The organism is Halorientalis sp. IM1011 (genome assembly GCF_001989615.1).
Lineage (GTDB): Archaea > Halobacteriota > Halobacteria > Halobacteriales > Haloarculaceae > Halorientalis.
Genome location: NZ_CP019067.1, coordinates 3,261,531 through 3,315,490, shown reverse-complemented (window position 1 = coordinate 3,315,490; position 53,960 = coordinate 3,261,531). Strand labels below are relative to the sequence as shown.

Annotated in this window: 65 protein-coding genes (2 of these 65 cut by a window edge); 33 read left to right on the top strand and 32 right to left on the bottom strand. The window is 64.6% G+C overall.

The window, feature by feature from the left end; all coding sequences use genetic code 11:
* The 3 genes in view from BV210_RS17260 to BV210_RS17250 are tightly spaced (at most 7 nt apart) and all read right to left on the bottom strand, a layout consistent with a single transcriptional unit that may run on beyond the window.
* Positions 1-384, bottom strand: the 5' portion of a protein-coding gene (locus BV210_RS17260; RefSeq protein ID WP_077207861.1) for a branched-chain amino acid ABC transporter permease. 603 nt of this gene lie to the left of the window's left edge; the window shows 384 of its 987 coding nt (coding positions 1-384); its start codon is at positions 382-384; its stop codon lies off the left edge, out of view.
* 2 nt (positions 385-386) lie between these two features.
* Positions 387-1,256, bottom strand: coding sequence for a branched-chain amino acid ABC transporter permease (locus BV210_RS17255; protein WP_077207860.1), 870 nt, complete (start codon positions 1,254-1,256; stop codon positions 387-389).
* Positions 1,257-1,263: 7 nt separating this feature from the next.
* A complete protein-coding gene (locus BV210_RS17250; RefSeq protein WP_077207859.1) occupies positions 1,264-2,493 on the bottom strand; it encodes an ABC transporter substrate-binding protein in 1,230 nt (409 codons plus the stop codon).
* Positions 2,494-2,768: 275 nt separating this feature from the next.
* Between BV210_RS17250 and BV210_RS17245 the strand changes: the two genes are divergently transcribed.
* Complete coding sequence (locus BV210_RS17245; RefSeq protein WP_077207857.1) at positions 2,769-3,515, top strand: ABC transporter ATP-binding protein; 747 nt, start codon at positions 2,769-2,771, stop codon at positions 3,513-3,515.
* Positions 3,508-4,254, top strand: a complete 747-nt coding sequence (locus BV210_RS17240) for an ABC transporter ATP-binding protein (protein WP_077207856.1) — start codon at positions 3,508-3,510, stop codon at positions 4,252-4,254. Before BV210_RS17245 ends, BV210_RS17240 begins: the two co-directional genes overlap by 8 nt.
* Positions 4,255-4,316: 62 nt before the next feature.
* Here BV210_RS17240 and BV210_RS17235 read toward each other — a convergent pair whose 3' ends face one another.
* The 4 genes from BV210_RS17235 to BV210_RS17220 form a co-directional block, all read right to left on the bottom strand.
* Positions 4,317-5,456, bottom strand: a complete 1,140-nt coding sequence (locus BV210_RS17235) for a thiolase family protein (RefSeq protein WP_077207855.1) — start codon at positions 5,454-5,456, stop codon at positions 4,317-4,319.
* A complete protein-coding gene (locus BV210_RS17230; protein ID WP_077207854.1) occupies positions 5,453-6,619 on the bottom strand; it encodes an acyl-CoA dehydrogenase family protein in 1,167 nt (388 codons plus the stop codon). Before BV210_RS17230 ends, BV210_RS17235 begins: the two co-directional genes overlap by 4 nt.
* A 108-nt stretch (positions 6,620-6,727) precedes the next feature.
* Positions 6,728-7,864, bottom strand: a complete 1,137-nt coding sequence (locus BV210_RS17225; protein ID WP_077207853.1) for an acyl-CoA dehydrogenase family protein — start codon at positions 7,862-7,864, stop codon at positions 6,728-6,730.
* 76 nt (positions 7,865-7,940) lie between these two features.
* Positions 7,941-8,834 (bottom strand): amidohydrolase family protein, encoded by an 894-nt coding sequence (locus tag BV210_RS17220; protein WP_077207852.1) that lies wholly within the window; start codon positions 8,832-8,834, stop codon positions 7,941-7,943.
* Positions 8,835-8,938: 104 nt separating this feature from the next.
* On the opposite strand from BV210_RS17220, the gene BV210_RS17215 reads away from it, so the two are divergent.
* From BV210_RS17215 to BV210_RS17205, 3 genes are all read left to right on the top strand, one after another.
* Entirely contained in the window at positions 8,939-9,715 is a 777-nt protein-coding gene (locus BV210_RS17215) for an SDR family NAD(P)-dependent oxidoreductase (protein ID WP_077207851.1), read from the top strand.
* Positions 9,716-9,849: 134 nt separating this feature from the next.
* On the top strand, positions 9,850-11,346 hold the full coding sequence (locus BV210_RS17210; protein WP_077207850.1) for a class I adenylate-forming enzyme family protein: 1,497 nt from the start codon (positions 9,850-9,852) through the stop codon (positions 11,344-11,346).
* 54 nt (positions 11,347-11,400) lie between these two features.
* Positions 11,401-12,168: an SDR family NAD(P)-dependent oxidoreductase gene (locus BV210_RS17205; protein WP_077207849.1), complete on the top strand. Its 768-nt coding sequence runs from the start codon at positions 11,401-11,403 to the stop codon at positions 12,166-12,168.
* Positions 12,169-12,177: 9 nt separating this feature from the next.
* Here BV210_RS17205 and BV210_RS17200 read toward each other — a convergent pair whose 3' ends face one another.
* Positions 12,178-12,945, bottom strand: coding sequence for an IclR family transcriptional regulator (locus BV210_RS17200; RefSeq protein WP_077207848.1), 768 nt, complete (start codon positions 12,943-12,945; stop codon positions 12,178-12,180).
* A 678-nt stretch (positions 12,946-13,623) separates the two neighbouring features.
* On the opposite strand from BV210_RS17200, the gene rdfA reads away from it, so the two are divergent.
* Positions 13,624-14,256: a rod-determining factor RdfA gene (gene rdfA, locus BV210_RS17195; protein WP_077207847.1), complete on the top strand. Its 633-nt coding sequence runs from the start codon at positions 13,624-13,626 to the stop codon at positions 14,254-14,256.
* Between the two features lie 36 nt (positions 14,257-14,292).
* On the opposite strand, the gene BV210_RS17190 is transcribed toward rdfA, so the two are convergent.
* The 4 genes from BV210_RS17190 to BV210_RS20360 all read right to left on the bottom strand — a co-directional run bounded on the left by BV210_RS17190 (position 14,293) and on the right by BV210_RS20360 (position 18,557).
* Positions 14,293-16,242: an archaea-specific SMC-related protein gene (locus BV210_RS17190; protein ID WP_077207846.1), complete on the bottom strand. Its 1,950-nt coding sequence runs from the start codon at positions 16,240-16,242 to the stop codon at positions 14,293-14,295.
* A 246-nt stretch (positions 16,243-16,488) separates the two neighbouring features.
* Positions 16,489-17,526, bottom strand: coding sequence for a tyrosine-type recombinase/integrase (locus BV210_RS17185; protein ID WP_077207845.1), 1,038 nt, complete (start codon positions 17,524-17,526; stop codon positions 16,489-16,491).
* Positions 17,523-17,912, bottom strand: coding sequence for a DUF5805 domain-containing protein (locus BV210_RS17180; protein ID WP_077207844.1), 390 nt, complete (start codon positions 17,910-17,912; stop codon positions 17,523-17,525). Before BV210_RS17180 ends, BV210_RS17185 begins: the two co-directional genes overlap by 4 nt.
* A gap of 492 nt (positions 17,913-18,404) precedes the next feature.
* A complete protein-coding gene (locus tag BV210_RS20360) occupies positions 18,405-18,557 on the bottom strand; it encodes a hypothetical protein (RefSeq protein ID WP_172824917.1) in 153 nt (50 codons plus the stop codon).
* Positions 18,558-18,704: 147 nt separating this feature from the next.
* On the opposite strand from BV210_RS20360, the gene BV210_RS20355 reads away from it, so the two are divergent.
* The 7 genes from BV210_RS20355 (at position 18,705) to BV210_RS17150 (ending at position 23,651) form a co-directional block, all read left to right on the top strand.
* Positions 18,705-18,872, top strand: coding sequence for a hypothetical protein (locus BV210_RS20355; protein ID WP_172824916.1), 168 nt, complete (start codon positions 18,705-18,707; stop codon positions 18,870-18,872).
* A 69-nt stretch (positions 18,873-18,941) separates the two neighbouring features.
* Positions 18,942-19,403, top strand: a complete 462-nt coding sequence (locus tag BV210_RS17175) for a pyridoxamine 5'-phosphate oxidase family protein (protein ID WP_077207843.1) — start codon at positions 18,942-18,944, stop codon at positions 19,401-19,403.
* Between the two features lie 106 nt (positions 19,404-19,509).
* Positions 19,510-19,731: a hypothetical protein gene (locus BV210_RS17170; RefSeq protein WP_077207842.1), complete on the top strand. Its 222-nt coding sequence runs from the start codon at positions 19,510-19,512 to the stop codon at positions 19,729-19,731.
* 132 nt (positions 19,732-19,863) lie between these two features.
* On the top strand, positions 19,864-21,429 hold the full coding sequence (locus BV210_RS17165; RefSeq protein WP_077207841.1) for an AarF/ABC1/UbiB kinase family protein: 1,566 nt from the start codon (positions 19,864-19,866) through the stop codon (positions 21,427-21,429).
* Between the two features lie 89 nt (positions 21,430-21,518).
* On the top strand, positions 21,519-22,154 hold the full coding sequence (locus tag BV210_RS17160) for a helix-turn-helix domain-containing protein (protein WP_077207840.1): 636 nt from the start codon (positions 21,519-21,521) through the stop codon (positions 22,152-22,154).
* A gap of 104 nt (positions 22,155-22,258) precedes the next feature.
* Entirely contained in the window at positions 22,259-22,651 is a 393-nt protein-coding gene (locus tag BV210_RS17155) for a helix-turn-helix domain-containing protein (protein WP_077207839.1), read from the top strand.
* Positions 22,652-22,802: 151 nt separating this feature from the next.
* Positions 22,803-23,651 carry a universal stress protein gene (locus BV210_RS17150; protein WP_077207838.1) on the top strand — a complete coding sequence of 283 codons (849 nt, stop codon included), beginning with the start codon at positions 22,803-22,805 and terminating at the stop codon, positions 23,649-23,651.
* A gap of 105 nt (positions 23,652-23,756) precedes the next feature.
* Here BV210_RS17150 and BV210_RS17145 read toward each other — a convergent pair whose 3' ends face one another.
* The 6 genes from BV210_RS17145 to BV210_RS17120 all read right to left on the bottom strand — a co-directional run bounded on the left by BV210_RS17145 (position 23,757) and on the right by BV210_RS17120 (position 28,403).
* Positions 23,757-24,533 (bottom strand): DUF2270 domain-containing protein, encoded by a 777-nt coding sequence (locus BV210_RS17145; protein WP_084802662.1) that lies wholly within the window; start codon positions 24,531-24,533, stop codon positions 23,757-23,759.
* Between the two features lie 87 nt (positions 24,534-24,620).
* Positions 24,621-25,814: an MBL fold metallo-hydrolase gene (locus tag BV210_RS17140; RefSeq protein WP_077207837.1), complete on the bottom strand. Its 1,194-nt coding sequence runs from the start codon at positions 25,812-25,814 to the stop codon at positions 24,621-24,623.
* A 176-nt stretch (positions 25,815-25,990) separates the two neighbouring features.
* Positions 25,991-27,034 (bottom strand): sulfite exporter TauE/SafE family protein, encoded by a 1,044-nt coding sequence (locus BV210_RS17135; protein ID WP_077207836.1) that lies wholly within the window; start codon positions 27,032-27,034, stop codon positions 25,991-25,993.
* Positions 27,031-27,243 carry a hypothetical protein gene (locus tag BV210_RS17130; protein WP_077207835.1) on the bottom strand — a complete coding sequence of 71 codons (213 nt, stop codon included), beginning with the start codon at positions 27,241-27,243 and terminating at the stop codon, positions 27,031-27,033. Before BV210_RS17130 ends, BV210_RS17135 begins: the two co-directional genes overlap by 4 nt.
* 231 nt (positions 27,244-27,474) lie before the next feature.
* On the bottom strand, positions 27,475-27,933 hold the full coding sequence (locus tag BV210_RS17125) for a DUF6691 family protein (protein ID WP_077207834.1): 459 nt from the start codon (positions 27,931-27,933) through the stop codon (positions 27,475-27,477).
* Positions 27,930-28,403: a YeeE/YedE family protein gene (locus BV210_RS17120; protein ID WP_077207832.1), complete on the bottom strand. Its 474-nt coding sequence runs from the start codon at positions 28,401-28,403 to the stop codon at positions 27,930-27,932. The genes BV210_RS17125 and BV210_RS17120 overlap by 4 nt, the downstream gene beginning before the upstream one ends.
* A gap of 247 nt (positions 28,404-28,650) precedes the next feature.
* Between BV210_RS17120 and BV210_RS17115 the strand changes: the two genes are divergently transcribed.
* The 7 genes from BV210_RS17115 (at position 28,651) to BV210_RS17085 (ending at position 32,704) form a co-directional block, all read left to right on the top strand.
* Positions 28,651-28,908: a sulfurtransferase TusA family protein gene (locus tag BV210_RS17115; protein ID WP_077207831.1), complete on the top strand. Its 258-nt coding sequence runs from the start codon at positions 28,651-28,653 to the stop codon at positions 28,906-28,908.
* The gene (locus BV210_RS17110) at positions 28,905-29,504 is read left to right on the top strand and encodes a DsrE/DsrF/DrsH-like family protein (protein ID WP_077207830.1); all 600 of its coding nucleotides are present in this window, start codon (positions 28,905-28,907) and stop codon (positions 29,502-29,504) included. Before BV210_RS17115 ends, BV210_RS17110 begins: the two co-directional genes overlap by 4 nt.
* A 102-nt stretch (positions 29,505-29,606) precedes the next feature.
* Positions 29,607-30,011 carry a helix-turn-helix domain-containing protein gene (locus BV210_RS17105; RefSeq protein WP_077207829.1) on the top strand — a complete coding sequence of 135 codons (405 nt, stop codon included), beginning with the start codon at positions 29,607-29,609 and terminating at the stop codon, positions 30,009-30,011.
* Positions 30,012-30,157: 146 nt separating this feature from the next.
* Positions 30,158-30,556, top strand: coding sequence for a DsrE/DsrF/DrsH-like family protein (locus BV210_RS17100; protein WP_077207828.1), 399 nt, complete (start codon positions 30,158-30,160; stop codon positions 30,554-30,556).
* Positions 30,557-30,594: 38 nt separating this feature from the next.
* Complete coding sequence (locus BV210_RS17095; RefSeq protein WP_077207827.1) at positions 30,595-30,837, top strand: sulfurtransferase TusA family protein; 243 nt, start codon at positions 30,595-30,597, stop codon at positions 30,835-30,837.
* 27 nt (positions 30,838-30,864) lie between these two features.
* Positions 30,865-32,007, top strand: a complete 1,143-nt coding sequence (locus BV210_RS17090; protein ID WP_077207826.1) for an NAD(P)/FAD-dependent oxidoreductase — start codon at positions 30,865-30,867, stop codon at positions 32,005-32,007.
* 10 nt (positions 32,008-32,017) lie between these two features.
* Complete coding sequence (locus BV210_RS17085) at positions 32,018-32,704, top strand: DUF1641 domain-containing protein (RefSeq protein ID WP_077208094.1); 687 nt, start codon at positions 32,018-32,020, stop codon at positions 32,702-32,704.
* Positions 32,705-32,724: 20 nt separating this feature from the next.
* On the opposite strand, the gene BV210_RS17080 is transcribed toward BV210_RS17085, so the two are convergent.
* Genes BV210_RS17080 through BV210_RS17070 form a run of 3 tightly spaced genes read right to left on the bottom strand, consistent with a single transcriptional unit; the run spans position 32,725 to position 34,986 of the window.
* On the bottom strand, positions 32,725-33,366 hold the full coding sequence (locus tag BV210_RS17080; protein WP_077207825.1) for a class I SAM-dependent methyltransferase: 642 nt from the start codon (positions 33,364-33,366) through the stop codon (positions 32,725-32,727).
* Between the two features lies 1 nt (position 33,367).
* On the bottom strand, positions 33,368-33,589 hold the full coding sequence (locus tag BV210_RS17075; RefSeq protein ID WP_077207824.1) for a hypothetical protein: 222 nt from the start codon (positions 33,587-33,589) through the stop codon (positions 33,368-33,370).
* Positions 33,586-34,986, bottom strand: a complete 1,401-nt coding sequence (locus BV210_RS17070) for an FAD-dependent oxidoreductase (protein ID WP_077207823.1) — start codon at positions 34,984-34,986, stop codon at positions 33,586-33,588. The genes BV210_RS17075 and BV210_RS17070 overlap by 4 nt, the downstream gene beginning before the upstream one ends.
* A 191-nt stretch (positions 34,987-35,177) precedes the next feature.
* On the opposite strand from BV210_RS17070, the gene BV210_RS17065 reads away from it, so the two are divergent.
* Positions 35,178-35,726: a DUF1684 domain-containing protein gene (locus tag BV210_RS17065; RefSeq protein WP_077207822.1), complete on the top strand. Its 549-nt coding sequence runs from the start codon at positions 35,178-35,180 to the stop codon at positions 35,724-35,726.
* A gap of 16 nt (positions 35,727-35,742) precedes the next feature.
* Here the strand turns inward: BV210_RS17065 and trxA are convergent, their stop codons facing one another.
* On the bottom strand, positions 35,743-36,147 hold the full coding sequence (gene trxA / locus BV210_RS17060) for a thioredoxin (protein WP_077207821.1): 405 nt from the start codon (positions 36,145-36,147) through the stop codon (positions 35,743-35,745).
* A 189-nt stretch (positions 36,148-36,336) separates the two neighbouring features.
* Between trxA and BV210_RS17055 the strand changes: the two genes are divergently transcribed.
* Positions 36,337-36,558, top strand: a complete 222-nt coding sequence (locus tag BV210_RS17055) for a DUF2892 domain-containing protein (RefSeq protein ID WP_077207820.1) — start codon at positions 36,337-36,339, stop codon at positions 36,556-36,558.
* 9 nt (positions 36,559-36,567) lie between these two features.
* The gene (locus BV210_RS17050) at positions 36,568-37,839 is read left to right on the top strand and encodes a M20 family metallopeptidase (RefSeq protein ID WP_077207819.1); all 1,272 of its coding nucleotides are present in this window, start codon (positions 36,568-36,570) and stop codon (positions 37,837-37,839) included.
* Here the strand turns inward: BV210_RS17050 and BV210_RS17045 are convergent, their stop codons facing one another.
* Positions 37,840-38,727: a universal stress protein gene (locus BV210_RS17045; protein WP_077207818.1), complete on the bottom strand. Its 888-nt coding sequence runs from the start codon at positions 38,725-38,727 to the stop codon at positions 37,840-37,842.
* A gap of 497 nt (positions 38,728-39,224) precedes the next feature.
* Entirely contained in the window at positions 39,225-39,863 is a 639-nt protein-coding gene (locus tag BV210_RS17040) for a DUF420 domain-containing protein (protein WP_077207817.1), read from the bottom strand.
* Between the two features lie 128 nt (positions 39,864-39,991).
* Between BV210_RS17040 and BV210_RS17035 the strand changes: the two genes are divergently transcribed.
* The 8 genes from BV210_RS17035 (at position 39,992) to BV210_RS17000 (ending at position 47,104) form a co-directional block, all read left to right on the top strand.
* Positions 39,992-40,411 (top strand): cobalamin B12-binding domain-containing protein, encoded by a 420-nt coding sequence (locus BV210_RS17035; protein WP_077207816.1) that lies wholly within the window; start codon positions 39,992-39,994, stop codon positions 40,409-40,411.
* Positions 40,408-41,481: a methylmalonyl Co-A mutase-associated GTPase MeaB gene (gene meaB / locus BV210_RS17030; protein ID WP_077207815.1), complete on the top strand. Its 1,074-nt coding sequence runs from the start codon at positions 40,408-40,410 to the stop codon at positions 41,479-41,481. The genes BV210_RS17035 and meaB overlap by 4 nt, the downstream gene beginning before the upstream one ends.
* A 133-nt stretch (positions 41,482-41,614) precedes the next feature.
* A complete protein-coding gene (locus tag BV210_RS17025) occupies positions 41,615-42,238 on the top strand; it encodes a nitrous oxide reductase accessory protein NosL (protein ID WP_077207814.1) in 624 nt (207 codons plus the stop codon).
* On the top strand, positions 42,235-44,127 hold the full coding sequence (locus tag BV210_RS17020; RefSeq protein ID WP_077207813.1) for a right-handed parallel beta-helix repeat-containing protein: 1,893 nt from the start codon (positions 42,235-42,237) through the stop codon (positions 44,125-44,127). The genes BV210_RS17025 and BV210_RS17020 overlap by 4 nt, the downstream gene beginning before the upstream one ends.
* A complete protein-coding gene (locus tag BV210_RS17015; protein ID WP_077207812.1) occupies positions 44,124-44,858 on the top strand; it encodes an ABC transporter ATP-binding protein in 735 nt (244 codons plus the stop codon). Before BV210_RS17020 ends, BV210_RS17015 begins: the two co-directional genes overlap by 4 nt.
* Entirely contained in the window at positions 44,855-45,664 is an 810-nt protein-coding gene (locus BV210_RS17010) for an ABC transporter permease subunit (protein WP_077207811.1), read from the top strand. Before BV210_RS17015 ends, BV210_RS17010 begins: the two co-directional genes overlap by 4 nt.
* 50 nt (positions 45,665-45,714) lie before the next feature.
* Positions 45,715-46,704, top strand: coding sequence for an alpha/beta fold hydrolase (locus BV210_RS17005; protein ID WP_077207810.1), 990 nt, complete (start codon positions 45,715-45,717; stop codon positions 46,702-46,704).
* 1 nt (position 46,705) lies between these two features.
* Positions 46,706-47,104: a hypothetical protein gene (locus BV210_RS17000; protein ID WP_077207809.1), complete on the top strand. Its 399-nt coding sequence runs from the start codon at positions 46,706-46,708 to the stop codon at positions 47,102-47,104.
* Here BV210_RS17000 and BV210_RS16995 read toward each other — a convergent pair.
* The 3 genes from BV210_RS16995 to BV210_RS16985 all read right to left on the bottom strand — a co-directional run bounded on the left by BV210_RS16995 (position 47,101) and on the right by BV210_RS16985 (position 50,089).
* Entirely contained in the window at positions 47,101-47,487 is a 387-nt protein-coding gene (locus BV210_RS16995; RefSeq protein WP_077207808.1) for a Zn-ribbon domain-containing OB-fold protein, read from the bottom strand. The genes BV210_RS17000 and BV210_RS16995 overlap by 4 nt on opposite strands.
* Positions 47,484-48,653, bottom strand: coding sequence for a beta-ketoacyl synthase N-terminal-like domain-containing protein (locus tag BV210_RS16990; RefSeq protein WP_077207807.1), 1,170 nt, complete (start codon positions 48,651-48,653; stop codon positions 47,484-47,486). Before BV210_RS16990 ends, BV210_RS16995 begins: the two co-directional genes overlap by 4 nt.
* Before the next feature lie 122 nt (positions 48,654-48,775).
* Positions 48,776-50,089, bottom strand: a complete 1,314-nt coding sequence (locus BV210_RS16985) for a YncE family protein (RefSeq protein ID WP_077207806.1) — start codon at positions 50,087-50,089, stop codon at positions 48,776-48,778.
* Positions 50,090-50,355: 266 nt separating this feature from the next.
* On the opposite strand from BV210_RS16985, the gene BV210_RS16980 reads away from it, so the two are divergent.
* The gene (locus tag BV210_RS16980) at positions 50,356-51,012 is read left to right on the top strand and encodes a helix-turn-helix domain-containing protein (protein WP_077207805.1); all 657 of its coding nucleotides are present in this window, start codon (positions 50,356-50,358) and stop codon (positions 51,010-51,012) included.
* 23 nt (positions 51,013-51,035) lie between these two features.
* Here BV210_RS16980 and BV210_RS16975 read toward each other — a convergent pair whose 3' ends face one another.
* On the bottom strand, positions 51,036-51,317 hold the full coding sequence (locus tag BV210_RS16975; protein WP_077207804.1) for a hypothetical protein: 282 nt from the start codon (positions 51,315-51,317) through the stop codon (positions 51,036-51,038).
* 106 nt (positions 51,318-51,423) lie between these two features.
* On the opposite strand from BV210_RS16975, the gene BV210_RS16970 reads away from it, so the two are divergent.
* Entirely contained in the window at positions 51,424-51,702 is a 279-nt protein-coding gene (locus tag BV210_RS16970; RefSeq protein ID WP_077207803.1) for a PadR family transcriptional regulator, read from the top strand.
* Between the two features lies 1 nt (position 51,703).
* Here BV210_RS16970 and BV210_RS16965 read toward each other — a convergent pair whose 3' ends face one another.
* The 4 genes from BV210_RS16965 to BV210_RS16950 form a co-directional block, all read right to left on the bottom strand.
* Positions 51,704-52,051, bottom strand: a complete 348-nt coding sequence (locus BV210_RS16965; protein ID WP_077207802.1) for a hypothetical protein — start codon at positions 52,049-52,051, stop codon at positions 51,704-51,706.
* A 94-nt stretch (positions 52,052-52,145) separates the two neighbouring features.
* Positions 52,146-52,811 (bottom strand): helix-turn-helix domain-containing protein, encoded by a 666-nt coding sequence (locus BV210_RS16960; RefSeq protein ID WP_077207801.1) that lies wholly within the window; start codon positions 52,809-52,811, stop codon positions 52,146-52,148.
* A gap of 78 nt (positions 52,812-52,889) precedes the next feature.
* Positions 52,890-53,219: a hypothetical protein gene (locus BV210_RS16955; protein ID WP_077207800.1), complete on the bottom strand. Its 330-nt coding sequence runs from the start codon at positions 53,217-53,219 to the stop codon at positions 52,890-52,892.
* 141 nt (positions 53,220-53,360) lie between these two features.
* Positions 53,361-53,960 carry the 3' portion of an acyl-CoA dehydrogenase gene (locus BV210_RS16950; RefSeq protein WP_077207799.1) on the bottom strand. It continues 543 nt past the right edge of the window, so 600 of the gene's 1,143 nt are visible here — the last part of the coding sequence; its start codon lies off the right edge, out of view; the stop codon is at positions 53,361-53,363.

Sequence of the window (53,960 nt, the reverse complement as noted above, 5' to 3'; positions counted from 1 at the left end):
GAGCGAGAGGTAGCCCATGACCAGCGCCAGAACGAGGGTGGCCAGTATCGCCACGGGGAGGATCAGCCACACCGAGGTGATCCCGTTCGTCATCATGAGCAAGGCGACGTACGCCGGCGTTCCGAAGAAGGCCGCGTGGCCGAACGAGAGGAGGCCGGTGTACCCGATGAGGAGGTTCAGCGACAGCGCGAAGATGCCGTAGATGGCCACCTCGATGAAGAGACGGATCAACGTGCTCGTAAAGATGAGGGGCGCGAGCGCGACCAACGCGATCGAACCGACGATAGCGAGCAATCGGAGACGGGTATCGTCCCAGACGGTCGCCGCAGTATCGTCCGTCCATCGCTTCACCCGGTCGTAGAATCGTAGTAGTTGCGTTGTCATCGTTACTCGAGTTCGATGTGTTGTCCGAACAGTCCACGCGGTGCGAGCAGCAACACCAGGATCAGTGCCAGATAGCTCAACAGGAGCTGATACCCCGGAACCACGAGCTGGCCGAATGTTTCGACGTAGCCGATCAACATCGAGCCCACGACCGCCCCGCGGAACGAGCCCAGCCCGCCGACGACGACGATGATGAAGACTGTGATGATGACGCTGCCGCCCATATCGGGCGAGGCGGAGTACAGCGGAAGTACGAGCGCCCCAGCGATGCCGGCGAGTATCGACCCGAACGCGAACGTCGCGGTGCGGAGGTGGTCGGTGTTCGTCCCGAGCGCCGAGACGGTTTCGCCGCTGAAGGCACTGGCCCGGAGTCTGACCCCGTAGTCGGTGTGTTCGAGCAGTATCCAGACGGCCGCCGTGAGACAGACCGCCGCGACCATCACGAAGATCCGGTAGGTCGGGTACGACATTCCGGCGAGATCGACCGTGCCGTCGACGATGGCCGGTGGCGACGCTCGCTTGGGAATCGACCCGTAGACGTTGTGTATCAGCCCTTCGATGATGAAGATGGCACCGAAGGTCATCAGCAACTGGTCGGTCGAATCACCGTAGAGGGGTCGAAGCAGGACGATCTCGAACGCGATTCCCAGGAGCCCGATGAGAGCGACCGCAGCGACGAACGCGACCACGAAACTCCCCGTGAGGTTGTAGGCCGAGAACGCGACGTACGCCCCCGCCATGTAGAGGGCTCCGTGGGCGAAGTTCACGACGTTTCCCACGCCGAAGATCAGCGACAGACCCAGCGCCAGGAGCAACAGCGTCAACCCGTACGCTGTCCCGTGAAGTGTGTACGTGAGTAGCGTGTCGATCATCGTGCCACTAGAGGTTGCAGCCGGTCTCCCCGCAGTCCCGGAACATCTCCTCGCCGTACTCGGCGACGACCTGTGGGTAGACTCCTGCCTCGGACTCCCCGGCGTACGGCCCGTCGTACTCGTCTTCGGTGACGATCTCCGTGATGTAGAACGGCACCATCGCCTGGTGGTCACACTCCCGCATCACGGTCCCGTCGTTGTCGATGGTGTCCCAGGTCAGTCCGGGCCACGTCTCGATGACTGACTCCGGATCGGGCGACTCCGCCGCTCTGACCGCCTCCGCGAACGCGTGGACGCCGATGTACGCTTCCGCGGCGAACACGTGCGGTAACTCCCCGTGTTCGTCGAGATAGGCCTGCGTGAACTCGGTACTGCGGGGCTTGTCGACCGAGTAACTCCAGCGCGATCCGCCGACGACGCCCTGTGCGGTGTCGCCGAGGGATCTGAGGTGGTCGACCTGGTTGATCGTCGGACCGCTGATCAACATCTCCTCGCCGAGACCGAAGTCACCGGCCTGGGAGAGGAACTGGACGGCGGGTGTGCCGGCCAGGATACTCCAGCACACGTCGGCCCCGCTGTCGGACGCGTTGGTGATCTGCGTCGAGTAGTCACTCGTGTCGAGCGGGACCAGTTCGGACCCGACGATTGCCTCGTTCGGATCGAGGCCGAGATCCGACAGCGCCCGTTCCGTGAAGTTCTGTACGGCCTGGCCCCAGGCGTAGTCCGAGCCGACGATGTAGATCGACTCGACGTCACGCTCCTCGACCAGATACTTCATGCAGGCGAAGGCCGCCTGCGGTGCCTGGCTGTTCGTCCGGAACGTGTACTCGTTGCAGTCCGCGCCCGTCAGAAGTTCCGTCCCGTTGATCGTCGACAGGTAGGGCACGCCGAGGCTCGCACACTCCGAGGAGACGGCCAGCGAGACCGAACTGGAGATGACGTTCGAGACTATGTCCACGTTCTCGCTCTCGACCAGTTCGCGCGTCCGCTGAATCGCCGTCGTCTGGTCGGTCTCGGTGTCTTTCGTCACTAGTTCCACGTCCCGACCGCCGATACCGTCGTTCCCGTTCAGTTCCTGGACCGCCAGCTCGGCACCCGTGGTGGCGAACTCCCCGAGCGTCGCGTACGGCCCGGACCGGCTGGTCAAGTTCCCGATACGAACGGTGTCGCCGCCACCGCCTCCACCGATACAGCCCGCCGTCCCGGTGATCGCCGCGCCCGCGACTGCGGCCTTCAAGAAGTTACGTCGTGCTGTCGCTCCGCCCGAAATAGGCTTATCTGCTGTCATCGCTAACACCCCCCACAGAGCCATGCTATAAAATTGTTCCGCCGATCGTACCCACACGTCCAACCCGATACACGCGGCCACCCGGATCACCCAGCCAGCGAATACTGTCCCGTCCGCCCTCAGAAACCCTGAAAACCGTGTCTGGGCTGGGTATTGTCGTTCTGGCAGACGAACTATCAGACAAAAAATTATATAGCTGGGTTCGTTTGAGGGCCAGTAGCAGTATGTTAGAAGTCGACACTCTGAGAAAGGAGTTCGGATCGCTCGTCGCGGTCAAAGACGTCTCGTTCGAGATCGAGACGGGCGAATTCCGCTCGCTGATCGGACCGAACGGGGCGGGGAAGACGACGCTGTTCAACATGATCACGGGAGACCTCGAACCGACAGCGGGACGAGTCACCCTGGACGGAGCCGACATCACCGGCGACTCGCCACACGAGATCGCCCGGAAAGGGTGTGCCCGCTCGTTTCAGGTCACGAGCGTATTCCCCAGTCTCAGCGTCCGGGAGAACATCCGGGTGATGGCCCAGGCCGCAATCTCCGGCCGACTCTCGCCGGTCCGATCGAAAGCGTCCCTGAAGGAGCCGCTCGAACGGGCCGAGGAAGTGATGGCGTTTCTCGATCTCTCCGAGTACGCCGACAAATCCGCCGAGGACCTCTCACACGGCCAGCAGCGGATGCTGGAGATCGGCCTGACTCTCGCCATCGACCCCGAGCTGCTCATGTTCGACGAGCCCACCGCGGGGATGTCCCAGGAGGAGACGCGTGAGATGATCGAGTTGCTGGACCGACTGAAATCCGAGTACACGGTCTTCCTGGTCGAACACGACATGGACGTCGTGATGTCGCTCTCGGACCGGATTTCGGTCCTGCACTACGGGGAGTTCATCGACGAGGGGTCGCCCGAGGCCATCCGCGAGAGCGAGGTCGTCGACGAGGCGTACTTCGGGGGTGACGAGATCTATGCCTGAAGCCGAGACGAAACGGCGGGACGAATCGTCCGCGGGCGTTCTGACCGTCGATTCGATCAACACCTTCTACGCCGATTCGCACATCCTGCACGACCTGTCGCTGGCCGTCGACCGCGGCGAGGTCGTCTCGCTGCTCGGCCGGAACGGCGTCGGGAAGACCACGACGCTACGGAGCATCATGGGATTGACGCCGCCCCGGAACGGGTCGATCCAGTACGAAGGCGAGGAGATCGTCGGTCTTCCGCCACACGAGATCCTCCAGCGAGGGATCGCCATCGTTCCCGAAGAACGGGAGATCTTCCCCCAGCTCTCGGTCGCGGAGAACCTCCGGGTGGCCGCCCAGCGCTCGGGGGACGAGGCCATCAGGGAGTTCACGGTCGCGGACATCTACGACCTCTTCCCTCGACTGGACGAACGACGGGAGCAGGAAGGACACTCCCTCAGCGGTGGCGAACAGCAGATGCTCGCGATCGCCCGCGCCCTGATGACCAGCCCCGACGTGCTGATGCTCGACGAACCCACCGAGGGTCTCGCCCCCAAGATCATCGAGGACGTGGTCGAGATCGTCGAGGAGATCAGCGAGACGGGACTGACGATCATGCTGGTGGAGCAGAACGTGAACATCGCCGACTACTGCGCCGACCGCCACTACATCCTCGAGAAGGGCGAGGTGAAGTTCGAGGGCCACCTCGACGACCTGAACGAGGACCGGCGGAACAGCCTCCTCGGCGTGAACTGAACCCGTCGGATATCGAACGTCGTCGGTACTGCTCTATTCTCCTATAAAATCCAGACGAGGAGTCAGGGGACCCGGAACTCGATCGCGATCCCCTGCCCGTAGCCGATACACATCGTCGAGAGCCCGCGGTCGACGTCTCGGCGGTGCATCTCGTGGACGAGCGTCACCGGCAGGCGAGCGCCGGAGGCACCGAGCGGGTGGCCGATGGCGATAGCTCCGCCGTTGACGTTGAAGCTGTCGTCGTCGATGCCGAGTTCCCGCTGGCAGTACAGCGTCTGACTCGCGAACGCCTCGTTCAGTTCGACGAGGTCGTAGTCGTCCATGGTCGTCCCGGCCCGCTCCATCAGGCCCCGGACCGCGGGCACCGGGCCGATCCCCATGATCTCGGGATCGACGCCGGCGACCTCGTGTGCGCCGACTTCGGCCAGAATGTCGAGGTCGTGCTCCTCGGCGAACCGGCGCGACGTGAGCATGACCGCGGCCGCGCCGTCCGAGATCTGGGAGGCGTTGCCGGGCGTGACCGTGCCATCTTCTTCGAACACGGTCGGCAGATCGGCGAGTTTCTCGGCCGTCGTGCCGGGTCGGAGTCCCTCGTCCTCGGTGATGGTGTCGTCACCCGCTTCGATCGGGACGATCTCCTCGTCGAATCGGCCGTCTTCGGTCGCCGCGACGGCCCGTTGCTGGGAGCGAGCGGCGTAGGCGTCCTGTACCTCACGGCTAACGTCGAACCGCTCGGCGACTGCTTCGGCGGTCATCCCCATCCGGAGGTCGTCCACGTCGTACCGTTCGCGGATGCCGGGGTAGGAGTCGATGCCGAAATCGCGCTCGACGCGTGACATGTTCTCGACGCCGCCCGCGATGAGACACTCGCGCTGACCCGCGCGAATCGCGTCGGATGCGGTCGCGATCGCCTGGGCCGACGAGCCACAGAGGCGATCGATCGTCGTCGCGGGCACGGACTCGCCGAGGTCCGAGAGCAGCGCGATGATACGGGCGAGGTTGTTCCCCTGCTCTTTGACCTGCTTCGCACAGCCCCACTGGAGGTCGTCGACGTCGTCGCTGGACACTCCGGTAGTCGACAGCAATTCGTTCACGAGCGGGACCGAGAGGTCCTCGCTCCGCACGTCGGCGTACACGCCGTCCTGTTTCCCCTGTGCTGTCCGCACCGCACCGACGACCACGGGATCGGTATCGCTTGTCATTGTTCGTAGGCCGCGAAGCCGGTGAGATCTTCCCCGAGGATCAGGGTGTGGATGTCGTGAGTGCCCTCGTAGGTGTAGACCGTTTCCAGATTCGCCATGTGGCGCATCGGGGAGTAGTCCGCCGTAATTCCGTTCCCGCCGAGGATTTCGCGGGCGATCCGGGACTGATTGCGCGCCATCCGGACGTTGTTGCGCTTGGCCATCGAGACGTGCTGGGGACGCATGTCGCCGCGTTCCTTGAGGTCGGCGAGTCGGTGGGCGAGCAGTTGCGCGAGCGTGATCTGGGTGGCCATCTCCGCCAGCTTGTCCTGCTGGAGCTGGAACCGGGCGATGGGGCCGCCGAACTGGTCGCGGTCGGTGGCGTACTGGCGTGCGGTCTCGAAGCCGTCACGCGCCGCACCGATCGCGCCCCACGCGATACCGTAGCGGGCCTGCGTGAGACAGCCCAGTGGACCGCCCATCCCCTCGACGCCAGGGAGGATGTTCTCCTCGGGGACGAACACGTCGTTGAGGCCGATCTCGCCCGTAATGGACGCCCGCAGCGAGAGCTTCTCGTCGATCTTGTTGGTGGAGACGCCGTCGCGGTCGGTCTCGACGAGGAAGCCCCGGACGGGTGTGTCGGGATCTGTCCGATCGCGGGCCCAGACGATCGCCACGTCGGCGATGGGGGAGTTCGTGATCCACGTCTTCGACCCGTTGAGTCGGTAGCCGCCGTCGGCCTCCTCGGCGCGAGTCTCCATCGCCGTCGGGTTCGAACCGTGTTCCGGCTCTGTGAGACCGAAACAGCCGACCGCTTCGCCGCTCCCGAGTTTTGGCAGCCACTCCTCTTTCTGCTCCTCGCTGCCGTAGGCGTGGATCGGGTACATGACGAGCGCGCCCTGGACGCTGGCCATCGAGCGCAGGCCGGAATCGCAGGCTTCCAGTTCCTGCATCAGGAGGCCGTAGGCCGTCTCGCTGACGTTCGGCGAGCCGTACCCCTCCAGATTCGGTGCGTAAAAGCCCATCTCACCCATCTCGGGGATCAGGTCCTTCGGGAACGTGCCCTCGATCCAGTGTTCCCCGATATCGGGTCGCACCTTCTCGTCGACGAACTCCCGGGCCGACTCCTGGATCATCCGCTCTTCCTCCGACAGGTCCGCTTCCAGACCGTAGTAGTCGAGCATACTCCGAAACCGGACGGCTGCGGCATTAATAGTTCGGTTCCGCCGAAACCACGGGGCGCTACGAGAGACAGTACCGACAGCAGTGCAGAGGGGACTGGAGAGCGCCGATCAGTACGAGCGGTACTCGCGACCGAACGTCTCGCGGGCGACGATGAGCTTCTGGACGTGGGGCGCGCCGTCGGCGATCTGCTGGCCGAGCACGTCCTGCAGGCGTTTGCCGATCCCGAAGTCGTCGGAGTAGCCGTAGTGGCCGTGCAGGACGAGACAGGCGCGGACGGTGTCGACGGCGACCTCCGGCGCGTACCACTTCGTCATCGCCGCGTCCTTCGTGTGCGGTTCGCCCGCGTCGGCCTTCCAGAGCGTCTGGTAAGCCTTGAGACGGGCGGCCTCGACGCGAGTCTGCCACTCGGCGTGCTCGAACTGGGGTCCCTGATAGCTGGCGAGCGGGTTCCCCATCGCCTCGCGGTCGGTGAGGTAGGTCGCCGTCTCGTCCAGCGACTGCTGGGCCGCCCCGAGCGCGTAGAGAGCGATCCACGCGCGGGACTTGTCGAAGGTCCGCATCGCCATCTTGAACGCGTTCTCGTCGCTGACCCGGGCATCGGACGGGATCTCCACGTCGTCGAGGAAGATCTGCCCCCAGCCGCTCACCTCACACCCGAGCCCGGCGTAGGGCTGGATGTCGATCCCCTCTCTGTCGAGGTCGACGAGGAACGCCCGGATGTCGTCGGGGCCACCCGTCTCCCGCGCGAGGATGAGCCCGTGATCCGCCAGCGTCGCGCCGGTGATCGCCGTCTTCTCACCGGAGAGGACGAACCCGTCGTCGGTCGGTTCGGCCGTCGTCTCGATGTTCTGGGCGTCCGATCCGTGATCCGGTTCGGTGAGCGCGAAACAGATGTGGTCTTCGCCCGCACAGACTCGCTTCGAGACCTCCCGATGGTGGTCGTCGCCGTACTCCCAGACGATCTTGGTCGCCAGGTTCTCCGAGAGCGCGAGCATGGTGAGACCCACGTCGCCACGACCCAGTTCCTCGTAGACGAGTCCTGCCGTTACCGGATCGAACCCCTCGCCGCCGGCCTCCTCGGGGAGGTGCAGGCCGAGCACGCCCATGTCGATCAGGTCGTCGTAGATGTCGTGGGGGAAGTCCTCGTCGTCCCAGTCCAGGTTCTCGCCGACGACGTTGTCGGTCACGTAGTCGCGAATCTGAGACTGGATCATCTGCTGCGTATTCGTCAATCCGAACTCCATACCCGAAGGAGACGTCGTCGTGTATTAAAAATACTGGACCGGTGGGAGAGCTGTCAGTGACGGTCGACGTCGGCGCTTAGATGTCGAACACGTCGAGCGCGTTCTCGCGGAGGACGGCCCGCTTGGTCTCGTCACGGATATCCAGGTCGAGGAACTCCTCCTTGCACCGTTGCAGGCCGAGGCCGTTGGTCGCCCACATAACCTTGTCGCGGATGCGGCCGTCGATGAACTCCACCTGACTGTCGGGGAGGAAGGAGGGATAGTACGCGCCGATGTTGCCGTAGACGTTGGGGTGTCGCCAGAGCATCGAACACCACTCTTCCGTCCAGGGCCACCCGGTGTGGGTGAGCACGAGCGTCAACTCGGGGAAGTCCATCGCGACCTCGTCGGCGTACATCGGGTGCCCGGGTTCGCTGGGCAGCGGTTCGGCCGACTGGCCGGTCTGGAAACTCACAGGAATATCGAGTTCGTTGGCCTTCGCGTACAGCGGATAGCACTTCTCGTCGGTCGGTTCGAGCCCGAACGTCATCGGGTGGAACCAGACGTACTTGAAGTCGTGATCCTCGACGGCCCGCTCGATCCGTTCGAGGCTCTCGGGGATCCGGTGGGGGTTGTAGCCGACGCCGGGAACCACGCGGCCGTCCGACCGGTCGACCATCTCCGCGAGTTCCTCGACGCTGAGCAGCGTCAGCGCCTCCTTCGCGTCGCGGGACCACTGGACGAGCTGGTCGATGAAGATCTTCTCGACGCCGACCTCGTCCATCTCGTCGACCGTCTCCTCCAGCGAGTCGTTCCCGAGAACACCGAAGACGCGCCACATCTCGTCCTCGGGGATGTCGTGTTTCGCCATCACACCGCCGAACGTGGATTTGGCGAGCGTCCTGAACTCTCGGACCTCGAAGAGCGGTTTCGCCAGTTCGGGTTCGACGTAGAACCCGCGACACATGGTATCGATTGCTTGCACGTCCATACCCCATCCGTACTCCCCCTCCCTCCTAAATCTTCACATTCTCTGCCCGACAGGAATCGGTCGCGGGGAAACGGTCTTCAGGACGGAGCGCCCACGTTCGGTCGATGTCAGCGATCCAGTCACCGGATTGGCAAGACGCAGTCGTCGTGATCACGGGCGCGAGTCGCGGACTCGGCCGAGCCATCGCCGAGCGGTTCGGGGCTCGCGGTGCCACCGTCGTCGTCAACTACCGGTCGAACGAGGAAGCAGCGGCCGAGACCGTCGTCGCGGTCGAGGAAGCCCACCCCGAGGCCGAAGCCCTCGCCGTGCAGGCGGACGCGGGTGATCCGGATGCCATCGACTACCTCTTCGACCGCGTCGACGACGAGTTCGGGACAGTCGACGTGTTCGTCCACAACGCCGCCGTCACGGCGTTCAAGCCCCTCGACGAAGTGACGGCGAAAGATATCGCACTGACCTACGACCTCGGCGTCACGGGATTCCTCCTCGCGACCCAGCGCGCGCTCGATCTCATGGACGGGGACGGCTCCGTCGTCGCCGTCTCGGGCAACGACAGCCACACCTACATGCCACTGCACGGACTCCTCGCGAGCGCGAAGGCAGCTCTCGAATGTCTCGTCCGCTACCTGGCCGTCGAACAGGCCGAGAAGGGGATCCGCGTCAACGCGGTCAACCCCGGCCCGCTCCGAAAGGACAACTACTACGCGTCGGTATCCGAGGAGACGGCCGCGGCCATGGAGGACCTCGAAGAACGCGTGCCGAACGGCGACACCGTCCCCCCGGAAGCGGTGGCCGAGAGCGTGGCCCTCCTCGCAGACCCGCGCAACGAGTGGGTCACAGGCGAGGTTCTCCACGTGGACGGCGGGCTCGCCGCGCTGTGATCGCCGTCGACTGACTGTATCCGTCGACCGAACCTATCGGCAGTGTTCGGCTTTTATACCCCATAGAAAGATTCATTGTAGTTGCTTATCCACATGGCTGTGTGATTACCCAACGCAGATACCTAGAACGGAATGTGGAGTGGCGAGCGAACGAGTCGGCGCTCGAAATCGTCGAGACCGGTGAGACGCTCACCTACGCCGAGTTCGACGAACGGGTCAACCGGGTCGCGAACGCGCTGTCGGATCGCGGGATTCGGAAGGGCGACCGGGTCGCGATGGTGCTTTTCAACACGGCCGAGTTCCCGTTGACGCTGTACGCCTGTTACAAACTCGGCGCCGTGCCCGTCCCGATCAACTTCATGCTGGCCCGGGACAACTTCCGGTACATCGTCGACGACGTCGCCCCGAAGGTAGCAGTCTACGACGCCGACGTCGAGGACGACTTCAGCGCCGCGCTCGCGGACGCGGACGTGAGCCCCCACACCGTCGGCGTCGGTGGGTGTTCGGACTCCGACGAGGAGTTCGAGACACTCACCGACCACGACGACGGGTCCGCGCCGCCGGAAGTTCCCATCGAACCCGACGACCCGACGTACATCCTCTATACGAGCGGGACGACGGGCATGCCGAAGGGCGTCACATTCACCGCAGAGACGGCCTCGAACCGGGCGCAAGAATCGGCCCGCAACATCGGGATCTCACAGAGTAGCGTGGCGCTGCAGCTGTCACCGTGGTTCCACGCGGGCGGCGTCGACATCACTGTGCATCCGGTCGTCGAGGCCGGTGGGACGATCCTCGTCACGCAGGACTGGGAACCGGACTCGGTCGTCGAGATGGTGGAAACGTACGGCGTGACCCACATCGTCGGCGTGCCGACCGTCGCCCAGCGGATGACGGAACTCGACGACCTCGAGGACCGCGACCTCTCCAGTCTGGAGTGTCTGCTCTGTATGGGTTCGCCGCTGTCGAAGCAACTGGCCGAGGCGATCATGGAGACGATCACGCCGAACCTGTACAACGGGTACGGGACCACCGAGACGTTGCTCGACACGATGCTCCGACCGGAGGACCTCCCCGAACAGGCGGGCTCGGCCGGCCGCCCCACGAACGACACGGAGGTCAACGTCATCGAGTTCGACCGCTCCCGAGTGGTCGCCCCCGACGAGACCGTCCCGCAGGGCGAGGAAGGCGAGATCGTCGTCAACAGCGGTGCGGCGCTGGACTACTACTTCGGCAGCAAGGAGAAGACCAAGGAGTCGATCCGGAGCGGCTGGTACTACACCGACGACCTCGGCGTCGTCAACGACGACGGCTATCTCCGGATCACCGGCCGCGCCGACGACATGATCCTCTCGGGCGGGGAACTGGTCTCACCCATCGAAGTCGAAGAGACCCTGGAAGCCCACGACGAGGTCGAAGCGGTGACCGTCGTCGGCACCGAAGACGAAGAGTGGGGACAGGTCGTCACCGCGTACGTCGTCGCCGACGGCCTCGACGCGGACGACCTCGAGGAGTACTGCAAAACGCACGAGGGTCTCGCCGACTACAAGCGGCCCCGAAAGTACGAGTTCGTGGACGAAATCGAGCGGACCGCTACCGGGAAGAAACAGCGCTACAAGTACCGCGACTAGCGCCTGTCCGATTTTTTGAGAAACAGTTAAGGTAGCACCCTCGCACGTCTACCTATGCGAGGGCTAGCAGAGACGACAGCGATAGTTACTGGCAGCGGTCAAGGAATCGGTCGCGCCATCGCACTCCGACTCGCCGAGGAGGGTGCGACGATCGCCGTGAACGACCTCGAAGAGGAACGGGCAGCGGAGACCGTCGCGGAGATCGAAGACGCCGGTGGCGAGGCGCTCACTGCCGTCGCCGACGTGACCGACTACGAGGACGTTCAGTCGATGGTCGACGAGGTCGTCGAAGCCGAGGGCGGCGTCGATCTGCTCGTCAACAACGCCGGCTGGGACGTGATGGAGTGGTTCGTCGATCAGGACCCCGATGTCTGGAACCGGATCATCGACATCAACCTCAAGGGCCAGATCAACTGCGCCCACGCGGTCGCGAACCACTACGTCGACACCGACACGGACGGGAAGATAATCAACGTCGCCTCGGACGCCGCTCGCGTCGGGAGCTCCGGCGAGGCGGTCTACTCCGGCGCGAAAGGTGGCATCATCTCGTTCACCAAGACGATCGCACGGGAACTCGCGCGAACCGGCGTCAACTGCAACGCCATCGCTCCCGGACCGACGGAGACGCCGCTGACCGACGACATGAAGGAGTCGGATCTCGGCGAGAAGATTCTCGGCGGCATGGAACAGAAGGTCCCGCTCGGTCGGATGGCCGAACCCGAGGACATCGCGGGCGGCGTGGCCTTCCTCGCCAGTTCCGACGCCGACTTCATCACCGGCCAGGTGCTCAGCATCAGTGGCGGCCTGACGATGGTCGGATAACACGCCAGCTTACCGCGTATCGGAGTAGTTCAGATTCACCTGAATCATGTTCGCCGTGCGCATGACGGCGTCCCTGATCCGTTCGAGGTCCTCGTCGTTGTCGATGCGACTGGCGGGGCTACAGACACAGATCGCACCCAGTACCAGGTCCTGCCGGCCGAGGATCGGGGCCGCGAGGCAGAGAACGCCATCGATCCGTTCCCCGCGATCGATCACGAACCCCTGTTCGCGCGCGTCCTCCAGTTGGTCGTCGAGTCGATCGCGTTCCGTCACCGTGTTTTTGGTCATCGCCGTTAGCCCGTGTTCGTCGATGATCTCGTCGACCCGCTCCTCGGGGAGGTGAGCGAGAATCGCCTTCCCCAGTGCCGAGGTATGCAACGGCATCCGGACGCCCGGATAAGTGTGGAGCTGGATCGCCGCCTCGCCCTCCTCGATATCGAGCAGGACGCCCTTCCCGTGTTCTTCGACCATGAGTGTGGCCAACTCGCCGGTCTCCTCGGCGAGCGACGTGAGTTCGGGTTCGGCGACCTGATAGAGCGGCCGCTTCACCCGCTCGGCTTCGCCGATCTCCAGGAACCGCGTGCCGGGGCGGTACACGTTGTCGTGTTTGGTCACGTACTGGATCTGTTCCAGCGTCTGGAGATAGTCGTGGACGGTACTGACGGGTTTGTCGACGTGGTCGGCCAGCGTCGACGCCCGGGCCCCGTCGAGCTGTTCGAGCCCTTCGATCAACTCGAAGGCGGTCTGTATCGACTTGATCCGGCCGTCGTTTGTCATACCCCACAATTCGACGTGTCACACATAACAGTTCCGCCATCGTCGGAACGATTGCCGAGAGAAGTAGTTTTGAAAACGACACTTCCACCGGGTCGATTTCGTCGTGAATCGTCGAATACGGTGGCGTGAGTGGTCTCTATGGTCGAATTCTGGACCCGGTCGAAGTTACGAGTCCGGACGGAATATTTCCGACCATTCCGGAAACGTTCTCGTGCGACCGAGACCACAGGGTGGCTATCCGCGAGTTCTGGTTCTTCGGGATTTCGAGATCCGGAAGGCTCGGAACGGTTGCTCCCGTGCTGCAATGGACAGCGGTCGACTCCCAGTAGTACTGATCGCCCGCCAAGATGACACGCAACCGGTTCGATGGACCGCACCACCGAATAACAGAACTACAGGCGTTATTAGATTCGTCGCGCAGTGGCCGAATTCCACGGGGCTCCCTATTCGACGTCCTCTGCCGTTCTGGCAGCCAAATAGCGGGACGATAGCTGCCGAGGATTACCGCAGTCGGCACCCCTGAACGGGATGGCCACCGTATTGGATGTGCTTCGACGGCATTAGAATAACAGTGATATGTGTGTTATTCCCGGGGGGCCAGATATAGGTACGTGACGGTCGAACCCGCTCTGGAACCCACGGATTTAATGGTCAGTTCCACTTATCGGAGCGTATACGATGGTTACAGAAGACGATACGGAGGGGAGGAACACGATCGACAGTAAGGTCGCCCGCCTCATCGACGAGTACGGGCTCGGTGGGGCGTACGGCGATCGCCTCGAATCGCTCTGGACCGCGGATGGGAGCGAACGGGAGAGTCTCAGGGCGCTCGCAGATCGGTTCAACGAGCGCCTGCTCGACGCTGCGATCACGGACGCCGGGATGTCGACGGTCGACGGCGAAGTCGCGAACATCTATCGCCTCCTGACCGACGACGACGTGAGTAGTGGGAATCGTATCGAAGCCCGCCGCCGTCTGGAACAACACGGCGTCGACGTCGACCAGCTCGAACGGGATTTCGTCACCTACCAGGCGATCCGGTCCTACCTCAAAGAGTATCGCGACGCACAGTACGAGAGTGACAGTCAGGCCGACCGAACGGAGAGCGTGGTCGATACGATCCAGCGACTGAAATCCAGGACGCGCTCCGTGGCCGAACGCAGCCTCGATCAACTCCGCGGGACCGATCGCATTACCCTCGGGGAGTTTCGGCTGTTCATCGACATAAGCGTCCACTGCGAGGAGTGTGAGACGCAGTACGAGTTCGTCGACCTGGTGAAACGCGGCGGCTGTGAGTGTGAGGCAGAATGATGTAGCATCGCGACCCTCGGATCGAGCCGGTATCGTTCAGATTTCGGTGACCCGGGCGTACTCGTCCGACAGCGCCTGTGCGTCCTCGGGGAGGAGCGCGACGACGAGGAACTGGACGTACTCCGAGAAGTACGAGACGAGATCGGCCAGTCGGTTGGCGTCGATCGCTTCGAGCGAGTCTAGCAGCATGAACGGCACCGTCTCGTGCACGTCGTGCACCAGATAGCCCGCCAGCGCGAAGGTGAGGCCGGTGACCTCGCGTTCGCTCTCCGAGAGGTGATCGATCGTGTCCTCGTAGGTCGTGCCCGAGTCCGTGGTGCGCACGACGTGGAGTTCGAAAGCCGTCTTCTCGACCTTGCGTCGCCCCTGCCTGACTGTCTTCTCGACGCGCTCGATCCAGATCCGTGCGAGGTTTTCATAGCCCAGCAGTTCGAGCACCTCGTCCATGTGGTCGTTGAACTCCTCGACGGCCCCCTGTTCGATCCGGTCGATGCGAGTCCGCTGGGCCTCGAGGTCCTCGCTGATTTCCTCGCGCTGTGCCCGCAGGTCGTCTTCGTCGGCCAGTCGGTCTTCGACAGTCGCGATGCGATCGGCGACGTCGTCGAGATCGGATTCGAGTTGTCCCAGCTCGAACTCGAGCTGGTTGGCCTCCTTGTGCAGGTCGAGAATTTCCGAGAAGTCCTCCGATTCCAGTGCCTCGACCTCGTCTTCGACCGCTTCGACTTCCTCGCTGAGGTCGTCGCGTCGCTCCCGAAGCTCTTCGAGTCGCGTCTCGCGCTGGTCGATCTCAGCTTCGAGGTCCGCCATATCGTTCTCGAGTGATTCGCGTCGGCGCTGGGCTTTCTCGCGGTCGCGCTTGTCGGACCGTAGCTCGTCGAGTTCGTCCTCGATCTCGCGGATTTCGCTCATCTGGTCCTGCCGGACCGTCCGGAGCGTGTCCACCGTCTCTTCGATGCGGTCGGGGTCGACTTCGCTCCCGCAGGTCCAGCAGATCGTCGACTCGGATTCGAGGAGCTGGTCGGTCAGATCCTCGTAGGGATCGTCCTCCGCGGCCAGTGCGTCGGTGACGTCCGTCTCCTCCCCGTCGAGCATCTCCTCGTTGAACTGGATGATGTCCTGGAGGTCGCTGACCTCGGATTCGAGCGTCAGTTTGCGCTCGCGAAGCCGAGAAATCTCCTGATCGATCTCCTCGTGCTCACCCATCGGCGTGTCGGGGAGTTCGTCGTGCTCGGTTTCGAGGTCCGCTAACTCACGCTCGAGCGACTCGATGCTCTCTTCCTGCACGTCGATGTCCGACCGGACGGATTCGAGGTCCGACCGGAGATCACGAAGGTCGTCGAGTCGGGATTCGAGTTCGCGTTTCTCCTCGCGGGTTTCGTCGACGTCGGCGTCGGCCGATTCGATCTCCGCTTCCTTTTCGGCGAGTGCCTCGCGTTTGGCGTCGATATCGTCCTCCAGTTCCCGTTTGCGCTCTTCCAGGGACGGGAGTTCCTCTTTGAGCGAATCCAGTTCGTCGAGTTCGTCGTCGATCTCCGTACGCTGGCGTTCGAGGCGGTCGATTTCGGCTTTGATCTCGTCGGTGTCGACGGGCCGCATGATCAGTTCCCGGAGGTCGCGCTTCTGGACGACAGTCTGCCGGGCCTCGTTCGATTCGAGCAAAAACGCGAACAGATCGGCCAGTGTGGCGTCCTCGAGGTACGGATCGCCACCGAACGCGATCGATCCGTTCGTCCGACTGAGGGTCCGTCGATACGTGTCGCCGTCGAGGGCGAGTTCCACCTCACCCTCGTCGGCATCTCCCTTGAGCGTCACGTCGTCGCTCCCCATGACGGCCATGATCGACTGCAGGAAAGACGTGCGGTTCGTCGCGTTACGTCCGGAAAGCACGGTCACACCTGGTGGAATATCGACCTCGGTTCGCGAAATACCACCGATATTCTCGGCGGTGACCGTCGCTTTCGAGCGTTCGGCATCGGCCTTTGACATACAGAACGGTCCGGACGAGCGAATAAATAAGTAGCTATCGTATCATGCTCCCGGGCTCGATACTGACCCAGGGACTGTACACCGTCCGGTGAACGATTCGTGATCGGACGAGCTACATCACGGGGTCTGTGGGGTGGTCGAACCAGCAGTTTGCATATAGCGGTATATGGTTTATGCGTTGTCCAGTAGACAATTAATATATGCTTAATTTAATAATCATACTGATGATTGGGCACGAGATCCCGGTCAGGAGAGCGAATAGATGTGAGATTCGTAGGTCTCACGGACACGGCTTCCCCAGTTGTGGGTGTAGGTGTCGATCACGTCCGAAGCCACGTCGCCGCGGAGGTACTTGACGATCCCGCGATCGCCGGTCCGGTCCCGGAGGTGTGTGGTGAAAAAGTGCCGGAAGTAGTGGGGTGTGACGTTCTCGTCGGCACCGCCGCCGGTCCGATACCATCCCATGCGTTCCGCGTTGGTCGCGACGATATGGTGGACGGCATCGATCGTGACGCGTTCTCCCCAGTTCCGGGTCGTGCTCACGAACACGGGATCGGCCGGTGACGCCGGGTCCGGTCGGACGGCGAGCCATCGCTCCAGCGTCGCTTTCAGCTCCGAATCGATCGGGACGACCGTCGCTCGCTTGCGTTTGTTCGAGGCGCTGCGTCGTTCGCCGTTGATGTGCTCGCCGCGTTCGGGCGCATCGTCGACGTATATCGAGTCCGGACGGCCCTCGAGCTGGGGTCTGACTTCGTCCAGCCCGGCGTTCGAGAGTGTGGTCCCGTCTAGATTGAGGTCGCGGACGTCGAGATTGCACAGTTCACCGGATCGCATCCCGGTCTTGAGGAGTGTCGTAACGATACCGTCGGCCAGCGGGTGTTGTAGTGTCTCCACGAACCCCCGCATCTCCTCGATCGCGAGGTCCCGTCTTGTCGGATCCGTGTGGATCGACTCGTCCATCTCCTCGATCACGACGGTCATCGGGTTGGCGTCGAAGACACCGACCTGAACCATGTAGGAGTAAAACCTGTGGAGGTAGGACGCGTACGTCGCGATCGAACTTTCGGCGTGTGAGCCACGGAGCGTGTGAATCCAGGACATACAGTCCCTGTAGGACGCGTCGTCCAGTCCGCCCATGTCGTTCGCGCCGAGATAGGTCTCGAACTCACGGAGAACCCGTTCGTAGGACTCCCGTGTACGGGCCGATTTGCCCTGAAACTCGATGTCTTGCAGGAAGTACGCCACCGGATCGTCCGCGTTCTCGGTGGTCCGTGCCTGGCTCATGGGTCCTCCAGAACGTATCCACCTTGCCGAGGACTGTGCTGAATACGCGGACTCTCCTGTAAGGTGCGTTCGAGTTCGGATTCTATATCGTCAGTTACTGCAGTCACGAGATCGTCCCAGGAGCAACACTCTCGCTTCCGGAGTTCGGCGACGACCTGGCCCTCCAGATCACCATTGTCGCTCTCCGGTGGCTCACCGGCCCGGTCGGCACCGTCGTCGGAACCGCCGTCGAAGCCACGACGCCCGGCCTGCACCATCGAGCGAACGAACTCGCTGAGGCTCATGTCCATGCGGTCGGCCTGTCGCTCCCACTCGTCTTTCTGGTACGCCGGGACGTAGGTCCGAACACTCGTCCGAGACGTGTCGACACCATCGTCGGTAGACATGTCCGTGTGATCGAACGCCGGGGACTAAAGGTTATCCCCAGTACTGCGAATAAACTATCTTATTTGTGTCTCTGTTACCCTCTCGCCGACGATATTGTAAAGATATTTGAGTTATTAGTGCCCTACGCACGGCTGTATGGTACCACTGCGCCAAATATACAAACGCCGCGTGCTTGGCGGGTGGTGGTCGGCCGATACTGGAGCGGTGGCGTTTTTCCGCCGTGACCCCTGGGGTCGAGGTGCTACTATCGGGGTTACAGATTTCGGTCGAAAAGGCCGATCGAGTATCTCGTCCGTGTCCGTCGAGTGAGCAACCGGTGACTGTCGTGGCACGCCCCCATCGTTCGTGTTCAGTTCGATAGCGATCGCTCCCGACGAGCACGATCCGATTCCGTCACAAACGAGTCGCATAAACCATATGCCGCTATAGGGACGACGGGTGTCGCAGTGAGGGGAATAGTGACAGGTTCTATAGTTATTCCCTCGAGGTGTTCACTCGGTGGAAAACTCGGCAGTCGTTACGGTGGCGCTACAGATGACGCACCCTTTCTCGATGAGCGTCTCTCGCATCGCCTCGTTGACCTCCAGGGACTCGCCGCACTCCTCGCAGACGAACCGATACTCCGCGGCCCCGTTCTCGACCATCCGTACTAACAGTTAGTACCCGGGGGTTAAATGAAGGCCTCTATTTCCAGCCACGCGGGAATTTGGATGGTCGCGGCCTGAACGAGTAATTCCCACTGCTCTGGAGGAAGAGTACATGATTTATCGGGGCCAGTCCTACGTGTAGGTATGACCAGTGGATCTGAGTACACCTTCGCCTGCCCGGAGTGTGGCGAATCCATACCGGTGAACACGGCCATGCGGGACGCCCTGGTCGAGAACGGCTGTGTGGTCTGCAGTGCGAGCGTACCGCCGACGGCGTTCTCTGAGACCACCCCAGACAGGCAGTCCGTGTAGTCGCTCCTCGGGCCACACTACAGGACGGACAACTATTAATCCCACAGGGGTTTAGACCCGAGCGAACAGATGGCTCTGGATCAGCAGACGTCGCTGTCGATGGACGAGACCGACACGGTTCTCGCCCGTCACGAAACCGGAGTGTTGTCGCTCGCACGCGACGACGAGCCGTACGCGATACCGATCTCCTATGGGTACGATAGTGACCAACGGCAGTTCTATCTGCGACTCGTCTCGACGCCGGAAAGCGAGAAACGTGCGTTTCTCGGCTCTTCACCACAGGTCCGACTCGTCGTCTACGAGAACGAAAACGACGTGTACAGGAGCGTCGTCGCAGTCGGGACACTCGAACAGATCCCCCGGTCGGAGTTGACCATCGAACACGTCGAACAGTACGGTGACGCCAAACGCCCGCTGTTCGAGATCTGGGGGAAGTCCAAGGAAGATCTCGACATTCAGCTGTATCAGCTCGTCCCCGAGGAGTTGAGCGGCCGGGAAGTGAACATCGACGAGGCACTGGATACTGCCTGATATCGGCCGGTAGCGACACAATTTTCGATTCGCGGGAACTTCCGAGCGGTGTTATACGGTGGGGAGACCACACTCCGAGTAAGCCGCCGACTCGGAGGGTATCACGATGGGCAACCACCAGACCGACGACGTTCCGGACGAAGCACCGCTCCCGACACCCGCACGCGATGGGGCGCGATCCGTGTCGATCACCGCGAAGATCGTGCCCGTACGCGATGGGACGGCCGAGTGTACGCTCTACCCGCCCAATGTGAGCGGCGTCGAGTTGATGACGACCTGGATCACCGCCGACGAGGACTCGTTCGTCTCCCTCGGGGAGATGCGGTGAGGTCTCGGTCGCACTTCCGACCGCGGTCGTTGGTCACGCGGACGAGTCGAATCCCAGCCAGGTATATGAATGAAACATTCGAACTGAAATTATGAACTGTCGATACAGAGACGAGACGGACGGGCGACACCGATGACGGGGTTCGTCCGCCGGTATCTCCTCGTCGTCGCCCGGTTTCTCCCGTTTGCCGTCGCGTTTCTCCGTGACCGACGGCGGTTCCTGCTGTTCGGGGGGCAAAGACGGCTCGACGAGGGTGCCCATCGTCGTCGGGCCGAACGGATGCGCGATACGATGCTCGAACTCGGGCCGGCGTTCGTCAAGGTTGGCCAGGTCCTCTCGACACGGCCGGACATCGTCCCGCCTCCCTACGCGGACGTGTTCGGGACGCTGCAGGACGAGGTCCCGGAGGACGCTGGTGGCGATCCGCGTGCGGTGGTCGAAGCCGAACTCGGGGACGAACTCGACCTCTCGACACTCGAGACCGTCGCCGGCGGGTCGCTCGCGTACGTCTACACGGTCGAGTATCGTGGGGAGCGGATCGCACTGAAGGTCCGTCGCCCCGGGCTGAAATCGGTAATCGAACGCGACCTCCAGGTCGTCCGTGCGCTGGTGCCGGTGATCGGCGTCTTCGTCGACGAGCGCCAGAAGTTCTCGATTCGCAACGCGGCCGACGACTTTGAAGAGATCATCGTCGACGAACTGGATTTCGACCGGGAGCGAGCGGTGATGCAGGACATCCGCAACAATCTGGCCGACGACGATCGGGTCGTGGTGCCGGCCACCTACGAGGAGTTGTCCTCCGAGCGGATCCTGGCGATGGACTATCTGACCGGGCGCAAGATAACCGACGAGGACGCGTTCGAGGGCGTCGACGTGACGCCACACGAACTGGCCGAACGGATCGCGACGATCTACCTGGAGATGGGGCTGGTCGACGGTGTGTTTCACGCGGACCCGCACCCGGGCAACCTCGCCGTCACGGACGACGGGCGGCTGTTGATATACGACTTCGGCATGAGCGAGCGGCTCTCTGACCGGGTTCAGACGGACATTATCGGCCTCTATCGGGCGCTCGTCCGGCGTGACGTCCACGAACTGGTCGACGCACTGATCGCACTGGAGGTCCTCGACCCCGGCGTCGACCGCGCGGAGGTCGGTCGGGTGCTCGAACTCGTCATCGAGAATCTCGAGGGTCGTTCGGAGGTCACCTGGCGGGCGATCATAACCGAACTGACGACGATGTTGCAGGATTTCCCGTTCCGGATTCCGCCGGACGTGATGTTGCTCATCCGGGTCGGAACCGTCGGTGAAGGCGTCTGTCGACAACTCGACCCGGAGTTCGACTTTCTGGTCGTCATCCGGCAGTTCCTCGTCGAACAGGGGTTCATCGAACGCGAACTCGAAGGGATGGTCGAGGAAGCCTGGACAGATGCACAGCGGTCACTCCCTGCGCTCACGCGTCTTCCAGCGCGACTCGACCGAACGCTGGACCGACTCGAACGCGGTGAACTCGTCGTGCGGACCGAACGGGCGAACGGGGCCCCTCAGAGAGATCGACTCGGATACGCCGTTCTCGCGGGCGCGCTGGCCATTACCGCGTCGATACTGACCGTACAGGACGGTCCGTTCGCGGTCGTCGCAGGTGGGCTGGGAGCCGTCTTCCTCGTCGCGTATCTGGTCGCCCGTCGAAATAGCTGATCGTCGGCGTTTCCAGGAACGAAGTTGCTGGAGGGACCACCGAACTGACCTGTACACTAAAGTGAGTCCCGGGGGAAGCGTCCACACCGATGTCGTCCGGGATCAGAGCGACAGTCGAATTTTCTACGCCCGACATCTGTCCGATCGTCGAACACGCTACCGAGGCAGGGGCGACGGTCGATTCGGTGGCGACCAGCGTCCGTCCATCAGCGGACGCCGAAAGCACGACGGAGTTCTCTATCGACGAGGAACTCGAACCCGAGAGTGACCTCACGACGGTGTTTTCCCACGGGTCGACACGGCGGTACCGGCTCGTCCACGACGACGAAGTGTCCTGTCCCTGCGCGTGTCTCGGACAGTTCGGCTGTCCAGTCACCCGATACGTCGCCAGGGAGGGGCACCTGACGGTCGTGTTTCACGCGGCCGATTACGAAGAGTTACAGGCCGTGGTGGGCGAACTCCGCCAGCAGTTTCCCGGTGTCGACATCAAGCGGTTCGTTCGGGCCCCGGCCGGTGAAACCGGGCGCGACTCCGTACTGGTCGACCGGAGCAAACTCACCGACCGCCAACTAGAGGTGCTGGAGACGGCCCACGAGATGGGCTACTTCGAGAACCCGCGACGGGCCAACGCGACGGAGATCGCCGACGAACTCGACATCAACCCCTCGACCTTTCGGGAGCACCTCTCGGCGGCCGAGACGAAACTGCTCGGCGACCTGCTCTGACCCCCGTCTCGGAAGAACGTGAGACGAACCGGTTCGGCCTGCATATAAACCCTCCCGAATACTGGGGCTGTCAGTTCCTCCCTCTCGGTGGTGTTGTACGTAGTATGAGCCAGTCACCGACCGCCGTTTCGTCCGTGAAGTTCGCCGACAACGCCTCGACCGACGTGACGACCGTCGAAGAAACCGGCAGGATTCAGAGCGTCCTCGATGCCCTCCACGATGCGGACTGCCGTGCTATCCTCGACGCGACGAGCAGGGACGCCCTCTCGGCGAACGAAGTCTCGGACGCCTGTGACCTGCCGCTCTCGACGACGTACCGCAAACTCGAACTGCTAACGGACGCGGGGCTGCTCGAAGAGCGCACGCGGATCTGTACCACCGGGAAACACAGCAGCGAGTACGTCCGCACCGTCGAGGACGTGGTCGTGACGCTCGGTACCAGTGGCGAGATGGGACTGGAAGTGAGCCAGCACGCCCGCCCCACCAGCGAGCAGTGAGGACCGGGGACGAGTCCCCCACTCGACTCCGCTCTTCAACAACCCCATTCTCCCCGACTCCATCGTGCCGAGTCGCAACGGTGCCGGACGAAGTCGTTTGTATTGTGCCACACCCACAATACTAATTACGACAGCCGTCGTAGGTCGACCCATGCGCGCAGTGTACGCGACCGACCTGTCGGAGGCGATCGAGACGGCAATCGGGACACGAACCTGTCTGGAGTGTCTCGGACGGTACGGGATCGACACGATCGACCTCGTCACCGTCACGAGCCCGAACGTCACGGCCGGAATGCCGGGGAGTGACGTGGGCAAGCGGACCGAGGCCGCCCTCGAACGACAGCGGGACCTCCTCGAACGCGAGGGATTCGCGGTCGAGACCCACGTGATGCGCGGGACGCCACACCGGCGGATCAACGGGCTGGCCGATCGCGTCGACGCGAATCTCGTGATCGTCGGCTCGCGGGGACAGAGCCCGCTCGAACAGCGGTTGATCGGCGGGACCGCACGGAACGTCGCGCGGACGAGCGTCCGCCCGCTGCTGGTCCAGCGGATCGTGGAACGCGACGACGACCACGAGGTGGCCGACGAACACCTCTTCCAGCGGATCCTCTACGCGACCGACTTCTCGGAGAACGCCGAGCACGCCTTCGAACAGTTCGACCGGCTCCAGACCGCGACGAAGGAGGCGCTCCTGGTTCACGTCGCGCCGCCGAAGCGACGGGCGGGGAGCGGCGGCGTCGACGACGCCGAGGAACGGTTGACCGACCTCGGCGACGACCTGCGATCCCGCGGGATCGAGACCACCACACAGGTTCGCGAAGGCGTCGCGACCGACGAGATACTGGCGGCCGAAGCCGAGTTCGAGCCGACGACGATCCTCCTGGGGGCACGCGGGAAGAGTCCGATGCGGCGGCTCCTGCTCGGGAGCGTCTCGGAGGACGTCACCGCCCGGGCGAACTCGAACGTCCTCCTGGTGCCGCCGTCACGGGTCCGCTGATCACAGTATAGACGTTCGTAACGGGCGTCCGTCGAGTCAGTCTGGATATACTGTTTTCCCGTCGTCCTCGGACACGTCGGACGTAAAATACGCTGTCCGACAGTTTCAGTCTCCGTCCTGTCTGAGATCCGCGTCGAGCAGTTCGCCTCGGGTGTGCCAGGTCCGTGGTCGACAGCAGATCACCAGTGCGCCGACGTACAGCACGGCGACGACTGCAGTGACGAGAGTTCCGGGGATCGTGCCGACCGCCGCGCTCGCCGGCCAGTCCGTGCCCGCGAAGGCGGTCACTCGGAGGAGCCACGCGCCGTTCAGCACGGTGAAAAGCGGGAAGTAGACCCGCCGGAGCCGATGGGCGATGGCCTCCTCGGTCGAGATCTTCAATTTCGGTCGCCGGTAGTCCGCTGCCAGTTCCTCGCGCCAGTCGGACTCTTCGAGGTCGATATTGGGATCGAGCCCCACGGCCCAGACGTGTTCTTGCAGCTTTCGCACGCGTGAGCGCCACAGGTCGTAGGCCCGGTAGCGCCGCGCCTCGATGAACAGGAACATCACGACCGCGGCGTGGCCGACGAGGATCACGTAATGGGGATTGGCCTCGCTGGAGAACGCCCACGTCAGCACGGCCGCGATCAACAGGACCGCCCAGTTGGTAGTCTTGTCCAGTCGCTCGCGCCACAGCTTCATCCGGTGGATCTCGCCACGGTAGAGGTGCGCCATGGCCCCGCTCGGTCCCATGTCACGGTCCAGCAGGCCCTCGCCGACGCGAGGATCGAGCGGTTCGGCGCGGCCCGGTGTGTCCCGCTCCGATTCGCGGGCGCGGTCGGAGCCGCGGCTTGGCTCGACGTCGTCCGAGTCGTCGCCGGACGGAGCCTCATCGTCGCTCATGCTGTCCCCACGGCTGCGGCGTAGAACTGTGAATCCTGTTCACTGGTATCAGTACTGTGGACGATACTCGACAAAACAGGTGTCGGTTTAGTCGCCGGTGAGGGCGTCCTGGCTGGCCGCGCAGTTGTTCGGGCCGAGTTCGAGTTCGAAGGCTTCCTCGTCGTCTGCCGTCTGCTGACCGAGGTTCGTCGCGATGATGTCCTCGTAGTTGGCCGGCCGCGGCGGCATATCCGAGAGCACGAGGTCGACGAACTCCTGTTCGTCCATCGTGAGCGCGTCCATCTCGGCTTCGAGCTGGCCGATCGGGGCGGTGTAAGTACCGTCGTCGGCGGGAACGGCGGCGTCGCTGAAGTGTGCGCCGCCCACGAGAACGTCGTCGTCGAGCGTCAGGACCTTCGTCTGGAGCGTCTCGTAGAGCTGACGCGCGGCGTCGGGGGCACCCTCGTCGCCCTCTTCGAGGTCCGGGCGAGCGACGCTCTCGATGAAGAGGCCGTCACCAGTCGCCAGCAGGCTCTCGCCCAGCAGATAGGAGGTCATGCCGCTGGTGTGACCCGGCGTGTGGATCGTCTCGACGCTGGCCTCGCCGACCTCGTAGACGTCGCCGTCCTCGGCGGTTTCGAGGTCGTCGATGTACGCCACGTCGCGCTGGCGGGCAGCCTCCGGGATAACGCCGGTGACGCCGCGGTCGTCGAGTGCGCGCACGCCACTGATGTGGTCGGCGTGGATGTGCGTGTCGAACGCGTAGCTCAACTCGGCGTCGAGTTCGGCCGCGTCGTCGAGATAGCGATCCGTGAACGCACGCAACGGGTCGACGACGGCCGCCTCGTCGTCGGAGACGAGCAGGTAGCCGAGACAGCCACTGGAGGGGCGCTGGTACTGGTAGAGGTCGCCCGGGCCGTCGTAACGCGACACTTCCTCGCGCTCGTAGATCCGGGCCCAGCCGTTCATCCCCTCTTCGAGGTGGACGACGTCGCGACCTGCCTCGGCCAGCCGGCCGGCGACGTACTCGCTCGCGCCCCCCTTCGCACAGAGAACGACCAGCGGGTCGCCCTCGGGCACGCGCTCCAAGAGGTCCGCGTCCACGTCCTCGTCGAGGAAGTGGAAGTACGGGACGTTCGCGATCTCGACGGAATCCCCGTCGACGTGCCACTCCTCGAAGTCGCTCTCCATCCGGGCGTCGAGGATCGTCACCGATTCGCCCGCGTCGATCCGCTCCTTCAGTTCGCTCGGTTCGATCTCGTCCACTGCAACGTCCGGGGTCGGGAAGTCATCAGCGTCCATGTACACTCATCCGTTGGGGAGTGATGCCCATATATCTTGCGCATCCTGTGCAATACTACTTCTCACCAGGCGTCGAGTTCCCGCAATATTAGACGGTTTCACCGTTGAGAGACGGGACTACAGCAGAATTGTGTTGTGGAAAATTAACAATACGGGGTGGAGACGGACCGCAGTGGTCAGGCGTCGGTCGCGACGGGCCGGTCGGCGGCTTCGTCGCGGAGTTCGCGGACGGCGCTGTAGGAGACGGCACCACTGACCAGCAGCGCAGCGCCGAGGATGATCACGAGGCTCACCGTGTCGAGGACCGGCATCTGGATCGCGTTGCCGACCTCGCGGATGGCGACTGCGACGGCTCCCAGCAGGAGCATGACGCCGAAGTAGACCTTGATGTCCTCTTCCTCGACGAGGCTCGTCGCGGCCGCGCCGAGGCGCGCGCCGAGCGCGCTCCCGGCCAGCAGCGGCACGACGATGCTCAGGTCGACCGCGCCGGACTGGGCGTAGAGGAAGGAGCCGATCCCGCCCGAGAAGACGATCTCGAACAGGTCGGTTCCGACCGCGACGGGCACCGGCACGCCGATCAGGTAGAACAGCGCGGGCATGCGGATGAAGCCGCCGCCGACGCCCAGGAAGCCAGACAGCAGGCCGGTGGCGAAGGCCACGAGGAGGATCATCCACAGCGAGACCTCGAACCCGCCCCGGAGCGACATCATGGGCGGGATGCGGTAGGACTGGATCTTCTGGGCGATGTCGGGGATGTCGGCGTCGTCGATGTCCGCGTCCTCGTCGACGTCGTGTTCGAGGCCGCCGTCGTCGTCGGAGCCTTTCAGTGACTCGCGGGTCACGAACGCCCCGATGCCACCGAGCAGGAGGACGTAGGCGACGCTGACGACCGAGCCGGCCAGTCCGATATGCTGGAGGTACTCCAGTCCGATCTTGCCGACCTCGATCCCTGCGGTCGTGCCGGCGATCATCAACACGCCGAGCTTGTAGTCGACCTGCCCGAGATCACGGTGTTTCAGCGTCGCGATCACCGAGGTCCCGAAGACGAACGCCAGACCGGACCCGACCGCGACGTTGGGCTCGTAGCCCATGACCAGCAATGCCGGCGTCACGAGGAAGGATCCGCCCATCCCGAAGAAGCCAAAGAGGATGCCGATGAGCAGGCCGAAACCCGTGAAGGTCGCCAGCAACGTGGCGCTGACGCCGAACACTTCCATCATCTATCGACACCTCCGTTCTCGGTGGTCTGACAGCGCATGAGTATCGCGTCCAGCACCGCACACCGTCCTTCGAGTACGCGCCTGAACCGCGGGCCGAGCCACGTCTCCAGTCCGCCGTAGGCGACGTACAGCACCAGCGCCTCGAGGAGGACGATGCCGACGAGGACGACGGCCTGTGCGTTCCCGCCGAGCGTCTCAATTCCGAACATCTGAACTCACCTGTATCATCGGTCTTGCAGCGAGTGTGAAATTCTGCACAGGAGTGTGTAGTCCAAGCGGGTAAATAACGGTTTTGGGTTTAGCGTACAATACAATATCGCCATAACGGACTGATACCGATGGATAAGTTACGAGTAACTACTGGGGGTCGACGTGAGGGTGGAGAAGAGGTTCGGAGAACGATAGCAACAATCGCGCGCGAACGCGGAGAGGAAAACGAATCAGTCGGCCGTGGCGGGGCCGGCGCTCGAATCGGTCAGCCGCGAGCGAAGGAGGCCCTGCGCGTACGCGCCGAGGAACATCCCGGCGACGGCCCAGAGGATCGGCCAGTTGCCGATGCCGACGCTGGCGTAGGCGGCACCGGGACAGATCCCGGAGAGCCCCCAGCCGGCTCCGAAGACGACACCGCCGACGACGACGTTGCGGTCGAAGGACTTCACCCGGCGAACGTACTCCTCGCCGGTGAGCGGGGCGTCGTTGAGGAAGTTCGTCGCGACGGTGAAGACGATCGCGGTCACCACGGCCGCCCCGCCCATCACGAACAGCAGGCCGAGGTCCTCGAACTGGAGGAAATCCAGAACGATCTCCGGGCGGGCCATGTGGCTGTAGGCGAGCCCGAAGCCGAAGATCAGGCCGCCGACGAGGATGGACAGGTAGAACGCCGGGCCGCGGTCGCTCATGGCGACACCCCCAGGGCCTGCACCAGCTGGGCGGTCCCGATGGCGACGGCCATGAACGTCGCGACGTTCACGATCGAGGTCGACGAGAGCGAGCCGACGCCACAGACGCCGTGGCCGGACGTACACCCCTTGCCGAGGCGGGTGCCGACCCCGACGAGGACGCCGCCGCCGAGCAACCGCCACCACTGCACGTCGGTGGTCCACGCGCCGCCCTGCCAGAGGACGGCGTAGACGCCGGCCCCGAGCACGATCCCGAGCGTGAACACGACGCGCCAGTCCCGTGAGCTCACGTACGGGAGCCGGTTGAACCGCGGAACGTTCGAGACGTACGAGAGCGTCGATTCGAGGAACGTACTCGCGCCTGCTATGATGCCGGTCGAGAGGTAGATCAGCGACGCGCCGCCGCCGATGAACAACCCGCCGATCAGGTACCGCGCGATGCCGTTGGGAAACAGTTCGGCACCGATCATGGACGGGTCACCCCGCCCGAGCGGGCTACCGTATCGGATCTCTTAGTGGTCATGTCTCACCAGTCCGTACCGGCTGCTCGGCCAAAAGGATTTGCATAGCAAACCACCAGTCACACAATACTGTTTTCGCCATACCCTTCCTACCGTGCCTTGTATCGGCATTCAAAGTGCTGGTGGCAGTGTAGTAGTGGTTGTAAACGACACAATTATCAAGGTCGGGCATAGTATTGTACTCCGAGGACACAACATGAGCCACGAAGCAGACGTAACCGACACGCTGGACGTGAAAGGACTCTCCTGCCCCATGCCGGTCGTGAAGACCAAGCAGGCGATCGACGACCTCGGCGACGGCGACGTGCTGGAGGTCGTCGCGACGGACTCGGGCAGCATGAGCGACCTCGACGGCTGGGCCGACGGCACCAGCGGTGTGACACTGCTCGATCAGGAAGAGCGCGAGGAGGGCGGCGAGAGCGTCTACGTCCACTACGTGCAGGTGGAGGAATGAGTACGGAGACAGACGAGACCGCGGAGGCAGACGGTCCGGAACTGGACATAGACCCAGCCGAACTCGAGGAATTGCGCGCACGCGTAGACGAACTCGAAGACGAGCTGGCGGCCGTCGAGACCGAAGTCGACGACGGGCAGAAGTCGATGGTCATCATCGCGACCAAGGGGACGCTGGACATGGCCTATCCCCCGTTGATCCTCGCGTCGACGGCCGCCGCCTTCGGCTGGGACGTGACCGTCTTCCACACGTTCTGGGGCCTGGACATCCTCCACGAGGAACACTCTCAGGACCTCCAGATGAGTTCGGTCGGCAACCCGAACATGCCCGTCCCGAACGCCATCGCGTCCCTCCCCGGGATGGACCGCGTGACGACGAAGATGATGCGAAAGCGCATCGACGACAACGACACGGCCAGCATCGAGGAACTGCTTGACACCTGTTTCGACATGGGCGTCGAGATGCAGGCCTGCCAGATGACCATCGAGCTGATGGACTACGACGAAGACGACTTCTACGACGACGTGACCCTCGGGGTCGGTGCCGCGACGGCGCTCGAGGAGATGGCCGACGCCGACATCCAGCTCCTGGTCTAACCGGCCACTCCGTTCGCGGTCGTAGCGATTCTCCCCGAGCGCCGCGGAGTGTTGTGTGGAACATACATAACTCTTTTAGCGGTACGCCGACTACGTACACCTATGGCAGACTCGATGGCGGAAATGTTGCGTCAGGACATGGAGTGTGAGGGGCTCCTGGAGTGTCTTCACGGCCTCAAGGACCTCGACAGGGAGTGTTTCGAGACGCTCGCGGCGAGCGACGAGCGGCTGACGGTCGACGAGATCGCCGAGCGAGTCGAACGGGAACGTTCGACGGCGTACCGATCGATCCAGCGGCTGCTCCAGACTGGCCTCGTCCAGAAAGAGCAGATCAACTACGAACAGGGCGGGTACTACCACGTCTACTATCCCGCCGATCCGGAGGAGGTCACCGACGACATGCAGCGACTGCTCAACGACTGGTACGCCCAGATCGGCCAGTTGATCCAGGAGTTCCGCACGAAGTACGAGGACGAGGCGGCTCCGACGACCCCCTCGGAAACGTGACCCGGCCCGCAACGACCCGCTGACCGACGGACGAACGTTCTCCGACCAGTTCCGGTTCGAGTCGTCGCTGTCGTCTTTGGTATTCTTGTATATTGGGAATTGAGTACACTACTATATACGTGCACGGCGTAGAAGTAACTGGACCCATGACAGGCTATGCAATCGTCCTCGCGTCGAAGGAATTGTCCCGTGTACAGGCGGTCAGCACCATCGCGTCCGTCGCTGCGGCGTCGGACGTCCCCGTCGAGGTGTTCGCCACGATGGAGGGACTGCTTCCCTTCGAGAAAGAGACGGTGGAGTCCGGCGACTTCGACGTCGGGCCCGTCGGTGCACGGATGCTGGAGGCGGAGGACATGGACGTGCCGCTGTTCACCGAACAGTTCGCACAGGCCAAAGAGATCGGCCCGCTGAAACTCTACGCCTGCGAAATGGCGATGGAGCTGATGGGTCAGGACCTGGACGACTACGTCGACGTGTTCGACGAATCGCTGGGCGTCTCGGGCTTCCTGAACCGGGCCCAGGACAAACAGGTCGTCTTCGTCTGAGCATCGGCTGTTCGAACATACCACAACACTACATACCAATGAGCGAAACAGAACTCGACCCCGACGTTACGATCGACTCGCGCGGTGCAACCTGCCCCGGTCCGCTGATGGACCTCATCGGGAAGGTCAAGGAGGCCGACCCGGGCACCGTCATCGAACTGCAGACCTCGGACAGCGGGTCCAAGGGCGACGTGCCGGAGTGGCTGGACGAGGCCGGCCACGACCTCCTGGAGACCGTCGAGCACGACGACTACTGGAGTATGTACGTCGAAATCAACTGAGCGGTTCATCACCGTTTTCATCTACCCATGACTGAACACATCGTCGTCGTCGGCGGCGGCACGGGCGGCACCGTGCTCGCGAACCGGTTAGCCGAGAAACTCGGCCCGGAGATCGAGCGCGGTGACGCCCGGGTCACGCTCGTCTCCGACGACCCAGACCACGTGTACAAGCCCACGTTCCTCTACGTCCCCTTCGGGAAGAAGACGGTCGAGGACGCGAAACGCCCCCTCGCCGATCTCGTCGACCGCGCGGTCGACATCGAGATCGACCGCGTCACGGGGATCGACACCGACGGCAAGCGCCTGTCGCTCAGAGACGGTGGCTCGATGGCCTACGACCAGCTGGCGCTGGCGCTCGGCGCACAGCTAGTGCCCGAGGAGTTACCGGGCCTCGCCGAGGGCGGGCACCACTTCTACGGGCCCGACGGCGCGGACGCGCTCCGCGACGAGATGGCCGAGTTCACGGAGGGCCATCTCGTCCTCTCGGTGATCGGCACGCCGCATATGTGCCCGGCAGCGCCCGTCGAGTTCGTGCTGATGGCCGACGCCTGGTTCCGCGAGCGCGGCCTGCGCGAGGACGTCGAGATCACCTACACCTACCCGATCCAGCGGGCCCACGCGATCCAGAACGTCGCCGACTGGGCTAGCGAAGCCTTCGAGGAACGGAACATCAACGTCGAGACGTTCTTCAACGCCGACGAGGTCGATCCCGAGGAGGGCGTTCTCCACTCGATGGAGGGCACGGAACTCGACTACGACCTGCTGGTGGGGATTCCGCCCCACGCCGGCAGCGACCTCGTGACCGAGGCCGGCCTCGGCGACGACGGCTGGGCCGACGTGGACAAACACACGCTCGAATCCGAGCACGCCGAGGACGTGTACGTGCTGGGCGATCTGGCGGACGTGCCGACGAGCAAGGCCGGCAGCGTCGCCCACTACGAGGCCGGCGCGGTCGCCGACCGCATCGCCAGCCGCACGCGCGGCCAGACGCCGACCGCGACCTACGACGGCAAGACCGTCTGTTTCATCGAGAGCGGGATGGACGAGGCGACGTTCGTCGACTTCGAGTACGGTACCCAGCCCACGGTACGGGAACCGTCCAAGCCCGTTCACTGGGCGAAACTCGGCTACAACGAGTCCTACTGGCTCACCGCCAGGGGACTCCTGTGAGGTGACGACCATGGCAGAACAACAACAAGACGAGACCGGCACGGACGAGGCGGCGGCCGACGTGGACGCCGACACCGGACCGGCCGACGCCGGTGGCGACCTCCCGCCGGAAGTCCGTGAGGCCGTCGCCGAGCATCCCGAGGAGGTCGCGCGCTTCCTCGACAATCTCGGGGAGGTCAACGACCTGCTGGACGGGACGGCAGTCGCCACGTCCGCGATGGACGACGAGATGGTTCAGAATCTGGCGGCGACCGGGACGAACCTCGGCGCGGCCGCGGACGGGCTCGCGACGCCCGAGGCGGCCCAGCTGGGCGAGGCTGCCGGCGAGAACGCGGGCGATCTGGCCGAGGCCATCGAGACGCTGGCCCGCCTCCAGCGGTCGGGGACGCTCGACGACGTGCTCGCGCTGGCGGACACCCTCTCGCTGTTGACGGCGGCGATGGACGACGAGATGGTCCAGAACCTGACCGCGACGGGTTCGCGTCTGGGCGAACTCGCCGACACCGCCGCCGACGAAGACGTGGCGGGCTCGCTGGAGTCCGTCCTGGAGGCGGTCGGCGAGGCCGGCGACCAGCCAGCGGAGCCCCCGGGTGTGGTCGGGATGGTCAAGGCGATGCGGGACCCCGACGTACAGTCGGGCATGGGCTTCATGCTCGCCGTCGCCCGCGCGCTCGGGCAGGACCTGAACGAGAAGTAGGACGTATTCGGTCTCCGGGGTCAGTCCGGCGCCCGGCCGCTGACGACGACGAACGACCCGTTACTCCAGCCTTCCTCGACGGGATCGGGCTCGTCCATACTACCTGGTTCTCCAAACAGCGTCTGGACGGCCTCGATATTCTCGAACCCGGCCCGGTCGAGTGCGTCGAGCAGGTCCGGCACCGCCACGAACGTCGCGTCGCGGTAGAAGGGATTCGAGTCGCGTTTCTCCCGGTAGCGTTCCCCCAGCGGGCTCTCGCGGGCGACGAACCCGATCACGAGCGTGCCGCCCGGGGCGAGAACGCGACGAGCCTCGGCCAACGTCCGGTCCACGTCGTCGACGAAACAGATCGACGTCACGAGGACGGCGGCGGACACGCTGTCGTCCCGTAACGGAACTGCCTCCGCGACGCCCTGGATCGCGGTGACGCCCCGGTCGCGCGCCCGGGAGAGCATCGCGGGTGACGGGTCGACGCCGAGGCCGATGTCGAGCGGGGCCGCGAACTGGCCGCTGCCGACGCCGACCTCGACGGCCTCGCCGGGTTCGACCGCGGGGAGCGCTCGCTGGACGGCCGCCAGTTCCGACTCGTGGACCGTCTCGTGGCTCTCGAACCAGCGGTCGTACCGGTCGGTGTGTTCCTCGAAGGGGGCGACGATGGGCATTTCAGGCAGGTCGCTCCGCGAGGTGTTCGCGCCCGCGGTCGGTCAACCGACAGGTGTCGAACCCCTGACGCTCCAGCAGACCGCGGGCCTGCAGTGCGGCTGTCGTTTCGAGGATCGTCCCGAGGTCGGTATCGAGCGCGACCGCGAGCGCGGCGGGTGGCCGCTCCTCCGTGGCCAGTTCGGACAGCAACCGTCGCTCGAAGGCGGTGATGGCGTCACTCATTCCAGTTTCCCCTCCAGAACCTTCGCGGCGGTGAGGACCGGGTCCCACACCGGGCTGAACGGGGGCGCGTACGCCAGATCGAGGTAGGAGAGCTGGTGGGCCGTCATCTCGGTGTGCAGCGCCGCCGCGACGGTGTCGATTCGCTTGGCGACGCCCTCGCGGCCGACCATGCTCGCGCCGAGGACGCGACCGCTCTCGCTGTCCCCGAGCATCGTGATCTGAATCTCCGAGCCGCCGGGGTAGTAGTGGGCGCGCGACGGCGCGGTGATCGTCACCGAGACGGGGTCGAACCCGGCCTCGCGGGCGCGCTCCTCGTCGATCAGTCCCGTGCGGGCGACCTCGAGGTCGAAGGCTTTCACCGCGGCCGTGCCGGCGATCTCGCCGACGGGCGTCGGGTCGCCGGCCAGTGTCTGCCCGATGGCCCGGCCGGCACGGTTGGCCGTCAGCGCGAGCGGGACGTGATCCGGCTCGCCGGTCACGACGTGCGTCGCCTCGGCACAGTCACCGGCGGCGTAGACGTGGTCGTCGTTCGTCCGCCCGTACTCGTCGGTCGCGATAGCGCCCGTCTCGCCGAGTTCGATGCCCGCGTCCTCGGCGAGTTCCGTGTTGGGCGCGACGCCGACACCGACGAGGGCGAGGTCGACGGGCACGTCCTCGTCGCCAGCGGCGATGGCCGAGACGCGTCCGTCGCCGGTGATGGCGTCGACCGGCGTGTCGAGGTGGAGGTCGATCCCCTGCTCGCGAAGGTGGTCCTCGACGGTCGCGGCCGCCTCGGCCCCGAACGGCTGGAGCGTATGGTCCAACATCTCGAAGAGATGTACGTCGAGACCGCGCTCGGCGAAGGCCTCGGCCATCTCGATGCCGACGTAGCCGCCACCGATGATCCCGACCGACTCGGGGGACTCGGCGTCGGCGTACGTCGCAGCCGCCTCGCGGGAGTCCACCGACGGAGTCTCGACGCCGAGTGCCTGCCTGATGTCGGCCCCCGCGCCCATGCTGTGGAGAGTGAATACACCCTCTTTGTCCATCCCGTCGAGCGGAGGCTCGACGGCGCGTGCGCCGGTCGCGACGAGCAGGTCGCCGTAGGAGTGCTCGAACTCGCCGTCTGGGCCGTCGACGGTCACCGTCTGTGACTCGCGGTCGATGGCCGTCACTTCGTGGTTCGTCCGGAGGTCGATGTCGCGCTTCTCGACGAACTCCTCGGGCGTCACCGAGACGAGGTCCGAAAGCGTCTCGACCGCGCCCTTCACGTAGTAGGGCAGGCCACACGCACCGTAGGAGACCCACTCGCCGCGCTCGAACACGACGACCTCCCGGTCCGGAGCGGCGCGTTTGAACTTGCTCGCGGCACTCATCCCCGCCGCGTCGCCGCCGACGACGACTACTGGTGCTGTCATACACGCACCTACGACCGCACCGCTAATAAAGTATTGTTATTACTTTACAATACCAAAAGGTACGACCGAAGCTGAATTATATATTCTGATCACTACACACGCGCCGAAATCCTGACGTGAGTACAGAGAAATAGATGCACAGGTGCTATCGGACGACGTGCTTTTGTATCTTTAGTACAAAACTACACGGTATGGACACCGCCGAAGACTGGATCGACGACATCGAGGCACAGCGACGCCAGAAAGACCAGTACTTCGGGGATGACCCACGGTCACCGATCCCCGAGGACGAGCGTGGGGACTTCGACGGCCTGGACTACTATCCGGTCGATCCGGACTACCGGTTCGAGGTGGAACTCGACCGCTACGACGACCCCGAACCGGTCGTCGTCGGGACCAGTACGGACGGCGAACAGGAGTATCTCGCGTGGGGCGAGTTCGCTGTCGAGATCGGCGGCGAAGGAGTCGATATTACTGCCTACAAGGGCGACCCCAGCGAAGACCGGCTCTGGGTACCGTTCCGGGACGAAACCAGCGGCGAGGAGACCTACGGCGCGGGCCGATACATCGACCTCGAACCCGACCATCACCGGACCGACGAGGGAACGTGGATCCTCGATTTCAACGAGGCGTACAACCCGACCTGTGCGTACTCGGATCGCTACGAGTGTCCGCTCCCGCCGATGGAGAACTGGCTCGACGTACGTATCGAGGCGGGCGAAAAGAACTTCGAACACTGAGGCCGGCGACTACCGCCTAGTTGTAAGCGCCGATCAGGCCTGCGAGGTCGTCTTTGCTCTTGACGCCGACCATCTTCTCGACGGGCTCGCCGTCGGCGAACAGGAGAAGCATGGGGACGCCCTGGACGCCGTACTGGCCGGCGAGTTGCTGGTTCTGATCCACGTCGACCTTCGCGACGGCCGCATCCGTCTCGGCCGCGAGTTCCTCGACGGTCGGTTCGAGCATCTTGCAGGGACCACACCAGTCGGCGTAGAAGTCCACGAGGACCACGTCGTTCTGGTCAACGGTCTCGGACAGATCGCCCGGTGACCCGATGTGGATGGGTTCCGAGGGCGTTCCGTCGGCGCTCCCGCCGGCCGACTCGCGGAGTTCCTCGATCTTCTCTTCCCGGATATCGTCTATGGGCCTATTTTCGCTCATCACCCAATAGTATATTCTGGACCTATTTAGTTGTTTTGTGCTAATCCCACAATACCACGTCGAGTGCCGGGCCACACGAAACGCCATAGCCCGATGATTCGGTCTTATTCCGGCCCCTGAGCTGATGTCAGGAGGGGTATCATGCCCACTACCCACAATATACAATACCATGGCGTTCGTAGCGTATATATGGACAGAAATGTCGGGAATCTGGACCGAGTGGTACGGATCGTGCTCGGTGTGCTGGTCGCGATCGCGGGTGCAGCGGCGATCGGTCGGTTCTGGGCCGCGAGTCCCGCAGTCGGGGCGGTGATGGTCGTCCTGGGTGCTGTGTTGGTGGTCACCGGGGCGACCCAGCGGTGCCTGATCTACACCGGTGCGGGAATCGACACGTGCGAGACGGAGGGGTGACGAACGCGTATGTCGGGCGACCGCGTTCCGGTGACGTTGGCGGAGGCTGTCGAGGACCGGACGGACTCGACCGTCGACCAGCTGCTGGAATTACTGGCGATCGACACGGCCAATCCCCCCGGTGAGACTACCACTATCGTGGACGCCGTCGAGTCGCGGTTCGAGTCGTTCGGGATCGAGACCGAGCGTGTGCTCACTGATCCCGCGAAGCCCAATCTGCTGGCGCGGATTCCGGGAGCTTCCGACTCCACGCTGCTGTACAACGGTCACTTCGACACGGTCCCGTACGACCCGTCGGCGTGGGAACACGATCCGCTCGGTGAACGGAGCGAAGACAGGATCTACGGCCGCGGTGCGACGGATATGAAAGGAGCGCTCGCCGCTATGCTGTCGGTCGCCGAGGCGTACGCCGAGACAGGAACGGTACCCCCGGTGACGCTGCAGTTCGCGTTCGTGAGCGACGAGGAGATCGCCGGCGAACCGGGTCTGCCGACACTGCTGGACAGCGGTCGGATCGACGCCGACTGGTGTGTTATCGGGGAAACAACCTGTGAGAACGGTCGACACTCCGTAACTGTCGCCGACAAAGGTAGCGTGTGGTTGACGCTCGCGGCCGATGGCACCGCCGCACACGGATCGCGACCGGTACTCGGTGAGAACGCTATCGACCGGCTCTACGACGCCGTCGAACGAATCCGGTCGGAGTTCGGGACAGTCCGATTCGATATGCAGCCCGAAATCGAGGACATCGTTACGGAATCGGTCGAGTACTACGCCCCGAGCATGGGTGAGGCGGCCGCGCGCGACCTGTTCGAGTATCCGACGATCAACCTCGGGACGATCGAGGGCGGAGAGAGTGTCAACAGCGTTCCGGCGTCGGCGACGGCGCGACTCGACATCCGACTGACGGCGGGCGTCCAGACCCGTGACGTCCTCCGGAAAATTCGGGACTGCGCCGCGGACTGCGCGGGAATCCACATCGAAGACGTTTCCTGGAGCGTCGGAACCTACGAACCGCTCGACAGTCCGCTCGTCACGGCCGTGACGGAGGCAGCACGAGCAGTGACCGACGACCGTGTCTACCGTCGGAGTGCGACCGGCGGCGGTGACGCGAAAACACTCCGCAACGCCGGCATCCCGACCGTAGAGTTCGGTATCGGGACCGACACCGTCCACGGTGTCGACGAGTACACGACCGTCGACGCGCTCCGGGCCAACGCACTCGTCTACGCGTCCTTGCCGTACTGGCTCGCCGCGGATCGGGGGGCGCGCGGACCGTGATCAATTGGACCGTTTTCGGGCGTTCACGGCGAGTACGGGAGCGTCCGCGTGGCGGACGATCCGTTCGGTGGTACTCCCCAGCAGATACCGATTCAGCCCGGTTCGACCGTGCGTCCCCATAGCGATCAGATCGATCCCTTCCTCACCGGCATACTCCAGCAAGCCTGCTGCCGGGAATCCCTCCCGGACCTCCGTTCGGACGTCGAGACCGGCCTCGCGCGCCCGTTCTGCGACCGCCTCGCTCGCGTCGGAACGCTCGTTCCGGACGCGTTCGAGTGTCTCAGTCGGTGGCGTGTAATCCACTCGCATCGCGATATCCCCCACGTCGACGATGGAGACGGCGTGAACTCTGGCGTCGAATCGGTCGGCGATCGCGATGCCGTGGTCGACGGCGACCGTCGCGTAGTCGCTTCCATCGGTGGGAATCAGCACGTCGTCGCAGTCGCCAGCGGGTCCGGCCTCGATACCGGCGCGGGCGGTCAGCACGGGTGCGTCGGCGAGTCGAACGACGCGTTCCGTCACACTCCCGACCACGTAGCGGTTGATTCCGGTTCGTCCGTGAGTTCCCATCACGATCAGATCGGCGTCGAAGTCCGCTGCGTCGTCGACGATCGATTTGGCAGGTGTCCCTTCCAGAACGTCCGTCTCGACGCGTTCGTCGGTGAGCGCTTCCACCGCTTCGATGGATTCGCGAGCCTGCGATTTCAGTCCGTCCACGAACTCGTCGTCGACGCCACCGGCGTTAAACGGCCCCGCCACACTCTGAATATCCACGACTCCGATCACGCGCACCGTCGCGTCGAACGCCCGTGCGAGCGCCAGCGCGTGTTCGGCCGCCCGAACCGCGTGGTCGCTCCCGTCGGTCGGAACGAGAATCCGGTCGTACATCCTGTCGTCAATACTCCCGTCAGTGCAATAAAACGCGACCCGACTTCCCGCGAGTCGGGACTCTAACTCCAGGTCCCCAGGTACGGGACACCTGTTCTGGGGCTGGTACGGCCACCTGTGGTGAAATAATATTTCAAAACCGAGTAAAAATATTCGAAAACTGGCGTCGGCTGGGCGATGGATAAATCACATGTCGCAATACAAAATTTCGGTTGTGGCCGAAATAGTGGTGATACGTCTATACCGGATCAATCGAGCCTGTAATGCGTCGGTTCGACCGTTTCGGCGATCGAATATCGTCTCAGACCACCGACCACACCACGTCTGTCGTCCCATCGACCAGGCAAGGATTCGACTCCGGTACCGGGCCTTTGGCACGAACGGAGTTCTATATTGGCCAGTAACCGATACGGAACAGGTACTCCAGACCGAGATAGGGGTCGCTGGTAGGTCGGCGAGAACATCGAGGGACCGTTCCGGATCGATCCCCGGTGCGATCAATCGCGATCGAACAGCGGCCGCGTCGAAGCCAGCAGGAAGAGCAGGCCGACGCTGTGGCCGCGCGGCGTCCAGCTATAGATGTGGTTGAGCATGAGGTACGTGATGATCCCGAGCGCGAGCGAGAGGCCCCATGCCGCGACGGCGATCCGACCGACCCTGGCGTGCAACGTGTTCCGAAGTTCCTCGGGCGAGTGGGTCAGGCCGAGGACGACGGCGTGGAGGACGACTGGCACGGCAAGCGCCGACAGGAGGATGTGGATCGCGAGCATGACGATGTAGGCGACCCAGACCGCACCCTCGGCGGTGATGGCCTTCTCGAATCCTCCACCGACCTTCAGGAGGTAGAGGACGAGAAAGACCATGATGAGCGTGAACGCGGTCAACATGGCGGCGCGGTGTTTGCGGATCTCGCCGTTCCGGATGAAGTAGACGCCGGCGACGATCGCAGTGAGCGCGAGCGTGTTGACGACGGCGATGGCGTCACCCAGGAAGATGACCGTCTCCCGGCTGAGATCCGGCAGGGGGAGGAACCCGCCGAACGCGCCGATCACCAGCGCGTATCCGACGATCGACAGGACGGTCGTGACGGCGCGCGGGTGCGCTTTCGGCCAGCTTTGGTCGTCGGCGACTGCCATAGCGGTGTCTCCGGACGCCTCGGCTATCAGTCCGTCGCATTCTGGCGAACAGCACTGGTCCAAATTCCGATCGCCACCGGGCGACGCCAACGACAAGAGTGAAAGTCACCAACGTGTTACGAGATGGCATGAGCGAAGCGCAGGAACAGCGGACGATCAGGTGTCTCGTCGGGAAGGTCGGGCTGGACGGCCACGACCGCGGCGCACACGTCATCGCGCGGGCGTTCCGCGACGCCGGCTTCGAGGTCATCTACTCGGGGCTGCACAAAGCGCCCGACGAGATCGTACAGGCGACGGTCCAGGAGGACGTCGACGTGCTCGGTATCTCCATCCTCTCGGGTGCCCACAGCACGCTCGTGCCGAAGATCATGGAGGGACTCGAAGAGTACGGAGCCAGAGAGGACACGCTGATCCTCGTCGGCGGGATCATCCCCGAGGAGGACCGTGACGAACTCCGCGACCTCGGCGTCGCGCGGATCTTCGGTCCCGGTGCGTCCATGGACGAGATCGTCGACTTCGTCCGGGAGAACGTGCCCGAGCGACGATGACCCTGGTCGAGGACCTGCTGGACGGGGACCACCGGGCGCTGGCCCGCACGATCACGAAGATCGAGGACCGCGCGCCGGGCTACCGTGATCTGGTGTCGGACCTCCACCAGCACACGGGCCACGCCGACGTGATCGGCATCACCGGCAGCCCCGGCGCGGGCAAGTCCACGCTGGTGGACAAGATGGCCGAGGAGTACCGCGACCGCGGACTCACCGTCGGCGTCATCGCTATCGATCCCTCCTCACCGTTCACGGGCGGGGCAGTGCTAGGTGACCGCATCCGGATGGCCTCGAACACCGGCGACATGGACGTGTTCTTTCGCTCGATGTCGGCCCGGGGGACGCTAGGCGGGCTCTCGACCGCCACGACGGACGCCGTCAAGGCGCTGGACGCCTTCGGCAAGGACAAGATCATCATCGAGACCGTCGGCGCGGGACAGAACGAAGTCGACATCGTCCGGACCGCCGACACCGTCGCGGTGCTGGTACCGCCGGCCAGCGGCGACGACGTACAGATGCTGAAAGCGGGGATTCTGGAGATCGCCGACCTCTTCGTCGTCAACAAGGCCGACCTCGACGGGGCCAACAGGACGGTCCAGGAACTCCGCGAGATGATCGAGATGCGCCGTGACGAACTCGCGGTCGCAACAGGTCACCACGGCGCGATCGAGAAGACCGGTGACGATGGAGGCGGGGAGGGAGCGACCGACAACGGCGCGACCGACGGTGAGAGTGACGACGGCGAGGCACCCTCGTGGACGCCACCCATCGTCGAGACCGTGGCCAAGAGCGGCGACGGGCTGGACGAACTCCTCTCGGTCCTCGAGGACCACCGCGAGTATCTGGTCGAGTCGGGACGACTGGAGGCCAAGGCCCGCGACCGCTACGCGTCCGAGATCCGGACGCTCCTGCGTGAGGATACGGCCGACCTGCTGGCCGAGGAGATCGAGGCTCGCGGCGGCCTCGAAGAGTTCGTCGACCGCGTGCTTGACCGCGAGACCGACCCGTACGCGGTCGCCGACGACCTGCTCGACCCCATCGAGGACTGCGTCGAGGAACGGAGAGAGTGAGCGGTTCCCACGTTCCGGGAACCGGCGGCGGGCTTTTGGTCCAGTCGGTTGTAGGGTCCCTGCAAGAGCATCCCGGAGATCGATCACCGATACGGCGATAACACGGTCGTTCGTCGGGAGTCTGTGAGAATTCATGTGTGACAATAACCCACACCCGGCCGAACCGAATCGGGACGAACGGTACCTGCGGCGGACGGTCCTCGGTGGCCTGGGCGTGGTCGGCGTGGCGGCGCTCGCGGGTTGTTCTGAGAACGGGGACACCGGAACCGACGAGACGACGGACGTCCCCGCGGCGGTGACGCTGACCGAGGCGGACACCTGTGAGGTGTGTGGCATGAACATCGTGAACCACCCGGGGCCGTCGGCGGAAATCTTCTATCCGGATCACCAGCCGTCGGGACACGAGAACCCGGCGCGGTTCGACAGCACCTGGGAGGCGTTCCAGTACGACTTCGATCGTGCCGATCGGGGCTGGGAACGGTCGGTCATGTACGTCACCGACTACTCGGCTGTCGACTACGATCTGTTCACGTTCAGAGGGACCACAGGAATCTCGACGCACCCGCAGGCGTCGGCGTTCGCGCCCGCGAGTGACGTAACCTTCGTGGCCAACTCGGAGGTCGTCGGCGCGATGGGGCGGGATCTGATCGGATTCGGTAACGAGGACGACGCCGCGTCGTTCCGGGACGAACACGGCGGCAGACTCGTGTCGGAAGCGGACGTCACGCGGCAGTTGATACAACAGCTCGGTCGATGATAGACGTCAGATACGTCCTCGCCGGACTGGCGTTCGTGGTCCTCGTGACCGCGACCGGGTTCTCGGTCGATCCCGACGCCGGCCGTGACGTCGAACCGGTGTCGTTCGACGAGACGCTCACGATGGGGATGACCGGTGTCGACGTTCAGGAAGCCGAGGCCCGGGCCCTCTCGATTCCGAGAGTGGAGGTGTTTTTCTCCCAGTACGAGTACGTCGTCGGCTACTACGGGATCGACAGTGCGGTGGAACATCTCCGTGGCCCGCGCACGACCGAACAGTTCGGCGAACCGTTCGGTGTGCTCGTGTCCGATTACACCGGGAACGACCCGGCGCTGAACGAGAACGGCTTTCTGATCGAGCGAAACAGCATCGCCGGCGGCTGGGTGTCGGTCGAGGAGGCGTCGTTCGTCGTCGACAGCCGTGCCCGAACGCCCGGCGGGCCGGCCGTCGTTCCGTTTAGCGACCGCGACACGGCGGAGACGTTCGCCGACCGGTACGACGGCCGTGTCGTCGACTGGGAGACGCTTCGGGCCCGCGACGTGGACCGACAGTCACCGACGACGCTGATGGATCGGACCACGACGAACCGGAGCGAGTGGGCCGATCGGCAGCTCGAAACGACGGCCGCGCTCCGGGATCGCCCCGTCTCGGTCGTCGTCGGGGAGGACGCCCCGACGCTTTCGGCGGCGATCGAACGCGCACCGGCGAACACCACCGTCCGTCTGCCGCCGGGTACTTACGACGGCAACGTCACGATCGAAAAGTCACTGACGCTGGCTGGCTCGGGATCGGAGACGCACGTCCGGGGCGACGGGTCGGGAACGGTGATATCTGCAACTGCCCCGCGGGTTGCGGTCACGGACCTCCGGGTCAGCGGTTCGGGGTCGGTCGGGTCTCGGCCGGCTCAGAACGAGTCCGTGGGCGGCTGGGACCAGTTCGTCCGCGTCGCGTACGGCCGGGGCGACGCGGCGATTCGGTTCGTCAACGGGACCAGTTCGCTGGTGTCTGGCGTCGAGATCAGATCGCGTGCCAACGGCGTCCTCGTGCGGGGCGGCCGCGGGCTCGTCGTCCGGGATTCTCGGATCGTCGGCCCATCGAACTGGCGGGACGGGTTCATGGGCGTGCTGGCGATGATGGACCCCGTCGTCGTCCAGAACGTCACGTTCGAGGGCGGGCGGGACGCGGTCTACACCCACCGTGCCCACGGCATCGTGATCAGGGACTCGCGGATGACCGGGATGCGGTACGGCGTCCACGAGATGTATACGTCGCGCGCACTCGTCCGCAACAACACGGTCCGTGACTCACTGGCAGGGGTGATCGTGATGACACGGCCCCAGCGGAACGTCCTCCGTGGGAACGACGTCCGCGACAGCCGGGCCGGCCTGATCGTCTCCGGCAGCGCGTCGTTCGTCGCCGACAATCTCGTCGCCGACAACACGGTTGGGATCGGGATCGGTGCGCCCAGGTCCCTCCTCACCCGCAACGTCGTCGTCGACAACGAGATCGGGATCAGAGACGACCCGCTCTTGCCGTCGCTGACCGTCACCGAAAACGACATCGTCGGCAACGAGCGGCCGGCCGAGGCCGACCTCGGACCGTTCCGGGTCTACACCGCCGACGGTCGCGGGAACTACTGGGGGCGACTGCCGGGGACCAGCGACGGCGGTACCATGACGGCCCCTTATCGGCCGACCGGTCCCGTCGACGGCGTCCTCCTGACGACCGAGGGCGGGCTGGCGCTCCGGGAGGCACCGGCGATGCAGTTGGTGCGATCCGTCCAGAGCCGACTGCCGGGCCTCCGGAGCAGCGGCGTCGTCGACACCGCACCGCTCGCCGAACCGGTTCGACCGGATGCACTCGAACGTGTCAACGGGAGTCAGCCATGACAGACCACGTACTCACTGTCGACGACGTGACGGTCTCGTTCGGCGACGTGACTGCGGTCGATTCGGTGTCGTTCACCACGGCACCCGACACCGTCACCTGTCTCGTCGGTCCCAACGGGTCGGGCAAGACCACTCTCGTCCGGGCGATCGCGGACCTGCTCGCGCCCGACGACGGCACCGTCGAGCGTCCCACGAGCGCGACGCGATCGGTCGGCTACCTGCCACAGGCCCCGGCGTTCAGACCGCAGTTCACCGTCGCGGAGACGCTCCAGTTCTACGCGGATCTGACGGGCGGGAACGTGGACGTCGACGCGACCGTCGACCGGATCGGCCTCGGTGGGGTCCCGGATCGCCGGGTCGACGCGCTGTCGGGCGGCATGACGCGACTGCTCGGAATCGCACAGGCGACCGTCGGCGATCCGCCGCTGGTCCTGCTGGACGAACCGTCGAGCGGACTGGACCCGATGATGACCCGCCACGTCACGGACGTGATCACGGATCTGGCCGTCGACGGGGCCGCCGTACTGGTGACGAGCCACGATCTGACGTCCGTCGATCGGATGGCGGATCAGGTGCTCGTGCTGGATCGTGGCCGACTGGTCGCCGCCGACAGTCCGGCGGCGCTGCGAGAGCGGACCGGCACGAGCGATCTCGAATCGGCGATGAGCGAACTCGTCGCGGTCGAGGCCGGGTCGGTCGTGACGCGCGAGGTGACGGAGGGAGAGTCATGAGTCGGACTCGTAACGCACTGGTCGTCGCCCAGCGGGAGTTCACGACGCTGCTCCGGACGCCGACGATCCTCGTCCTCGCGCTGGGGTTCGTGACGGTCGTCGTCGGCTTCACGGTCGCGGCGGGCTCCGGGGGGTATCTGCCCCTGATCCTGGATCTGATCGCGCCGATCGAACTGCTCGTTCCGCTCCTGGCGTTCGCGTTCGGCTACAGGGCGATACGATCGGACGCCGACCGCGGCGAGTTAGAGACCATCCAGACCTATCCGGTGAGCCGTCCGGCGTTCGTCGGTGGCGTCTTCCTCGGCCGACTGGCCGGCCTCCTCCCGGTCGTCCTCCTGACGCTGGGGCTCGCCGGCGCCCTCGTCGCGTTCAGTCCCGGCGATCAGGTCTCGGTAATCGTCAGTCACGGCACGGTCGACGCGCCCGCGCTGTACCTGCGGTTCGTGACGCTCACCGTCGTCTTCACCGCGGTCGCACTGGCCGTCGCGGTCGCGATCTCGGCGACCGCCCGATCCGCTCGCGAGGCACTCGCCGTCGCCGTCGTACTCGTAATCGCGCTCGTGCTGGGCTTCGATGCCACGATCGTTGCGGGACTGTCCGGCGGACTGATCGGTCCGGAGTCGCTCGGCACGCTGACGGCGTTGAGCCCCAACAGCGCTTTCCGGGGGCTCGTCTACACCCTCGCGGTGGGCGACGTCTACACGCGGAGTGCGCCGACGCCGTCACTGGTTGCCGGCACTGTGGGGCTGGGGCTGTGGCTGATCGGCTCGCTGACGATCGCGGTCCTGCGCGTCTGGCACGATTGATACTGCCGGGCTGGACCAGCTATAAACGCCTGCCGTCCTTCGATGTGTGTATGAAACTCCGCACCCTCGCACTCGGGGCACTCGGTACCGTCGGACTGACCGCGGCCGCGAACCGACTGCTCGGCCGGCGTGCCGGCGACCTCGACTCGCCACTCGACGGCGAGACCAAGACCTACCGCTGGCGCGGGTTCGACGTGGCCTACGTCGAAGGTGGCGACCCCGACGATCCGGATCTCTGTCTGATCCACGGGATCAACGCCTCCGCCTCCGGCCACGAGTTCCGCGGCGTCTTCGACACCCTCGCCGAGGACTATCACGTGATCGCGCCCGACCTCCCCGGGTTCGGGCGCTCGGACCGCCCGCCGCTGCTCTATTCTGGGTCGCTGTACACCACCTTCGTCGAGGACTTCCTCGCGGACCTGACAGAGGACGCCACGGTGATCGGGTCGTCGCTCGGCGGGGCCTACGCCGCGGTCGCGGCCGTGGCGGCCGACGTCGAGGAACTGATTCTGATCTGTCCAGACACGACGACGTTCGAGGGGCGGCGACCGCTTGTTCGCTCGCTCGTCCGGTCGCCTCTGGTCGGGACCGCCCTCTTCAACGTGGCGACGTGCAAGCCCGCGATCCGATACTTCAACGCCGATCACGGCTACTACGACGAGGGGAAGGTGACGGACGAACTGGTCGACTACCAGTGGCAGACGGCCCACCAGCCCGGCGGTCGGTTCGCCCCCGCCTCCTTCTTCGGCGGGTTCCTCGACCTCGACGTGGATCTCGGCGAGGATCTGGCCGATCTCGACGTCCCCGTAACGCTCGTCTGGGGTCGACAGGCTACCGTCGCCCCGCTGGAGCACGGCGAGGCGCTCGCGAAGCGGGCGAACGCGCGCCTGCTGGTGTTCGACGAGTCCGACGTACAACCGCACGTCGAACACGCCGAGCAGTTCGTCCGCCGGGTCGTCCACGGCGAGGAACCCGGCGAGGCGACCAGCATCGAGATAGAGGAGCCCGGCGACGAGGAACCCGCCGAGACGGAGGAGTAGGATGGAGACCGGCCCCCGTATCGTGGTGTCCGCCCTCGTGGGTCTGGTGGCCGGTGGCGTCGGCTACTGGCTGGCTGGCGACGCGTACGTCGCGATCAACCTCATCGCGGTATACGCAATCCTGACCTGGGTGTTCGTCGGCCATCGCGGTGCGATTCCGAAAGGCGAATCGTGGGCGACGAACCGCTGGAACGGGCTGTTCGTGGTCGTCCTCACGCTGGGGACGATGCCGTACGTCAACGACCAGCTCGGCCTCACGGTGCGGGAGGGGGCGGCGCTGGCGCTACTGGGGTACGGAGTCGGTGCCGCCTCGTTCCTGATCGGCGTCGTCATGGTCCGGTCCGCGATCGCGAGCGGAGAGAAAGATGCCGATGCCGAGAGCGTCGGTGTCGAGGGCTAGCGCGGTTCGAAGACGATCACGCGCTCGTCTCGCGTGACGGTCTCGCCCACGTCGATGCCGACGACCTGTCCAGTCTCCACGTCCTCGGGATCGACACCCTGAACCTGACCGGTGATCGACACCGGGCCGAAGTCGACGATGGCGGTGACGTAGGGCGAATCCTCGTCGAACTGCGGCGTCGGGACGGTCACGACGGTGTACGTGGTGATCTCACCCGAGTCGGGGAGCGGTTCCTCACTGAGTTCTTGGGAGCCACACTGGGGGCAGGCGAGTCGTGGCGGCAGGGAACCGTGGCCCTCGTCACACTCCACGTAGAAGCCCTCGCCGTCGGCGATGGCGTCGAGCAGGTCGTCGAAGCCGTCGTCCCGAGGTTCGTCGCTCATCGGCCCACCTCCTGAAGCACGTGGACGGTCGCACTCGCCACGGTCCCACCTGCGTTGTGGGCGAGGGCGGTGTCCGCACTCTCGACAGCGTCGGCGCGGGGATGGCGCCCCTCCAGCAGTTTGGTGAGCGAGATGAGCTGTGCGACGCCCGTCGCGCCGACGGGGTGGCCCTTGGCCTTCAGCCCGCCAGAGAGGTTGACGGGGAGGTCACCGTCGCGGGTGGTCTCGCCCCGGGCGGCGGCCCCGATGGCCTCGCCGGGTTCGTAGAGGTCTAGCCCTTCGAGGGCGAGGACCTCGGCGATGGTGAAGCAGTCGTGGACTTCCAGGAAGTCCACCGCGTCGGGGCCGATGCCGGCGTCGTCGTAGGCCTCGTCGGCGGCGTCCTCGGTGGCCGGCGTGCGAGCGAGGTACCGGCGGTCGTGCAGCGCCATCTTGTCCCCGCCCTGTCCGGAGCCGGTGATCGCGACGCCGGCGTCGAGGTCGTGGTCGTCGGCGTAGTCCTCGCTGACCAGCACGGCGGCGGTCGCGCCGTCGGTGATCGGACAGGAGTCGTACAGTCCGAGGGGATCGGCGATGATCGGGGCGTCGAGGGCGTCCTCGACGGTGATCTCCTGTTGCATCTGGGCGTACTCGTTGGGGAGGGCGTTGTCGTGGTTCTTGACGGCGATTTCGGCCAGTTCCGCCTTCGAGCCACCGTACTCCTCGAAGTAGGCGCGGGCCATCAGGGCGTACGCGCCGGGGAAGGTCATGCCGGCGCGGACCTCGTAGAGGTCGTCGGCGGCGATGGAGAGCGCGTCGGTCGCCGCGGCCGTCCCGACGTTGGTCATGCGCTCTGCGCCGCCGACCAGCGCCACGTCGGCCTCACCGTTGCGGAGGCGGAACACGGCGTCCCGGATCGCCGCGCCGCTGGACGCGCAGGCCGACTCGTACCGGGTGGCCGGCACGTCGAGTCCGACGGCTTCGGCCATCAGCGGTGCCTGGTGGCCCTGATGCTCGGCCAGTTCGCCCATGAAGTTGCCGTAGAAGAGCGCCTCGACGTCGTCGGGGTCGATCCCGGCGTCGTCGAGCGCGGCCAGCCCCGCCTCGGCGAACATCGCACGCCCTGTCCGATCGGGGTGCTTGCCGAAGTGGGTGAGGCCGACGCCGGCTACGCGTGGGTCAGTCATCACAACTCGTTAGGGGTCGTTCCGCATTTAGGCTTGCCGGTGTGGCCACATTTCGCACACGGCCGTGAACAAAAATTAACGTCGATGTCGCCCCGAACCTGTGAATATCGAGACGGAGACGGTCAGTCGAAGAGACCGCCGAACAGCCCGTCGTCCGGATCTGTGACTTCCCTGCCGGTACCCAGCGCGGCCTCGGGCACGTCGTGGACCTGCGAGACCATCGGGAACTCGCCGGTCGGGATCGTCGCGACCTCCTCGGCGGTCTCGTACTCGATCACCGAGACCTTCTCCGCGTTCTTCACCGACACGAACGCGTGCTCGCCGTCAGGGGCGTTCGAGACCCAGTACGGATATTTCCCGACGTCGGTGATGCCGACGGTCTCGAAACTCTCGCGGTCGACGACTGCGGCGTAGTTGCCGACCGTCCCCGCTGCGCAGATGTACTGTCCGTCCGGCGAGACCTCGATCCCGTGGTGGGCCGCCTGCAGCGGATAGTCGTCCTCCGAGTCGGGGACGTGCTCGTTGACCGGCAGGTCCTTCGTGCGCTGGATCTCCCCGGATTCCACGTCGACCTCGTGGAAGCCGTGCATGTAGGAGATCTGGACGTAGACCGTCTCGTCGTCGTCCGCGAAGGCGAACGGACGGACCCCCTCCTCGAAGTCGATGGTCTCGGTCACCTCCAGCGTGTCGCGGTCGGCGAACGTTAGCCGGTGGTCGCCGTCGATCTCGTCGGGCAGGACCATGCTCCCCAGCGACCCGTTGATGATCCGGTCCTCGTGGACGTGGGTGCCGTGGGGCCAGTCCGAGGCCTCGAAGCAATCGACCTTCTCGCCCGTCTCGGTGTCGATCTTCCAGACCTTGTCGGCCATGATGTCGGCCTGGTAGAGATAGTCGCCCTCGGGCGTGAGCTGGGCGTGATCCGAGCGGAAGCCGAGCATCTCCGTGCGCCACTGGATCTCGCGACTCTCCATGTCGATGGCGACCGTATCGCCGAGGTTCGCCCGTGAGACGTACAGCGTCTCGCCGTCCGGGCTGACGTTGATGTGTTCACAGACGTTCTCCCGACCCGCCACGCTGTCGACGATCGGTTTGGCTATCTTCTTGATCGGGTCGGTGATCGGCGGACTGTCCTTCCCGGGACTCGAATCGAAGTCCTCGATGTGTTCGTAGGTGTTCGCGTCCGCGAGCGTGATGGTGCCCGTGCCCTGACAGCCGACGACCAGCACCTCGCGAGTGTTCCCCGACTGGGCGGCCGCCGTCGGAAGGCCGCCGAGTGCGACCGTGGCCAGCGTCGCGCCGGTTCCCGCCATCACGCGCCGGCGCGACGTGCCGCCAGTCGACGACCGCCCATCGTCGCTCGCCGTGTCTCCGGTTCGTTCCCGGTCCGCCCGGGTTCCTGTACCCCCTCGCTCGCTCGTCTCGTCAGTCTCGTGCATGGTGTTCCCCCTCTGCACCCACTGACCCCTGTCAGTGCGTGCGAACTGCTGGCGAGTCGCCAGCACGTATTCGTACCGAAAGCTACCGATTGGTACTTTCCGCGGATATGATCGTACGTTTTTATCACTCGCTCATCGAAACTAACGGCCGTCCGGGAGCCCACCGATTTTTGTCACTGGCCGGTAGAGATGGGGTCGATGACGCGGACCGGCGTTCGAACGGGGGTCGCGGAACCGGTGATCCGACGACGGCCGACCGGAGAGCCATGAAAGTCACGGAGGTCACACTCGATCCGCCCGGGGGTGCGTTCCCGGGCGTCGACAGCACGCTCGCGGGGACAGAGGGCATCACTCGCGACGCGGTGGTGAACCTGGAGTGGATGGACGACGGGAGCCTGTCCGCCCTCTACCGAATCGCGACCGACGATCCGGCGACGGTCGCGCAAGCGCTGGACGGCGACGAGACCGTCCGGAAGTACGAACTGCTGGAGATGGACGGGGAGTGGCTCTACGCGTTCGTCCACGCGGACCGCAGCGACCTGATGGGGGAGTTGCTCGACATCGCCGACGAGTACACCCTGCTCGTCGACGGGCCCTACCAGTGGACCGAGGCGGGTGTCCGGATCACCGTCGCCGGCCGGATGGAAGACATCCAGCGGGCCCACGCACGCGCGAGCGAACACTTCGATCTCACAATCGACTGGCTCGGCCAGTACGAGCCGGGACACAGTGGGCCACTGGCACAACTGACAGACCGCCAGCGCGAGGCACTAGAGGCCGCATACGAACTCGGGTTCTACCAGTCGCCACGTGATACCAACTACGAAGAGATAGCGGCACGACTGGACTGCGGGCCGAGTGCGGCGAACGATCTCCTGCGGCGGGCCGAATCGGCGCTGGTCGCGGCCGTGCTCGACCCCTGAATTACCTCACCATCTCGACCGTTCTACATCCCCATGTCCGCTGCGGCGTCGGGCACTGGCAGTGTCGCGGGCGCGACGCCGAGTAACTCCGCGGCGTGGTCCAGCGCCATGTCGAACCCGTAGTACCGCTCCAGTTCGTCGCCGTCGGCCGTCGGCCGCACCTTCAGCATGGCGTACCCCTCGCTGTTCTGGGCGACCGCCGCGGTCGCACCGTCGCGCTCGAACGCCAGCACGCGTTCGGCCTCGGTCTCGTAGTAGCGCGCGGTGATCCCCTCGGCCGTCACCTCCTGCTCCGGCTCTGTCATTATCCCGGTTTGGGCCCTCGGGGAGTCGTACCTGTCGGTTGCGGTCTGGGACGACGTCGAGTCCCGTCCCGAAACCCAAAAGCCACCGTCGCTCCCGCGTTCGGGTATGCGCTGGCTCCAGAGCGGCACCCGGCGGGACATCTGTATCCTGCTCGGCGGGGCCGAGGACGGCGAGTTACCCGCCCAGAAGCTCAAGACCCGACTCGAACGCCACTACGACGACCGGATCGATCCCAAGCAGTTCTACGGCTCGCTCGACGACCTCGAACGGAAGGGGTTCGTCCAGTCCCGAACCGAGGGACTGAGCGACGTGTACGAGTTGACCGATGCAGGCGAGAAGCGCCTGCAGAACCACTACGAGTGGATTCGCGACCAGTTGGAGTGAGTTACTGCTCGCGGGCCATGCTCGCCGGGTCGCGGGGTAACCGGGTCCGCTCGACAGTGCCACCGGTCACGACCCAGCGGTAGACGTGCGTCTCGGAGTAGACGACGAGTTCGGTCCGCACGGGCGTCGTATCGAAGGGAGCGTCGGGGAGTCGATCCAGCGCGTCGAACCGTTCCCGGCTAATCGCTGGATCCGACGGCGTCCCCTCGGTCCGGCGGCGGAAGGCGGCGACGAACGGGTCACCGTCGAGCGCCGACCGCACCCGCTCGCGGACCGATACGGTCGCGTCGGTGTCCACTGCTGCGCCGCCCGTCTCCCCCTCTGTCGTCACGGCCGTAGATTCTTGCATGATTGGGCGACGTAGGCACTGGACGACCCCAAACTGTCGGCTTCGATATGCCACGTTTTAAGAATAGTTTCTGCTGGTACCGTCCGTCGGGGCGTCAGATTTGCTGTTCCCGGAGTTCGTCGGGGGAGAGTGCCCTCTCGATCAGCGCAGCGACTGCCCGGCGGACCCGCTGGGAGACTGCCGAGTCGGAGACGCCGAGTTTCTCGGCGAGGTCGGCCTGGCTGATGGATCGGGGGACGTCGAAGTAGCCTTCGCGGGCGGCGGTCAACAGCGTCCGGCGCTGCTGGTCGGTCAGCCCGTGGTCGTCGCTCCGGGTCGGTTCGGTCCGGTAGAGCCGGTCGAGACGGTACTCGATCCCGCTGTCGAGACAGAACTCGCGGAAGGTGGCCAGCGCGTCGCGGTCTGGGACCTGCAGTTTGACGAACCACACGCCGCCGGCGCTGTGCATCTCTAGCACCATCCCGCCGAGTTCGGTGACCGTCGGCGTGACCGCGATGACGTCCTCGGTCAGACCGAGGCGGTACATCCGAACGCCGTCCTGTTCGGCCAGCACGGTGGGTTCGGCGACGGTGTAATCCTCCGCGAGCGCGTCGTCGAACGACTCGAAGTCGGCTTCCTCGACCAGGACGAAAAATCGCCGCCGCTCCGGGTCCATCGCGGGCTGGAACTGGATCCGGACCCGCGCCGACGGATTGGCCTCGATAGTCGGCGTCATGACCAGCGTCGGGGACGAGAGCGCGAGTTCGGCGATAACGAACACTACACGCCCTAACAGATTCGGACGCTTGACCGTTGCGGCTCGCGGACTATCGACGTGCTCTCCGAAGTTCCGGTTAGTTCAGTCCGCGGCGTCGGGGAGCGACTCGGGATCGCGGGGCATCCGGTCGGGTCCCTGCGAGAATCCGCCAGCCACCCAGTGGTAAACGTGAGTCTCGGTGTAGACGTACAGTTCGTCCCACCCGGTGAAGGCGCGGGCCGGCAGTTCGGCCACCGTCTCGTAGCGGTGCCAGCGCTCCTCGGGCGCGTCGAGCGTGCCCACGTTCTCCAGGTAGGCGATGGATTCCGGCGCTGTGTCCACTGTTTTCTCGACCACTTCGCGTACCGTCGGTTCACCGTCGGACTCGGCCGGTTCCCGCCCGTCGGCGACGTCGTCGACTGCTGCCGTCATGTGTACTCGTAACAAGAGACTCGATAGCACAAAGCCTGTGCCTTCGATTATCCGCGATTGAAGTGGGGGTAGAAGATCAGACAGGTGTCCGGACTGATCGGTCGGCGTCGGAGACGTCGAAGTCGAGAAAGAGCGGAGGCGTTACTCCAGGAGCTGCTGACCGATGGTGTTGCGGAGGACTTCGCTGGTGCCCTCGTAGATCTCGTTGAGCTTGGCGTCGCGGTAGAACCGCTCCATCGGGAAGTCCTTCGTGTAGCCGTAGCCGCCGTGGATCTGGATGCCCTCGTTGGCGACCTCCCGACTGACCTCGGAGGCGTAGAGTTTGGCCTGTGCGGCCTCTTTGATGAAGTTCTCGCCGCGGATCTTCTTGTCAGCGGCGTCGTGCATGAGCAGACGCGCCGCGCGTGTCTTGGTGTCCATGTCGGCGAGTTTGTGCTGGATCGCCTGGAAGTCGCCGATTGGCTGGCCGAACTGCTCGCGGTCGCCGGCGTACTCGGCGGCCTCGTCGAGGGCGGCCTGCGCGATCCCGACCGAGCGCGCGGCGATGGTGATGCGCCCGCCGTTGAGCGTCTTCAGCGCGTGGACGAAGCCCGCGCCCTCCTCCTGCAGGAGGCGGTCCTCGGGGATCCGCATGTTATCGAAACGCAGTTCGGCGGTTGGACAGCCCTTGTCGCCGAGTTTCTCCTCCGTCCCTTCGACGATGAAGCCGTCGTCCTCCTCGGGGCGGACGACGAACGAGGA

Coding starts and splice junctions, on each gene's coding strand:
- BV210_RS17255 (WP_077207860.1), bottom strand. CDS start 1,256: ATGATCGACACGCTACTCACGTACACACTTCACGGGACAGCGTACGGG.
- BV210_RS17245 (WP_077207857.1), top strand. CDS start 2,769: ATGTTAGAAGTCGACACTCTGAGAAAGGAGTTCGGATCGCTCGTCGCG.
- BV210_RS17240 (WP_077207856.1), top strand. CDS start 3,508: ATGCCTGAAGCCGAGACGAAACGGCGGGACGAATCGTCCGCGGGCGTT.
- BV210_RS17235 (WP_077207855.1), bottom strand. CDS start 5,456: ATGACAAGCGATACCGATCCCGTGGTCGTCGGTGCGGTGCGGACAGCA.
- BV210_RS17230 (WP_077207854.1), bottom strand. CDS start 6,619: ATGCTCGACTACTACGGTCTGGAAGCGGACCTGTCGGAGGAAGAGCGG.
- BV210_RS17225 (WP_077207853.1), bottom strand. CDS start 7,864: ATGGAGTTCGGATTGACGAATACGCAGCAGATGATCCAGTCTCAGATT.
- BV210_RS17220 (WP_077207852.1), bottom strand. CDS start 8,834: ATGGACGTGCAAGCAATCGATACCATGTGTCGCGGGTTCTACGTCGAA.
- BV210_RS17215 (WP_077207851.1), top strand. CDS start 8,939: ATGTCAGCGATCCAGTCACCGGATTGGCAAGACGCAGTCGTCGTGATC.
- BV210_RS17205 (WP_077207849.1), top strand. CDS start 11,401: ATGCGAGGGCTAGCAGAGACGACAGCGATAGTTACTGGCAGCGGTCAA.
- BV210_RS17200 (WP_077207848.1), bottom strand. CDS start 12,945: ATGACAAACGACGGCCGGATCAAGTCGATACAGACCGCCTTCGAGTTG.
- rdfA (WP_077207847.1), top strand. CDS start 13,624: ATGGTTACAGAAGACGATACGGAGGGGAGGAACACGATCGACAGTAAG.
- BV210_RS17190 (WP_077207846.1), bottom strand. CDS start 16,242: ATGTCAAAGGCCGATGCCGAACGCTCGAAAGCGACGGTCACCGCCGAG.
- BV210_RS17185 (WP_077207845.1), bottom strand. CDS start 17,526: ATGAGCCAGGCACGGACCACCGAGAACGCGGACGATCCGGTGGCGTAC.
- BV210_RS17180 (WP_077207844.1), bottom strand. CDS start 17,912: ATGTCTACCGACGATGGTGTCGACACGTCTCGGACGAGTGTTCGGACC.
- BV210_RS20360 (WP_172824917.1), bottom strand. CDS start 18,557: ATGGTCGAGAACGGGGCCGCGGAGTATCGGTTCGTCTGCGAGGAGTGC.
- BV210_RS20355 (WP_172824916.1), top strand. CDS start 18,705: ATGACCAGTGGATCTGAGTACACCTTCGCCTGCCCGGAGTGTGGCGAA.
- BV210_RS17175 (WP_077207843.1), top strand. CDS start 18,942: ATGGCTCTGGATCAGCAGACGTCGCTGTCGATGGACGAGACCGACACG.
- BV210_RS17170 (WP_077207842.1), top strand. CDS start 19,510: ATGGGCAACCACCAGACCGACGACGTTCCGGACGAAGCACCGCTCCCG.
- BV210_RS17165 (WP_077207841.1), top strand. CDS start 19,864: ATGACGGGGTTCGTCCGCCGGTATCTCCTCGTCGTCGCCCGGTTTCTC.
- BV210_RS17160 (WP_077207840.1), top strand. CDS start 21,519: ATGTCGTCCGGGATCAGAGCGACAGTCGAATTTTCTACGCCCGACATC.
- BV210_RS17155 (WP_077207839.1), top strand. CDS start 22,259: ATGAGCCAGTCACCGACCGCCGTTTCGTCCGTGAAGTTCGCCGACAAC.
- BV210_RS17150 (WP_077207838.1), top strand. CDS start 22,803: ATGCGCGCAGTGTACGCGACCGACCTGTCGGAGGCGATCGAGACGGCA.
- BV210_RS17145 (WP_084802662.1), bottom strand. CDS start 24,533: ATGAGCGACGATGAGGCTCCGTCCGGCGACGACTCGGACGACGTCGAG.
- BV210_RS17140 (WP_077207837.1), bottom strand. CDS start 25,814: ATGGACGCTGATGACTTCCCGACCCCGGACGTTGCAGTGGACGAGATC.
- BV210_RS17135 (WP_077207836.1), bottom strand. CDS start 27,034: ATGATGGAAGTGTTCGGCGTCAGCGCCACGTTGCTGGCGACCTTCACG.
- BV210_RS17130 (WP_077207835.1), bottom strand. CDS start 27,243: ATGTTCGGAATTGAGACGCTCGGCGGGAACGCACAGGCCGTCGTCCTC.
- BV210_RS17125 (WP_077207834.1), bottom strand. CDS start 27,933: ATGAGCGACCGCGGCCCGGCGTTCTACCTGTCCATCCTCGTCGGCGGC.
- BV210_RS17120 (WP_077207832.1), bottom strand. CDS start 28,403: ATGATCGGTGCCGAACTGTTTCCCAACGGCATCGCGCGGTACCTGATC.
- BV210_RS17115 (WP_077207831.1), top strand. CDS start 28,651: ATGAGCCACGAAGCAGACGTAACCGACACGCTGGACGTGAAAGGACTC.
- BV210_RS17110 (WP_077207830.1), top strand. CDS start 28,905: ATGAGTACGGAGACAGACGAGACCGCGGAGGCAGACGGTCCGGAACTG.
- BV210_RS17105 (WP_077207829.1), top strand. CDS start 29,607: ATGGCAGACTCGATGGCGGAAATGTTGCGTCAGGACATGGAGTGTGAG.
- BV210_RS17100 (WP_077207828.1), top strand. CDS start 30,158: ATGACAGGCTATGCAATCGTCCTCGCGTCGAAGGAATTGTCCCGTGTA.
- BV210_RS17095 (WP_077207827.1), top strand. CDS start 30,595: ATGAGCGAAACAGAACTCGACCCCGACGTTACGATCGACTCGCGCGGT.
- BV210_RS17090 (WP_077207826.1), top strand. CDS start 30,865: ATGACTGAACACATCGTCGTCGTCGGCGGCGGCACGGGCGGCACCGTG.
- BV210_RS17085 (WP_077208094.1), top strand. CDS start 32,018: ATGGCAGAACAACAACAAGACGAGACCGGCACGGACGAGGCGGCGGCC.
- BV210_RS17080 (WP_077207825.1), bottom strand. CDS start 33,366: ATGCCCATCGTCGCCCCCTTCGAGGAACACACCGACCGGTACGACCGC.
- BV210_RS17075 (WP_077207824.1), bottom strand. CDS start 33,589: ATGAGTGACGCCATCACCGCCTTCGAGCGACGGTTGCTGTCCGAACTG.
- BV210_RS17070 (WP_077207823.1), bottom strand. CDS start 34,986: ATGACAGCACCAGTAGTCGTCGTCGGCGGCGACGCGGCGGGGATGAGT.
- BV210_RS17065 (WP_077207822.1), top strand. CDS start 35,178: ATGGACACCGCCGAAGACTGGATCGACGACATCGAGGCACAGCGACGC.
- trxA (WP_077207821.1), bottom strand. CDS start 36,147: ATGAGCGAAAATAGGCCCATAGACGATATCCGGGAAGAGAAGATCGAG.
- BV210_RS17055 (WP_077207820.1), top strand. CDS start 36,337: ATGGACAGAAATGTCGGGAATCTGGACCGAGTGGTACGGATCGTGCTC.
- BV210_RS17050 (WP_077207819.1), top strand. CDS start 36,568: ATGTCGGGCGACCGCGTTCCGGTGACGTTGGCGGAGGCTGTCGAGGAC.
- BV210_RS17045 (WP_077207818.1), bottom strand. CDS start 38,727: ATGTACGACCGGATTCTCGTTCCGACCGACGGGAGCGACCACGCGGTT.
- BV210_RS17040 (WP_077207817.1), bottom strand. CDS start 39,863: ATGGCAGTCGCCGACGACCAAAGCTGGCCGAAAGCGCACCCGCGCGCC.
- BV210_RS17035 (WP_077207816.1), top strand. CDS start 39,992: ATGAGCGAAGCGCAGGAACAGCGGACGATCAGGTGTCTCGTCGGGAAG.
- meaB (WP_077207815.1), top strand. CDS start 40,408: ATGACCCTGGTCGAGGACCTGCTGGACGGGGACCACCGGGCGCTGGCC.
- BV210_RS17025 (WP_077207814.1), top strand. CDS start 41,615: ATGTGTGACAATAACCCACACCCGGCCGAACCGAATCGGGACGAACGG.
- BV210_RS17020 (WP_077207813.1), top strand. CDS start 42,235: ATGATAGACGTCAGATACGTCCTCGCCGGACTGGCGTTCGTGGTCCTC.
- BV210_RS17015 (WP_077207812.1), top strand. CDS start 44,124: ATGACAGACCACGTACTCACTGTCGACGACGTGACGGTCTCGTTCGGC.
- BV210_RS17010 (WP_077207811.1), top strand. CDS start 44,855: ATGAGTCGGACTCGTAACGCACTGGTCGTCGCCCAGCGGGAGTTCACG.
- BV210_RS17005 (WP_077207810.1), top strand. CDS start 45,715: ATGAAACTCCGCACCCTCGCACTCGGGGCACTCGGTACCGTCGGACTG.
- BV210_RS17000 (WP_077207809.1), top strand. CDS start 46,706: ATGGAGACCGGCCCCCGTATCGTGGTGTCCGCCCTCGTGGGTCTGGTG.
- BV210_RS16995 (WP_077207808.1), bottom strand. CDS start 47,487: ATGAGCGACGAACCTCGGGACGACGGCTTCGACGACCTGCTCGACGCC.
- BV210_RS16990 (WP_077207807.1), bottom strand. CDS start 48,653: ATGACTGACCCACGCGTAGCCGGCGTCGGCCTCACCCACTTCGGCAAG.
- BV210_RS16985 (WP_077207806.1), bottom strand. CDS start 50,089: ATGCACGAGACTGACGAGACGAGCGAGCGAGGGGGTACAGGAACCCGG.
- BV210_RS16980 (WP_077207805.1), top strand. CDS start 50,356: ATGAAAGTCACGGAGGTCACACTCGATCCGCCCGGGGGTGCGTTCCCG.
- BV210_RS16975 (WP_077207804.1), bottom strand. CDS start 51,317: ATGACAGAGCCGGAGCAGGAGGTGACGGCCGAGGGGATCACCGCGCGC.
- BV210_RS16970 (WP_077207803.1), top strand. CDS start 51,424: ATGCGCTGGCTCCAGAGCGGCACCCGGCGGGACATCTGTATCCTGCTC.
- BV210_RS16965 (WP_077207802.1), bottom strand. CDS start 52,051: ATGCAAGAATCTACGGCCGTGACGACAGAGGGGGAGACGGGCGGCGCA.
- BV210_RS16955 (WP_077207800.1), bottom strand. CDS start 53,219: ATGACGGCAGCAGTCGACGACGTCGCCGACGGGCGGGAACCGGCCGAG.